Raw genomic sequence first — 56333 nt, 5'->3', positions numbered from 1 at the left:
GGTTCCGGACGGGACGAAGTCGGTCGCGATCGTGGCCGACAACAACGCGCGTGCCGGTGGTGAGGTGAACTGGGTGGTGTTCGACATCGATCCGCGCACCAACGAGGTCGCCGAGAAGAGCGTCCCGGTGGGCGCGGTGGAGGGAAGCACGACGAGCGGCAAGGTGGGCTACGCCCCGCCGTGCCGGCGCGGGCAGAGCTATCGTTTCACCGTCTACGCGCTCAACGGGAAGATCCACCTCGGCAAGGGGGCCCCGCTCAGCAAGACGCTGAAGGCGATCGCGGAGAAGACGATCGCCTGGGGCAGGTTGACCGCGGGGCACATCCAGTGATGCGCCGAACACCGGAGGTATTGATGGTTACCGATTCTTCACGTTGGGTGTGACAACGCTCATAGTGGTCCGACACAATCAGAACCGATGTCCGTGCGCAGGTGATGCAAGGGGGCAGGTCGCGTCGATGGCCGCGCGACCTCACCGGCGCCGCTGGAAGGCCATGGCCTTGAGGGTGGTGCAATGACCGCGGTCGTAATAATCCTGGTCGCCGTCGTGCTCCTCGTGCTCGTTGTCGTGGCACTGGGCATGCGGTCGATGAGCCGCAGGGAGAGCGCGCTCCCTGCGGAGCGTCTTCGCGAGATGGCGGAGAAGGAGGCGCAGACACCGTCGGTGTCCATCGACGACTTCGCCTCGCGCGAGCCGAAGATGACGCATTACTCCCCCGATCTGACGCCGTTCGACGAGCCCAAGCCGTCGCGTCCGCGGCCGTCCGGCGCGCGCGGCAAGCGCGGCATGAACGACTTCGGCGGGGCCGACGACTACGACGACGACTACTGGACGCGCCTGCAGGCCGACGTCGGCGGCTTCGGCGGTTCGCTGGAGAATCCGGCGGGTGCGGGCCGCGCCGCCTCCGGTGACCGGGCCTCCTCCGGCGCGGACCCGGACGCGACGACCGTCCAGGCGCCGCTGCCGCACCGCAAGCCCCAAGCCCAGCCTCGGATCCCGGCCTCCGCCGAGTCCGCCGCCGCCTCGCTGCCCTCCGGCCTCTCCGACCTGACCGGGCCGGTCAAGCCCGAGCCCGCTCCGACGTCCGCCGCGCTGGCCGAGCAGAAGACGGTCACCTTCGCCGCACCCACCGCGGGTGCGCCGCCCGAGGGACGCCGGACCGGCTCCCGGCGCGGATCCGGCCGCTCCCGTACCGCCGGCAACGGCGGATCAGGCCGCCCCGACCCGCTGGACGACCCGCTGAACGGTCCCACCCCCCGGCGCGGCTCGCGCGGCGCCGCGGGTCAGTCGCCCGCCACCGGGCCGGTGCCCGCGGCGAGCCCGGCCGGAAACCAGCTCGCCGGACCGCTGCCGCCGATGCGCCCGATGGGGCCGACCACCAGCGGCGGCTTCCCCGTCATGTCCCCGAACCCGTCGGCCGGGTCCGCCCCGGACCCGCTGGCCGCGCCGCACGCCCCCGCGCCCCGTCCCGCCCCCGAGGCCCGGCCGGCCCCGGCTCAGGGTCCCGCCGCGGCGGGCACGTCCAAGGACGTCGCCGACAATCCCTGGGCGAAGGCCACATCCCCGGTTTCCGGAGGCTGGCCCGCCGTGAACACCGCCGACATCCTCGACGACCCCGCCCCGTCGTACTCCTCGTACCAGTCGCCGGTGTACGGCGCGCCGACCGCGGGTTCCTACGAGGTGAGTCCCGGCTGGGCCACCATCGAGGACGACGCGCTGACCGGTCCGACCCCCGCGCTGTCGACCCCGACGGCCCCCTCCCGGAGCGTCTCCCCCGGCGACCGCGCCGCCGGCCCGCGGCAGGGCCCGGCGACCGGCGGCTACGGCTACGACCCCGTCCGCCCGGCGAGCCCGGAGGCGCCCGCCGCCTGGCCCGAGCCGGCCCCGGGCCAGTCCGCCGCCAGAGACGGTTACGGCACCGGCCCCGTCGCGACCCCCGAGGGCCAGGGACGGCCGGGCTCCCGGCGGAGCCGCCGCGCGCCCCAGCAGCCGGACCACCCCGACTATTACCGCTGATTTCCTCCCGGCTGCGTAAAGGCCTCGGGTAACCGCCCGACCGGCGGGGACCCGCGTCATAGGGTCTGTCCCATGGGGACGGACACGAAGAGTAACGAAACGATCGCACGGGGTGGCTTCTCCTCCGTGCTGCGGTACGACCTGCCCGCCTCCCTGGTGGTGTTCCTGGTGGCGGTGCCCCTTTCGCTGGGCATCGCCGTCGCCTCGGGGGCGCCGCTGGCGGCCGGGCTCATCGCGGGCGTCGTGGGCGGTGTGGTCGCCGGCCTTCTGGGAGGTTCGGTCGTCCAGGTCAGCGGCCCCGCCGCGGGCCTGTCACTGGTGGTCGCCGAGCTGGTCTCGACGTACGGCTGGCGCGCCACCTGCATGATCACCCTGTTCGCGGGCGCCCTGCAGCTTCTGCTGGGGGTGTTCCGGGTCGCCCGGGCCGCGCTGGCGGTCTCCCCCGCCGTGGTGCACGGCATGCTCGCCGGGGTGGGCGCGGTGATCGCCCTCTCCCAGCTGCACGTCGTGCTCGGCGGCAGCCCGCAGCGTTCCGCGATCGAGAACATCGCCGAGCTGCCCCGGCAGATCCTGGACATACACGATCACGCCGTCTACGCCGGTCTGATCACGATCGCGGTCCTGGTCGGCTGGGGCCGCCTGCCGCAGCGGCTGCGGCTCGTCCCGGCGCCGCTGGCAGCCCTGGTCGTCGCCTCGGCGGCCGCCGCGGTGTCCGGCTGGGACGTCACCCGGGTCGACCTGTCGAAGAGCCTGGACACATGGGTCATGCCGGCCTGGCCGCGCGGCGACTGGCACGGGATCGTCGCCGCGGTGCTGCTCGTGGCGCTGCTGGCCGGGGTGGAGTCGCTGCTGTGCTCGGTGGCGACGGACAAGCTGCACGACGGCCCGCGCACCGACCTGGACCGGGAGCTCACCGCGCAGGGCGTGGCCAACATGGTGACCGGCGCGCTGGGCGGGCTGCCGGTGGCCGGGGTCATCGTGCGCAGCAGCACCAACGCCCGCGCCGGAGCGCGCAGCCGCTGGTCCACGGTCATGCACGGCGTGTGGATCCTGGTGTTCGCGCTCTGCCTGGGCTGGACGATCACGCTGATCCCGATGGAGGCGCTGGCGGCCCTGCTGGTCTTCATCGGCGTCCAGATGGTCAACATGGGGCACCTGCGCAACCTTCGGGGGCACGGCGAGATCCCGGTGTACGTGACCACCATGCTGGGGGTCGTGCTCGTCGGCCTGGCCGAGGGCGTGCTGCTCGGGCTCGGGCTCGCCGCGCTGCTGGCGCTGCGCCGGCTGACCCGGGTCACCGTACGGGTCACCCCCGAGCCGGGCGGGCACTGGCACGTGTCGATCGCGGGGTCGCTGACCTTCCTCGGCGTCCCGCTGATCACCTCCGAGCTGCGCGCCATCCCGGCCGGGGTCCCGGTCGACCTGGACCTCAACCTCGACTTCATGGACAACGCCGCGTTCGAGGCGGTCCACGCCTGGCGCACCGACCACGAGCGGGGCGGCGGAAGCGTGGACATCGACGAGATCCACGACGAGTGGTACGCGATGGCGGTCAGCGGCGCCCGGGTGCTCCCCGCCAAGCCCCCGCCGCCGGCCCCGGACCGCTGGTGGCTGCCCTGGGCCCACAGGCGGCGCGGCCGGTCGTCGGCGGCGGCGGATCTCGCGGTCGCGTCCGCGCGGGCGGCGGACGCCGTGGCCGGTGGGGCCGGTGGGGCCGCGGCCGATCCGGCGGTGGCGGGCGGCGCGGTCACCGCGGGCGGAGACGGCTCGGGACAGCCTGACCTGCTGGCCGGGGCGCGGGAGTTCCACCGCCGCACGGCCCCGCTGATCCGCCCGTTCATGATGGGGATGGCCCGCAAGCAGGAGCCGTCGCACCTGTTCATCACCTGCGCCGACTCCCGGATCGTGCCGAACCTGATCACCGCGAGCGGGCCCGGCGACCTGTTCACCGTCCGCAACCTCGGCAACCTGGTGCCCCGCCGCGGCGCGGCGCCTCCGGACGACTCGGTGGCCGCGGCGATCGAGTACGCCACGGAGGCGCTCGGCGTCCGCACCATCACGGTGTGCGGGCATTCCGGCTGCGGCGCCATGGCCGCCCTGCTCGGCGGCGACGCCCCGGAGGGCATGCCGGCGCTCGGCCGCTGGCTGCGGCACGGCCGCCACAGCCTGGCCCGGTTCGTCGCCGGGAGCGGCCGCGGGGACGGCGCGTCGCCCGAGGCGTCCGGGGACGGCGGGGTTCCCGGTTCCGGGAGCGCGGGGTCCCCGGGCTGCGACGGCGGCCCGCTGGATCGTCTCTGCCGGGCCAACGTGCTCCAGCAGCTCGACAACCTGCGCTCCTACCCCGCGGTGGACCGGCTCGTCCGGGAGGACCGTCTGGAGCTGGTGGGCCTCTACTTCGACATCGGCACGGCGCAGGTCCACGTCCTGGAGCGTCCGCCGCTCGCGGCCAGCCCGCTGTGAGCCGCCGGTCCGCTGTGAGCCGCCGGTGCGCCATGGGCCGCCGGTCCGCGGTGAACCGCCGCTCTGCTGTGAGCGGATGGTTTGCGCCAAGGGTGAAAGCCCATGGCCACACCGTCGACGGTGGGCGAACAATGTTCGGCCATGAGAACTCTGGTAATCGGCGGCTCGATCTTCCTGGGCCGGGCGATCGTCGAAGAGGCGCTGCGGCGCGGACATGAGGTCACCACGTTCAACCGGGGCAGGAACGGTGTCGACGTACCCGGCGTCGAAGCGGTCAGGGGTGACCGGGAGGTCACCTCCGACCTGGAACGGCTCGCCGAGGGCCGGGAGTGGGACATCGTCGTCGACGTCTGCGGGTTCGTCCCCCGCGTCGTCGGCGAGTCGGTGCGCGTCCTCAACGGCCACGCGGCCACCTACGCGTTCATCTCCAGCATCTCGGCCTGCGCCTCCTGGCCGGGGCAGGCCAGTGACGAGAGCTCGCCCCGGTTCGAGTGCGCACCGGACGCCGGGCGGGACGACGGCGACTACGGCGTCCTCAAGGCGGGCTGCGAGCGCGCCGTCGAGCAGGGCTTCGACGGCAACGCCCTGATCATCGAGCCCGGGCTCATCATCGGCCCGCACGAGAACGTCGGCCGCCTCCCGTGGTGGCTCACCCGGATCGACCGCGGCGGCCGGGTGCTCGCACCGGGCGACCCCGAGATGGCGATGCAGCTCATCGACGCCCGCGACATCGCCGCGTTCACCCTCGACCAGGCCGGGGCCGGGACGAACGACCGCTTCTTCGTCAGCGGCGTGCGGGGCAACAGCACCTACCGCGGCCTGCTGGAGGAGTGCCGCGCGGTGACGGGCTCGGACGCGGAGCTGGTCTGGGTGGACGACGGGTTCCTGCTCGGCCGGGACGTCGCCCCGTGGACCGAGCTGCCGGTCTGGGCGCCGCGCGACGAGGAGTTCGCCGGGGTCTGGCTGCCGTCGTCGGAGAAGGCCCTCGCCGCCGGGCTGCGCTGCCGCCCGGTCGCCGAGACCGTCCGCGACACCTGGGCCTGGCTCCGGGAGATCCCCGTGGAGGAGCGCTCCTTCCGCGGCCACGGCATCGACCCGGAGAAGGAGGCCAAGATCCTCGCCGAGTGGGCATAGGGAGGTCCATGAAAATCCAGATCGGCTTCGACGCGAACGATCCGTCCACGCTCGCCGCCTTCTGGGCGGCCGGAGGATGGAACCGGGAGCGGACAGCCGGGACGGCGAGGTCACGGCGGCTCGGCGGAGCCGCGACGGGATCGACGGGTGGGGAGGCCGGTGATGGCGGACTGGCGCGTGGCGCGCGAGGAGATGGTCGCCCGGGTGCGCGGGCGCGGCGGGATCGGCGAGGAGGTCGCCGGGGCGCTGCGCGCGGTGCCCCGGCACCTCTTCCTGCCCGGGGTGCCCCCGGAAACGGCGTACCGGGACGAGGCCATCGTGACCCGGCGCGACGCCGAGGGCCGTCCGGTCAGCTCCTCCTCCCAGCCGACGATCATGGCGGTGATGCTGGAGCAGCTCGGCATGGAGCCGGGGCACCGGGTGCTGGAGGTCGGCGCGGGGACCGGCTACAACGCCGCGCTGCTGGCGTACCTTGCCGGACCCGGCGGCCGGGTCACCAGCGTCGACATCGACCCCGACCTGGTCGGGCGCGCCCGGGGCCACCTGGCGGAGGCGGGGTTCACCGGGGTGGAGGTGGTCTGTGGCGACGGCGCCGAGGGCTTCGCCCCCGGAGCGCCGTACGACCGGGTGATCGCGACCGTGGGCGTGTGGGACCTCTTCCCGGCCTGGCTGGAGCAGCTCGCGCCCGGCGGGCGGATCGTCGCCCCGGTGGACCTGAACGGCGTGCAGCGCTCGGTGGCGCTGGAGCGGGCGGACGGGCGCTGGACGAGCCGTTCCGCGGTGGCCTGCGGGTTCATGCGGCTGCGCGGGCCGTTCGCCGGCCCGGAGGTGCTCCGGCCGCTGGACCCCGAATCGGAGCTCATGATCTCGCTGCCCCGGGCGAGGAAGACAGGGGACGTCCTCGCGGCGCTCGGCGGCCCGGCGGCCGAGCTCCCCTCCGGGGTGGACGCCGGCCCGGCCGCGCTCGCCGACGGGTTCGGCCTGTGGCTGGCCGCGCACGAGCCGCGCTGGTGCCTGCTGTCGGAGTCCCGTCCGCGGTGGCTCACGGCGGGCGCGGCGGGCGGGCCGGGGTTCACGATGGTCATGGGGATCGTCGAGGACGGCGGCCTGTGCCTGCTCCACCCCCGGGAGGCGCCCGCGCCGCCGGTGGTGCGGGCGTTCGGATCCGGCGGGGCGGTGCTCGCCGCCGACCTCCTCGCCCACCTGCGGGCATGGGACGCGGCCGGGCGTCCGTCGACACCGGGCCTGCGCGTCGACGTGCATCCGGGGAACGGGCACCCGGGGAGCGACGGGAACCTGGGGGACGGCGTACAGGCCGGGAACGGCATGCAGGCCGGGGACGGCGTGCTCTCGGGAGGCGACGGCCGTCCGCCGGGCGTCGGCGCCCGCTCGCGGGCCGGGGACGACGACGGCTCCGGGACGGCCCCCGGAGACGGGCTGGTGATCCGCAAGCGTCACACCACGTTCGTTCTGTCCTGGCCCGCCGCCCGCGGGCGAACCTGACGAGGCGACGCCGCGTCAGGGATTCCGCTCCTCCTGACCCGCCGCCCGCGGGTGAACCGCCGGCCCGGCCGGGGTGGAGCGCGTCAGACGGTTGCAAGGAGCGGCAAGCCGCCTGCAAGCCGTTCCGGATATCTCTTGGTTCATCAGAAATCCGGTTTTTCAGGAGATGGACCCATGCATCCCACCGCCCGCCTGCTGCTCGGCCTCACGACGGCCGCCGCCCTCGGGCTCGGCCTGCCCGCCACGGCTGCCTCCGCCACGACCGCCTCCGCGGCGGCGTCGGTCGCGAGGGCCGCCGAGACCTGGTCGTGGGGCCCCACCGCCTCCTCCGATCGCAGGGGCTGGGCCGGCGGCGTCGTCAGGAGCTCCGGCACCGGCCTGCGCATTCACGGTGACCTCTACGACGCCGCGGGCGCGCGCACCTGCTCGTGGCTGAAGATCAAGTGGCTCTCCGACCACGGCCGGTGGCACACGAAGACGTTCCGGAACTGCTCCCAGTCGCGGGTCCTCTCCTTCCGGGTGAACGCCGGCTACATGCTCACCTCCTCCGCCAAGGTCTGCCGCGGCACGTCCACCAGGATCACCGGCCGCTGCTCCGGCTGGGAGGGCGTCTGGTCCCAGGGCGGCTGACCGGCGCGGCGGCCGTACATGCGGCGGCCGTACAGATGACCGGTGGGTGACCGGCAGCACGGCCTGCCGATGACCTGCGGGTGACCGGTGGGCCGGCCGTACCGATGGCCGGCGGGTGGCCGTACCGATGACCGGTGCCGCGGCGCGCGAGGAGGGGAGCGCGCCGCGGCACACGGGGGCCGGGCACACGGGGGCCGGGCACACAGGGGCCGGGCACACAGGGGCCGGTACACGGGAAAACGGACACCACGTCACCCGGGAAACGGACACGCGCCGCGCACTCCGGGGGCATGCCGTACGCGCCGGACGGGAACCCTGGGAGCAGAAGAGCATCCCGGTCCCGAGGAGGACGACATGAGCGCTCCGGCCGATCCCCGCACCGCCGAGACGGTCGACCTCTTCGATCCCGAACTGCTCGCCGACCCCTTCGGCGGGTACGCGCGGATGCGTGAGGAGGCTCCCCTGGTGCGGGCCCTCCTCCCCGGGTCCGCCTCGCCGATCTGGCTCGTCACCCGCTACGAGGACGTCAAGGCGATGCTGAGCGACCAGCGGTTCGTCAACGACCCGGCGCACGTCCCGGGCATGGACGTGGGCGACATCCGCGAGCAGATCATCCAGGCGCGCGGCATCCCGCCGGAGTACGCGAAGTACATCCTCGGCAGCGTCCTGGACGCCGACGGCGCCGACCACATGCGGCTGCGCCGGCTCGTCTCCCGCGCCTTCACCGCCCGCAGGGTCGCCGGGCTGCGGCCGCGCGTCGAGGAGATCACCGAGAACCTGCTGGACGGCCTGCCCGCCGCGGCCGAGGACGGCGTCGTGGACCTGCTGGAACGGTTCACCTATCCGTTGCCGATCACCGTGATCTGCGAGCTGGTGGGCATCCCCGAGGAGGACCGTCCGCGATGGCGTTCGTGGGGACGGGCCCTGGTGTCGACCGAGCCCGGCGCCCTGACGGATCCGCTGCGGGAGATGGTCGCGCACATCGAGGAGCTGATCGTCCGGCGCCGCGCCGAACCCGCGGACGACCTGCTCACCGGGCTGATCCGCGCCCACGACGAGGACGGCGACCGGCTGAGTGACGTCGAGATGGTGACGATGGTGCTGACCATCGTCCTCGCCGGTCACGAGACCACCGCCCACCTGATCGGCAACGGCGTCGCCGCCCTGCTCACCCATCCCGGCCAGCTCGCCCTGCTCCGCGACGACCCGGAGCTGATGCCGCGCGCCGTGCACGAGCTGATGCGCCGGTACGGCCCGGTGCAGATGACGCGGATGCGCTACGCGACCGAGGACGTGACGATCGGGGGCATGCCGGTACGGCGGGGCGAGGCGGTGACGGCCTCGCTGGTCTCGGCCGACCACGATCCGCGCGAGTTCCCCGACCCCGATCGGCTGGACGTCACCCGCGAGCCGGACGGCCGCCGGGAGAACCACGTCGGGTTCGGGCACGGCCTGCACTACTGCCTGGGTGCGGCTCTGGCCCGGCAGGAAGGCGAGGTGGCACTGGGAGCGCTGTTCCGCCGCTTCCCCGATCTGTCCCTGGCCATCGATCCGGCGGACCTGGAGCGCCAGCCCCTGCCGGGGTCGTGGCGGCTGGCCCGCCTCCCGGTACGGCTCTGAACCGCCCGCGAGGGATGGACACGGCCGAGCGGTACCGGCGGTTCGCCGAGCAGGAGGTCCGGGGGCGCTCCCCGGCGTACGAGGATCTCGCCCGGGGCGTCGCCTCCGACGCGCTGCTGCCGGCGCTGATCGACGGCCTGCCGCCCGCCAAGCGGCAGCCGAACCTGCTGCTGGCCTCGGTCCGCTTCCTCGGCGGGCCGTCCGCCGGTTTCCCCGCCTTCCGTGAGTGGACCGTACGGCACTGGCCACAGGTGCGCGAGACGATGCTGACGCGCAGGACGCAGACCAACGAGGCCGGACGGTGCGCGAGCCTGCTGCCGGTGCTCGCCGGCCTGCCCGGCCCGCTGGCCCTGGTGGAGGTGGGCGCCTCGGCCGGGCTCTGCCTCCTCCTGGACCGCTACCGCTACCGCTACGACGACCGGCCCGCCCTCGGCCCGGCGGACGGTCCGGTCGAGCTGCCGTGCCGGACGAACGGGAGGGCGCCGGTGCCCGCGCGGATGCCGGAGGTGGTGTGGCGGGCGGGTCTCGACCTGGAACCGCTGGACGTGCGCGACGAGGAGACGGCGCGCTGGCTGGAGTGCCTGGTCTGGCCGGGCCAGGACGACCGGCTGGCCCGGCTGCGCGGCGCCGTACGGCTGGCCGCGGAGGACCCGCCGCGCCTGGTCCGGGGGGACGCCGCCGGGGCGCTCGGCGACCTGGTCGCGCAGGCGCCCCGCGACGCCACGGTGGTCGTCTTCCACAGCGCGCTCATGCCGTACCTGGAACCGGACGAGCGCGACCGGTTCGTGGAGACGGTGCGGGGCCTGCCGGTGCGCTGGGTCTCCAACGAGGGCTCGTCCCGGCTGCCGTCGGTGCTCGCCCGGCTCCCACGCGGACTGCCCGCGAACCGGCTGACCTTCCTGTCCGCCCTGGACGGCGAACCCCTCGCCCTGGCCGGGCCTCACGGCGAACGGCTCGACTGGCTCACTCCCTGACCGGCCGCCGGCCCGGGCGGGGCTATTCGGCGACGCCGACGACGTGGGACACCGGGACCGTGGCCTGGCCGATCCCGTCCCTGATGAAGTAGCTGCGTGAGTCGAGGGAGATATGGCGGTTGTCCCCCTGCACCCAGAGTCCGCCCGCCGGGACGGTCACCGGGCCGAAGGCGACACGCGAAGCCTGGGAGTCCTTGAGGTAGGGCTCCTCCAGCGGCCGGCCGTTCACGGTCATCCGCCCGCCGCCGTCACAGCACGCCACCGTGGCTCCCGGGATCCCGATCACCCGCGAGACGCGAACGCCGTCACCGCCCCATGACGCGGGAGCGGTGAAGAAGACGACGTCGCCCTGTCTCGGGGTGTAGTCCCGGTCGGTCCTGACCGCCGTGACGACATCACCCACCTGGAACGTGGGTTCCATGGACTCACTGCTGACGGTGTAACGCTTCCGCCCGACCAGCCCGCATCCGGCGAGCAGCGAAAGGACCAGCGCCACGGACAGCCCGCGCGACACACGACGTCTCACCGCAGCATTATGCTCAGTGATCTTCGGCCTTGGCGACCCGGAGTGGATCACGGTTCAGCCGAACCGCCAGCGCGTCGCCGTCAGGCCGTCCGCGCCGTAGCCGAAGGCGCGGACGGGGACGATCCGATAGAAGCCGTACTCGGGTGAGCCCGGCAGGCTGTCCTCGTGGACCGAGCCGTCCCGCACGGTGAGCTTCCACCCGTACTTCGCCGTGAAGACGGCCGCCACCCGCCGGAGCTCGGCCTCGTCCAGTGACCGGGCGGCGTCGCCCTCGATCACGAGATCGAGGTCCTCGCCGGCGACGGTGAGGACGCAGCGGGGGTCGCCGGCGAGGTTTCTGCCTTTCCGGGACGTGGGACGGGTGGCGATCCAGGGCGCACCGTCGGCCCAGACCGGCATCACCGGCATGGCGTGCGGCCGGCCGTCGGGCCGCACCGTCGAGAACCACCCCTTCGGCACGGTCTCCAGGCAGGCACGCGCCTGCTCCCACGGTTTCACCGTCGACGCGTCCGTGTCGAACGGCGTCGCGTCCTTCTCGCCGAACAGCGGCTCGGCGGTGGGCGTCATCACGGTCATCACATGCCTCCTCGTACGGATATCTCAGGAAATTTCATCTCTTCACTGGGAACGCGGGACGGTTCACCCGATGGGACGCCGTCCGGACGTCGCCGTACCGGGGACGCTCAGGCCTCCGGGCCGCCGTCCTCGCCGTACTCGTCGTGCAGGCGCCACCAGCGGTAGGGCTCGGTCCGCGGGCGGCCCTCGGGAGAGTCCTCCCAGGTCTCCTGACGGCCGAACGGCGTCAGGTCGAGGAGGGTCCAGACGCTGCCGAGGCGCTCGACCCCCCGCGCCGTGGTGAAGTAGGTGCGGTGGACCTCGTCGCCGTCGCGCAGGAAGACGTTCAGCGCGAACCCGTCACCGGCGTCCATGTCGTCGTTGAAATCGTTGCCCAGCGAGGAGACCCACGGGATCGTCCAGCCCATCCGCTCCCGGAACGGGAGGATCTCCGCCAGCGGGCCACGGGACGCCAGCACCATCGAGGTGTCGCGGGCGCGCAGGTGGGCGAGGTGCCCGAGGTTGTCGACGAACATCGAGCATCCCGAACAGTACTCTCCGGCGCCGTGCCACATGAAGCTGTACACGATGAGCTGGCGGCGCCCGTCGAACAGGTCGGGCAGGCCCAGCGGCCCGGCGGGGCCCTCGAACACGTAGTCCTTGTCCACCCTGACCGCGGGCAGCCGGCGCCGTTCGGCGGCCAGCGCGTCCGCCGCACGGGTGTGCTCCTTCTCCCTGGCCGTCAGCGCGGCCAGGGCGGCCCGCCACTCCTCGGCGGACACGGTGCGGGGTCGGTCCACAGCGCTCTCCTCCCATTGGGTTCCCTGAGGGAACGGATAGGAGAGACCCTAGCGAAGAAAGTTCCCTAAGGGAACCAACAGGGTCTACGCTGTGGTCATGCAACGGACCCGATTCGGCGACATGGCATGCTCGATCGCCCGCACACTCGACGTCATCGGCGAGCCCTGGTCGCCCCTGATCCTGCGGGACGTCTACGTGGGCATCACCCGCTTCGACCAGATCCAGCAGGACCTCGGGATCTCCCGCAAGGTGCTCGCGGAGCGCCTGAGGTGGCTCGTCGAGAACGACATCCTGGGGCGCCGGGAGTACTCCCGGCACCCCCCGCGACACGAGTACGCCCTCACCGACAAGGGCCTGGAACTGTGCGACCTGCTGCTGGTGATGATCCGCTGGGGCGACCGCTGGACGGCGGGCGAGGCCGGTCCGCCCGTCCTGCACCGGCACCGCGGATGCGGCGAGATCAGCCGGGTCGAACTACGCTGCTCGACGTGCGAACAGCCGATGCACGCCACCGACATCGACGTCCTCCCCGGCCCCGGGGCGGCCCTCTGACCTCATCGCACACGCCCGCGGGCCCTCGCGCCGCGGACCGGCTGAGAAGATTCTCCCCGAAACACCGCCTGGAGATGAGTCGGTAGGGTCATCCCCCATGACATCCGATTCCGGCGGGTCGCCGGACACCGCCGGCCTGCCGGAGGCCGAGTTCGCCTTCCCCGGACCGCTGCGGGACGCGCTCGTCGCGGCGATCCTCGACGGCCGCAAGACCGCCACCACCTCCCTCGCCGTCGAGTACGAGCGGGCGGGCGAGCCGCTGCCCGAGGTCGGCGGACGGTCGGCGGTGGTGGACTCCGCCGGTCGTCCGGTGGCCGTCATCGAGGTGACGAGCGTGCGCGTCGTACCGCTGGGCGAGGTGGACGACGCCCACGCGGCGGACGAGGGCGAGGGCCACACGACGGCCGAACGATGGCGCGCGGCCCACGAGGAGTTCTGGCACGGCCCGGAGATGCGCTCGGCGCTGGGCGACGCCGCCTTCACCGTGGACGACGCCACCCCGGTGGTCCTGGAGCGCTTCCGCGTCGTCGCCGATCTCCGTACCGCCTGATGGTCCGCTCGGATCGGGAGGCGTGCCCGGTCGGCGTCCCGGACCACCTGGTGCTGTCGGTGGTGACCGGCTCCCGCGCCTACGGCCTCGCGACCGAGGACTCCGACGTGGACCGGCGCGGGGTCTTCGCCGCGCCCACCCCGCTGTTCTGGCGGCTGGACAAGCCGCCGACCCACATCGAGGGGCCGCTGCCCGAGCAGTTCTCCTGGGAGGTCGAGCGGTTCTGCGTCCTGGCGCTGGAGGCCAACCCGACGGTCCTGGAGTGCCTGTGGTCGCCGATCGTCGAGCGGCTCACCCCGGCGGGCGAGGAACTGCTGGCGATCCGCCGCGCCTTCCTGTCCCGGCGCGCCCACCGGACGTTCGCCGGGTACGCCCAGGCGCAGCTCCGCAGGCTCGACCCCGAACGGCCGAAGTGGAAGCAGGCCATGCACATGATCAGGCTGATGCTCAGCGGCCTCCACCTGGCCCGCGAGGGCGAGCCGCTGGTCCGGGTGGGCGCCCACCGCGACCGGCTGCTGGCGCTGCGGCGGGGCGAGATCCCCTGGCCGGAGGTGGAGCGCTGGCGGGCGGAGCTGGCCGCGGACCTCGACCGTCTCGGCGCCTCCGGCGCGCTGCCGGAGGCCCCCGACCGCCGGACCGTCGAGGACTACCTGGTGACCGTACGGAGGGCATCGCTTTGACATCCTCCCCCGCTTGAAGGCGGGGGATTTCAACCGTTCCTACGCCGCTGAGGGGAGGTCGGGTTGAGGTTCACGGTTCACGGGCCCGCCCGACGGCGGGCCTCCCCGTGCAGCGACGGCATGCCCTGCCGCCGTGTCGCGTATGTTCTTGGCCGCGTTGACGTCGGCGTTGGCCCGATACCCGCAGGCGACGCACCGGAAGAGGGCTTGGCTCTCGCGGCTCTCCCGGGCGATGTGCCTGCAGGCGTTACAGGTCTGCGACGTGTGACGCGGGTCGATCTTCCGGACGCGGCCCGGAGCCTTGTGCTCCAGCCGGGTCACGAGCCGGCCCCACCCGGCGGCGAGGATGCCCCGGTTCAGGCCGGCTCTCTGGCGGACGTTACGGCCAGGCGCTTCGATCGTGCCCCTGGCCGTCCTGGTCATGGTGCGGACCTTCAGGTCTTCGACGGCGATCACGTCGAAACGCCTGGCCAGGTCGGTGCTGATCTTCTCGACCCAATCTCTGCGCCGGTCGGCCTCGCGGGCCTTCAGTCGGGCGATGGCGGCCTTCACCGTGGCCCGGCGGTTCGATCCACGCTTGGCGCGGGCGAGTTTCCGCTGCAGCCGCAGCAGCCGCTTCGCCTCGGCCTCCCGCAGGCCGGGAGCGCGCAGCAGTCCCCCGGTGGACAGTGCCGCCGAGACGGTGACGCCCCGGTCGACGCCGACGACCTCGCCGGTGCCGGGTGCGGGAACCGGGGTGGGGATCGCGGCGAACGCCACGTGCCAGCGGCCCGCCCGGTCGCGGGTGATGCGGTAGGACTTCACGCCGCCGGGGACGGCGCGCGACCAGCGGAACCGCACCCAGCCGACCTTGGGGACCTTCACCTCTCCCACGGTGCGCGAGAGGCGGCGGACGTCTGCGGCCTTGACCGCGACGATCCGGAACCCCTCGCCCCGGCCGCGCTTGCGCCACGTCGGACGACGGTGGGTCTTGCCGAAGAAGTTCGCCATCGCCTGGGCGAAGTCTTTGAGGGCCTGCTGCTGCACTACGATCGACCCGGCGCGCAGCCACGCGAACTCGGTGCGCGCCTCGGTGAGCTGGCGGCACTGTTCGGCGAAGCCCGGCGCGGACGCCCTCCCCGGCGTCCAGTGCGCATGCTGTTCCACGGCGAGGTTCCACACGAACCGGGCGTGCCCGCAGTGCTCCGCCAGCGCCGCCTCCTGGGCGGGCGTCGGGGAGAGCCGGTAGCGGGACATGCCATCAATCTACCACCACGGAGATGGCACACGGTGGGTATTCTGATGTCATGAAACAGATCACACTGCGACTTCCCGACGACTTCCACGCACGGCTCAAGGAGCTGGCCGAACATGAACACCGATCCCTGCACGCGCAGGTGTTGCACATCCTCCAGCAGGCCGTCCCGCCTCCGGCGGGCCGTCCCTGACGGGGTCCGGATTCCTCCCCGACCTGAAGGCCGGGGCATCCTCCGGAGGTCATGGTGACCGTCCATCTCCCGGCCTGGCTGGCCGAGATCCCCGCCGAGCAGCCGCACGCCCTGGCGTTCGCCACGGTCAGCGGCGCGCACCTGTACGGTTTCCCGTCCGTCGACTCCGACGTGGACCTGCGCGGCGTGCACCTGCTGCCGCTGGAGGACGTCGTCGGGCTGCGGGCCGCCGAGGAGACCGTCACCCGCTCGTGGACCCGTCACGGTGTGGAGGTGGACCTCGTCACCCACGACCTGGCCAAGTTCTGCCGGCTGCTGCTGCGCCGCAACGGCTACGTGCTGGAGCAGTTGCTGTCCCCGCTGGTGGTGACGACGTCCCCGGTGCACGAGGAGCTGGCCGCCGCCGCACCCGGCTGCCTGACCCGCCACCACGCCCACCACTACCTGGGTTTCGCCCGGACGCAGTGGCGCCTGTTCGAGCGGTCCGGGGAGCTCAAGCCGCTGCTGTACACGTTCCGGGTGCTGCTCACCGGCATCCACCTGATGCGCACCGGAACGCTCGTCGCCGACCTCACCCGCCTGGACGGCGGCCCGCCGTACCTGGCGGAGCTGGTGGCCGCCAAGCGGCACGCGGAGCACGGGGCGCCGCCCGCGGACGGCCCCGGCCGCGCGCGGCTGGAACGCGACGTCACCCGGCTGACCGCCGTCCTGGAGGAGGCCCGGGACGCCTCACACCTGCCGGAGGCACCGGAGGCGGGCGGCCTCCTGCACGACCTCGTCGTCCGCGCCCGCCTGGCGACGCGGGCCGGGGCCGGGTGACACCGGCCGGGAGCGGGTGACACCGGCCGAGAGCGGGTGACACCGGCCGAGAGCGGGTGACACGGAAAATCGGTTTGCGGGTCGCCGGGACGTGCGGTTACGTGTCGCCATGGCGATGGACCACGCTGCCCGTTTCGACTCCTACTTCGTGTGCGCCACCCCCCGGTCCGGCTCCTCCCTGCTGCTCGGTCTGCTCGGCTCCACGGGTGTCGCCGGCCGCCCGCAGGCGTACTTCCGGGAACCCGACGAACCGCTGTGGGCCGAGCGGTGGGGGGTCCGCCGTACGGCCGGCGGCGGATACGACCACGCGGATTACGTCCGCGCCGCGCTCGCCGCGGGCCGGAGCGGCAACGGGGTCTTCGGGGCGAAGCTGATGTGGGGGACCCTCGACACGCTGCTCGCCAAACTCGGAGCGGTCCACCCGGACGTCGCCGGGGGCGACCTGGCCCTGCTGGAGCGGGCGTTCGGCCGTACGGCCTTCGTCTGCCTGCGGCGGGACGACACGCCGGCCCAGGCGGTGTCCTGGCTGCGGGCGGAGCAGACGCGGACCTGGTACATCGGCGGCGACGGCGAGATCAGCGGCGACGACGATGCCGACGGACACGAGCCGAGGTACGACGCCGAGGAGATCACCCGCTTCGTCCGGACGATCGAGGATCACAACGCGGCGTGGGAGGCGTGGTTCTCCTCTGCCGGGGTCCGGCCGTACCGGGTGCGCTACGAGGACCTCGACGAGGACATGACCGGCACGACGCGCCGCGTCCTCGGCTTCCTCGGGGTGGAGGCGCCGCCGGGGCAGGCGATCGTTCCCCGGCACCGGCGGCAGGCCGACGAGCTGAACCTGGAGTGGACGGCCCGGTACCGGGCGGAACGGGCGCTCCACGGCCGTCATTGACCCGGGCGCTCATCCGGCTCGCCGAAGGAACGAATCCATGTGATCCCGGCACGAGGCCCACGGTCCCGCGTTGTCCCGGGAAGGCCGGACATGGCCGTCCAGGAAACGTCATGCGCGGCGCCGCCCTCCGCGACGTGAGCGCATCCAGCCGGGGGACGGGCGTGACCCGTTCCGGAGCCACCGGATCACGAATCCGATCAGCCACGGCTGGACCGCCAGGGCCGGGACCGTCAGCAGCAGTCCGGTGGTGTACGCCTCCCCCATCGCGGGCGAGCCGCCGCAGCCCATGCCGCCGCCGCGCTGGTACCGCTCACACTGGATGTCGCGGATGACGGTCGTCACGACGAACCAGTCCGCGAGCGCCAGCGCCGGCAGCGACATCACCGTGAGGAAGGCCGCGCGGTCCGCCCGGTCCTCCCCCGTCACCTCCGTTCTGACCGGAACCGGCGCGAGCCGCCGTCCCATGTCCGGCTCCTGTCTGATGGGTTCCCGCCTCATGAGAGGGAAGCCAAGCAGGGGCATGTGATGGCCCCGGGGAGCGCGTGTGAAGGTTCCGCACGGGTGTCCGCCGGCACCCGTCCGAAAGAGACGGTGGACACGGATCGGCCTCATGTGATCATGTAGGGTGGCGGACTGTACGGCGTCACGCGCGAGGCCGAGACGTGACAGCGGCGCCCATACCGGGGATCCACGAGGTGCTGCGAGCGTGCCAGGCCGGTGGCAGGCCCGTCGCCGTGGTGGGCGACACCTGCTCCGCCGCCGTGGAGGCTCATCTGGTGGCCGATGCGCTCTTGGCCGTCCCCGCGGTGACCGCCCGCTGAGGCGGCCGTCGTGACAGGAACGGGCGCCGCTCCTCTCCGTACGAAGCCGCGTGGGCGGACGTCCATCCGTCCAGCGCGCGTGTTCTGAGGAGCCGGGTCGGGGCGCAACCATTCGGCCCGTGTGACCGAAGATCTCGGCGTGAGACCTTCGGGAGAGAACCCGGCGGAGACGTCAGGAAGAGCCGGGTGCGGCGCGCAGCGCGTCGAGTTCCTCGTTCATGACGTCGAGGAAGGCGGCCACGGTGCGCAGTTCCTCCGGGCTGAACCGTCGCAGGGTGTTGTCCGTGCTGCGGCCGAGCGGGCGGAAGAAGGCCCCGGCCAGTTCCTTGGCCGCGTCGAGGTAGTGCAGGTGGACCACGCGCCGGTCGTGCGCGTCGCGGACCCGGCGGATGTGCCCGGCCCGCTCCAGCCGGTCGAGGCACGCGGTGACCGCGCCGGAGGTGAGGTTCAGCTCCTCCCGCAGCCGGGTGGGGGTGATCGGCTCCGGGGCATCGAAGATCTTGATGAGCGCTTGGACGTCGGTGTGGTGCAGCCCGTGCTCGCCGGCGAAATCGTGGGCGATGCGGTTGAACTCCGCGGTCATCCTGCGCAGCCGTATCGCGAAGGCCAGCCGGTCGATGCCCCCCTCGCCGTCACCTTCCATGCCGCCATGCTACATTAACTCAATCATTGAGTATCTTGATTATTGAGTCATATGGCATCACGGAGAGGCGCCCCCATGGCACGGAAGCGAATCCGCTGGCTCATCCCGGCCCTGCTGGTGCTGGTCTGGCTGGCCGTCGGCGGCGGGCTGGGGCCCTTCGCCGGCAAGCTCGCCGAGGTCTCCACCAACGACCAGGCCGCCTTCCTGCCCCAGAGCGCGGAGTCGACACGCGTGCTGGAGGTCCAGGAGAAGTTCCGCGAGGGTGACACGCAGCCGCTCATCGTGGTGTGGACCGCGGACGGCGGGGCCGTCACCTCCGAGCAGACCGCCACGGCGACGCGGAAGCTCGCCGCGCTGCGCGGCACGGAGGGCGTCACCGGAACGCCCTCCCCCGCCATCGGATCGGACGACGGCCGGGCGCTGCAGGGCGTGGTCCAGCTCAGCCCCGCCGTCGAGGACTCGCTCGGGGAGACCCTGGACCGGATCGGTTCGGCGGTGGCGGTCGACGGCCTGCGGGCCCAGCTCGCCGGACCGGCGGCCACCCGGGCCGACCTGTCCGACGCCTTCGCCGGGATCGACGGCCTGCTGCTCGGGGTGGCGCTGGTCACCGTACTGGTCATCCTGCTGGCGGTGTACCGGAGCGTGCTGCTGCCGTTCGTCATCATCATCGGCGCGGTGTTCGCCCTGGGACTGGCCTGCGCCGTGGTGTACTTCCTGGCCGACCACGACATCGTCCGGGTCGACGGTCAGGTGCAGGGCATCCTGTTCATCCTGGTCATCGGCGCGGCCACCGACTACGCGCTGCTGCTGACCTCCCGCTTCCGGGAGGAGCTGGCCGCGACCGGCGACCGCTTCGCCGCGGGCCGCGTCGCGCTGCGCCGCTCGTTCGAGCCGATCGTCGCCAGCGCCGCCACGGTGGCCCTGGCACTGCTCGCGCTGCTGCTCAGCAGCCTGACCAACAACCGCGCGCTCGGCCCGGTGGGCGCCATCGGCATCGCGTGCGCCGCGCTCAGCGCGCTCACCTTCCTGCCCGCGGTCCTCGTCCTGCTGGGCCGCGCCGCGCTGTGGCCGGCCAAGCCGCGCCCGGCCGACGCCGGGAAGCGCGGGATCTGGGGCCGGGTGGCCTCCCTGGTCGACCGTCACCCGCGCCGGCTGTGGATCGCGACCCTGCTGCCGCTCATCGCCCTGGCCCTCTTCGCTCCGCAGCTCAACGCCCGGGGCGTTCCGCTGGACGAGACCTTCGTGAACGACGCGCCGTCGGTGGCGGCGCAGGCGACGCTGAGCGAGCACTTCCCCGGCGGCTCGGGACAACCCGCGATCATCGTCGCCCCCGCCGGGCGCGCCGCGGCCGTGGCGGAGAAGGCCCGCGGAATCGAGGGCGTCTCCGGCGCCGAACCGGTGTCCCAGAGTGGCCGGCCGGGCGGCGAGCCCAAGGTCGTCGACGGGCGCGTCCTGGTCGAGGCGACGCTGCGCGACGCGCCGGACGGCGACGGCGCCCAGGACACGGTGAAGCGGCTGCGCGCCGCGCTCGACACCGAGGACGGCGTCATGGTCGGCGGGTACAGCGCCCAGCAGTACGACACCACGGAGACCGCGCGGAGCGACACGCTGCTCATCGTCCCGGTCGTCCTGGCGATCATCCTGCTCATCCTGATCTTCCTGCTGCGCTCGCTCGTGGCGCCGGTGCTCCTGGTGGTCACCGTGGCGCTGAACTTCCTGGCCACCCTCGGCGTCTCCACGCTGGTCTTCACGCACCTGCTCGGGTTCACCGGCAGCGACGCGTCGGTGCCGCTGTACGGCTTCGTCTTCCTGGTCGCGCTGGGCGTGGACTACAACATCTTCCTCATGTCCAGGGTGCGCGAGGAGACCGCGCGCCACGGGGCCCGGGAAGGCGTGCTGCGCGGCCTGGTCACCACCGGCGGGGTGATCACCTCGGCGGGCGTCGTGCTCGCCGCCACCTTCGCCGCGCTGGTGGTGATCCCGCTGGCGTTCCTGGCGCAGCTCGCGTTCATCGTCGCCTTCGGCGTGCTGCTCGACACACTGGTGGTGCGGTCCCTGCTGGTCCCGGCGCTGGTGCGCGACCTGGGCCCGCGGGCCTGGTGGCCCGGCCGCCTGAGCCGCCCCGAGGTACGGCCGGAGCCCCGGGAACCGGCCGGGGTCTCGCGGTGATCACTGATCCCCCTCGGGCCGGCGGCGCGGCCGAGAGCGGCGCGCCGTGCCCGGCGAACCGATGACCGTCACGACGGATCGGATGTCACCGCCCTCTCGCGGGTAGGCCCGGGACCGCCCGCCGGTGCGCGGCCCCGGGCCTACCCGGCGGGCGGCTTCGCGCAGGACGAGCGCAGGACGAGCTGGGCGCCCACCCGGTAGGTCCGACCGGCTCGCCCGGTCCGTACCGGAGCCGCCGGCCGGTCGGTCCGCTCGATCTGCTGGAGCAGCAGGTTCATGGCGAGGTCCCCGAGTTCACCGGCCCCGTTGTCGACGACGGTGATGGGCGGCTGCCACCAGCGCAGCCAGGGAATGTCCTCATAGCAGATCAGCGAGAGCTGATCGGGAATGACGATGCCGGCGCCGACGAGGGTGGGCAGCATGCCGAACACGGCCTCGTGGTTCGCGGCGAACAGCGCCGTCATATCCGGGTTGCGACGCAGCAGCCGCTCCGTCGCCTCGGCGCCGAAGGCGGAGTCGAACGGCCCGCGTTCGACGAGTGACTCGTCGACCTGGGTGCCGCGTTCCCTCAGCGCCTGCTCGTAGCCGGCGAACCGCTCCAGGCCGGAGTTGGCGCTCCGCAGGCCGCCGAGGAAGCCGATCCGCTCGTGGCCCAGGTCGAGCAGGTGTGAGGTGGCCGCGTGGGCGCCCTCGCGGTCGGAGGCGAGCACCGACGGCGCGGCGCTCTCGGCGGCGGCGCGGATGACGTTGACGACCGCGATGCCCTCGGCGAGCAGCGCGTTGGCCATGGCCGTGTTCCTGCCCGTGCCTATCATGATCAACCCGTCCACCCCGTGCGCGGCGAGGGTCCGGAGGAAGGACTCCTCCCGCTGCGGGTCCGCGTCGGTGATGCAGAGCATCACCTGGTAGCCCTCGGCGGCGGCGCGCCGCTGCACCACCTCCGCGATGGTGTGGAAGGACGCGTTGATGAGATTGTTCAGCACCAGTCCCACGACGTGGGACTGCCTGGAACGCAGTGCGCTGGCGGCGCGGTTGAGGCGGTAACCCATCCGGTCCGCGACCTCCTGCACCGCCACCCGGGTCTCCGGGGCAATCAGCGGTGAGCCGCTCAGTGCGCGGGAAGCCGTACTGCGTGACACCCCGGCCGCAGCGGCGACGTCCTTCAGCGTGATCGCCATCGTCCTACTTTCTGGGATCGATCCCATCCGAGGGGAGATTTTTCCACAAGATCACGCAAGCTAGGTAGCGCTTCGGCAAGTCCGTCCAGGTTAAAAACCAATTTTAGTCTTGACCGGAATCTCCCGAGTACTGCAACCTTATGCAAGCGATCCCAAAAAATGACTACAAATCGACCTTCCGGGGGCTCCATGGACCGCGACGACGTCACCTGGCACGGCTACTGGCCGGCCGCGCCCACCCCCTTCACCAGCGAAGGCGCGCTGGACGAGGACGCGTGGCGCGCGCTGCTCCGGCTCTACGCCGCCCAGGGCGTGCACGGGATCCTGGTCAATGGGAGCACCGGTGAATGGTTCAGCCAGAGCGCGGCCGAACGCCGCCGGGTCGCCGAGATCGCGGTGTCCGAGCTCTCCGGCAGGATCCCGGTGGTCATCGGTGTCACGGCCTACACCCCCGCCGAGGCGATCGGGTTCGCGCGGCACGCCGCGGAGGCGGGCGCGGACGGCGTGCTCGCCACTCCCCCGCCGTACGTGCATCCCGGGCCGGAGGACATCCTCGCCTTCTACCGGCAGGTCAGCTCCGCGACGGAGCTGCCGTTCATGGTCTACAACTGGCCGCGCGGGGTGGCTGTCGACATCTCCGCCCACCCCGGGCTGATGTCCGGACTGGCCGACCTGGACAACGTGGTGGCCATCAAGGACAGCACCGGTGACTGGCTGCGGATGCTCGGCACCGTGGAGGAGGTGAGCGACCGGGTCCGGGTGTTCGGCAGCTTCCTGCACCGGCGGGGCCTCGCCGTGCTGCTGGAGCTGGGCGGGGACGGCAACATCGACGGCGGCGGCATGGGAGCCCCGTTCGCCGTCCCCTACTACGAGGCGGTCGCGGCCGGGGACCGCGAGGCGGCGCGCGGCTGGGCCGACCGGTACACGGCCCTCTCCTCCCAGCTGATCAATCCCGACTACAGCGGCGTGTACGGCGCGCCCATCGCCCAGCTCAAGGCCGCCATGGCGATGCTCGGCCAGCCGGGCGGGCACGTCCGTCCGCCGCTCCTGCCGATCACCGACCCGGAGAGGCTCGACGCGATCGGCGCCGTGCTGAAAGAGTTCGGCCTGGTCGAAGCCCTCTCCGGGGGCGACGCGGCCACCGTCCCGGGGCGGGCCGGACGATGACGGCGACACGGGACCGCGCCGGCCGGCATGGCGGACCGGGCCGGGCTCCGCAGACGGAGATCGTCGTCGACGGCGTCTCCGTGCGGGCCGTCGACGGCATCAGCCTCGCCGCGGTTCTCGTCGGCGAGCGGCGGTGGAGCCTGCGGCGCAATCCGGTGGGCGGTGACCCGCGCGGCCCCTTCTGCGGGATGGGCGTGTGTTTCGAGTGCGAGGTGACCGTGGACGGCCGTCCAGGGGTCCGCGCCTGCATCACCAAGATCCATGCCGGCATGCGGGTCGAGACGGCCGCAGAGGAAGAGGCCCCGCATGACCACTGAGCACAGCACGGCCACGTACGGCGCGGTCGTCGAACGGGACGTCGTCATCGTCGGCGGTGGTCCTGCGGGGCTCAGCGCCGCGACCCGGCTCGCCGCCGCCGGACTGTCTGTGACGATCCTCGACGAGCAGCCGGAACTGGGCGGGCAGTACTACCGGCGGCCCGCTCCCGCGGTGGCGGGGTACTGGGGCGACCACCGGCCCGAGGGCGGCCGGCTGATCGCCCAGATGCGCGCGGCCGGCGTCGAGTGCCGTACCGGCCATCTGGTCTGGGGCGTGGATGACGACGGGCGCACACTGCTCGCCTCCGACGCCGCCGAGCGTCCGGTGCGGTTGCGCGCCCGCCATCTCGTACTGGCGACCGGCGCCTTCGAGCGGGTGTTCCCCTTCCCCGGCTGGCAGCTTCCCGGAGTGACCACACCGGGCTTCGCCCAGCACCTGGCCGCGAGCGACCACACCACCATCGGGGACCGGGTCGTCCTGGCCGGTTCAGGACCGTTCCTGCTGCCGGTCGCCTGCTCGCTGATCGAACTCGGCGTGAGCGTGGCGGGCGTCGCCGAGGCGGGCAGGCCGTACCGGCCGAGCCTGCGGGCGCTGGGCACGCTCGGCCACCCCGCGCGACTGCGTGAGCTGGCCCGCTACGCCGCGCGGCTGGCCCGCGCCCGGGTGCCGGTCTGGCAGGAGACCGTCGTGCTCCGCGCCGACGGCCGCGACCGGGTCTCCTCGGTGACCCTCGCCGCCGCGGCCAGGCCCACGCGCGCGGTCCGCACCGTCGAGGTGGACGCGCTCTGCGTCGGGTACGGCTTCCGCCCCCAGACCGACCTGGCCCGCATGCTCGGCTGCGATGTGCGAATCGACGTGGCGAGCGGGGACGCGGTGCCCGTGACCGACACGGCGGGGCGTACCTCCCGGGCCGACGTGTACGTGGTGGGCGAGGCGGCGGGGATCGGCGGGGTGCACGCGGCGAAGACCAGGGGGCTCGCCGCGGCGCACGACATCCTGACCCGTGAGGCCCGCGTGGCCGTACCGGGGGCCGAGGCCCGGCAGGTGGCGTCGGCCAGGCGTCGTTCGGCGCGTTTCACCGCGCTGACCGACTCCCTCTACCCCGGCCCGGCGACGCTGCTCGACACGCTGGTGCCCGCGTTGCCCGCCGCCACCATGGTCTGCCGGTGCGAGGCGGTCCGCGCGGAGGAGATCCGCACCGCCGCCGCAGGAAGCGCCGACGGCGACCTGAACGCGACCAAGGCCTGGACCCGCGCGGGAATGGGCCCCTGCCAGGGCCGGGAATGCGGATTCGCGGTCGCCGGGCTGGTCCGGTCCGTCGCGTCCCGCAGGAGCGCGGACGACGGCGAGTCCCGGGTGGAGGTATTCCCCTCCCGCCTGCCGGTGCGCCCCATTCCCCTTGCCACGCTGCTGGAAATGGCCGGGCCGGAATCACCGAAAGGCGACGCATGAGCACGCGGACCGCGGACGCGGTGATCGTGGGAGCCGGGGTGCTCGGCGCCTCGGTCGCCAGCCACCTGGCCCGCAACGGTCATCGGGTGCTCGTGCTCGAACGCGGAGCCCCCGGTAGGGAGGGCTCCGGCACCACCGCCGGCAACTTGCACATGCAGGCCGTGCACACCAGACGCCCCGGTCAGACGGTACCGCTGGACAGCGCGCGTTTCCTGCCGCTGCAGCGCGCCGCGAGTGACCGCTGGGAGACGCTGGAGGAAGAGCTGGAGACCTCCGTGGAGGTCCGCCGCACCGGCGGCTTCACCGTCGCCGAGACCGAGGAGCAGTGCCAGGAGCTGCGCGACAAGCACGGCTGGGAGGCCGCCGCCGGGATCCACACCGAAATCCTCGACGGGGACGCCGCGCGGGCCGCGTTGCCCCTGCTCGGATCGACGGTGACCGCCGCCACCTGGTGTGACCTGGACGGCTACGCCAACCCGTTGAAGGTCACCCCCGCCTACCTGGCCTCGGCGGCCAGACACGGCGGCCGGACCGTGGCGTTCGCGCCGGTCCGGCGGATCACGCGCAGCGGCGACGGCTGGCGGGTGGTCGCCGGGCACGGCGCCGCCGAGCAGGTGGTGGACACCCCCGTGGTGGTCGACGTCGCCGGGCCCTGGCTGGGAGAGATCGCGGCCCTGGCCGGGATCACGCTGCGGATGACACCTGTGGCGATCCAGATGCACGCCACCGTCCGCTCCTCGGTCACCATGTCCCACCTGGTCCAGCACATCGGCGAAGGGCTGTCGGTGAAGCAGGTCGCCGCGGGCAACCTGCTGATCGGCGGCGGCTGGCCTGCCCTGAGCATGGACCTGACCGGCCGGAGCGCCACCAGCCTGGACAGTCTGGTGGGCAACGTCGCACTGGCGGCCCGGGTGCTGCCGTTCATCCGGGACCTGCGGCTGCTGCGGATGTGGGCCGGGCCGCTCGCGGCCACGCCCGACGAGATGCCGGTGATCGGCGAAGTGCCCGGCGCCCCCGGGTTCTACGTGGCGGGAGGCACCTACGCCTTCAGCTTCGCCCCGCTGTGGGGGGAGACGCTGCGCTGCCTGATCGAGGGCAGGCCGCCACCGGTCGACGTCTCCGACCTCGGTCCCGGCCGGCTGATGAAGCGGTGGAAACAGGAAGACAACGGCCCGGAGCAGGAAAACCACCAGGACAGCAAGGAGTAAGCGGTGCTGACATCACCTCGGCTGCGACCCACGTCCGAGACCGAGACCCTCTGGTTGACCGGTGGGCACGTCGTGGACGTCCGATCGGGGCGGATCCGCAGGAACGCCAACGTGCTCATCGCGGCCGGCCGGATCGAGAAGATCACGACGGACGCCCCGCCCCCGGGAGCGCGAACCGTCGAGCTGGGCGGCAGGTACCTGATGCCCGGCCTGATCTCGGTGCACACCCACCTGTCGGTGCTCTACCCCTTCTCCGCCACCGACGAGTCGGAGAACGCCGGGCTGACCGCGCTGCGCGCGCTGTCCCGGGCACAGGACGCCCTCGTCGCGGGGGTCACCACGATCCGCTGCGTACACGAGCAGAACCGCGCCGACCTGCTGGTGCGCACCGCCGCGGACCAGGGCTGGGTGGCCGCGCCGCGGATCGTCGGAGCGGGCCGGGCCATCTCCACCACCGGCGGCCATGGCAAGGGCGCCGACTGCTCCTACGCCGACGGGCACGACGGCTTCCTGTGCGCGGCCAGGCAGGAGCTGGACGCGGGCGCCGACCTGATCAAGATCTTCATCACCGGTGGCATCGCCCACCAGGACGAGTCGTTCACCGGCGCGCAGATGACCGCCGAGGAGATGCGGGCCGTGGTCCGCGCCGCCGAGGAGCACGGCAGTTACGTGACCGCGCACGCCGGCGCCGGCTCGGCGATCCGCGAGGCGCTCGCCGCCGGAGTCCGCGGCTACGAGCACGCCTACGAGCTGGACGACGACACGGCCAAGCTGATGGCGGACCGGCGGGTGTTCCTCACCCCGACCCTGTGCGTCACCCGCTGCCCCGACTGGATGGCCGAGCACGACTTCACGCCCTGGCAGATCGAGCGGGCGGTGGAGGTCGGCCCCGGCCATCTGGCGAGCATCCGCCGGGCGGTCGCGGCCGGCATCGCCGACCCGGACGACCCCGGCGCGCCCGGCATCACCATGCTCGCCGGCACCGACTACCCGCCGGGCGAGCCCATCGAGGACACCGTCGTGGCGGTCCGCGAGATGGAGTTCCTCACCGACGCGGGCCTCAGCCCCCTCCAGGCGGTGCGGGCCGGCACGTCCGAGGCCGCGCGCCTGGTCGGGCTGGCCGGTCAGGCCGGCGCCGTCGAGGAAGGCCACCTCGCCGACCTGATCGTCACCGAGCGCGATCCGCTGAGCGACGTCTCCGCGCTGCGCCGCATCCCCTTCGTCATGCAGGCCGGCCGGATCGTCCGTGACGATCTGCCGGTCGCCCCCGCCCCGCAGCAGGTCCCTGGAGGCGCCCTGTGAACTCCCCCGACGCTCCGGCCGGCCGTACCCGCTTCGCCGTGGACATCGGCGGCACGTTCGTCGACGCGATCGCCTACGACGAGGAGACCGGACGGATCCGGCTGCACAAGGCCTCGACCACCCCCGGCGCCCCCGAGCGGGGCGTCCTGGAGGCGGTGGGCGGTCTCGCCACCCGGCTGGACGAAGTGGAGGCGTTCGTCCACGGCACCACGCTCGGCCTGAACGCGATCCTGCAGCGCCGCGGCGCCGACCTCGGCATCATCACCAATGACGGCTTCAGGGACCTGCTGGAAATCGCCCGCGCCAACGTCCCCGGCCAGCACATGTACGACTTCTCCTACGCCCCGCCCCCGCCGCTGGTGCCGCGCCGCCAGCGGATCGGCGTGCCCTGCCGGATCGACGCGCAGGGCGACGTGGTGCGGGACCTGGACGAGGACGCCGTGCGCGAGGCCGGCCGGATCCTGGTCGAGGAGCAGGGGCTGGACTCACTGGCCATCTGCTTCCTGCACTCCTACGCCAACCCCGAGCACGAACAGCGGGCCGCGCGCATCCTGCGCGGGCTCTACCCGGACGTGTCGATCTCGGTCTCCACCGACATCACCCGCGAGTACCGCGAGTACGAGCGGACCAGCACCGTCACTCTGGACGCCTACATCCGGCCGGTGCTGAGCGACTACATCGGCACCCTGGAGGCCAGGCTGACCGAGGCGGGACTCACCCACCCGCTGCACATCATGCGCTCGGGCGGCGGGGCGATGACCGCGGAACTGGCCCGCCGCGCCCCGCTGATGACCGTGCTGTCCGGTCCCGCGGGAGGAGTGGTGGGCGCCTCCTTCCTGGCGCGCGAGCAGCGACTGCCCAAGCTGATCTCCTTCGACGTCGGCGGCACCAGCGTGGACTGCTGCGTCATCGAGGACGGCGAGCCGGGCGAGGCGCACGAGGCGGGCATCGACGGCTTCCCACTGCTCATTCCGATCTTCGACATCCGCACCGTGGGGGCGGGCGGAGGCTCGATCGCCTGGATCGACGAGGGTCTGCTCAAGGTCGGTCCGCACAGCGCGGGCGCCGTGCCGGGACCGGTGGCCTACGGCGCGGGCGGCACCGAGCCGACCGTCACCGACGCCGCGCTGGTGCTCGGCTATCTGGACCCCGCCGCGTTCCTGGGCGGCGACATGACCATCGACGCGGAGGCGGCCCGCGCCGCGATCGAGACCAAGCTGGCCGTTCCCCTCGGGGTGAGCGTGAACCAGGCCGCCGCGAGCGTCTTCCGGGTACTGCTGGCCCGGATGGTCGGCGCGCTGCGTGAGATCACCGTGGAGCGGGCGCTGGATCCGCGCGAGTTCGCGCTGCTGGCCATCGGCGGCGCGGGACCGCTGCTCGGCCCGATGCTCGCCAGGGAGATGGGCATCGCCACCACGATCGTCCCGCAGGTGCCCGCCGCGTTCTCCGCCTTCGGCATGCTGATGTCCGACCTGGAGTACGAGTTCGCCGCCACCGTGCTGCGCTCCCTCAGCGACGAGAGCCTGGCCGACCTGGAGAGCGAGTTCGCCACCCTGGAGGCACAGGGCGACGAGGTGCTGTCCACGCAGGGCATCAAGTCGGAAGACCGCACCCTGATCCGCAGACTGGACCTCCGCTACCACGGCCAGGAGCACAGCCTCGGCATCGACCTGCGGCCCGGCGACACCGCCGCGAGCGTCCTGGCTCGTTTCAACGCCCAGCACGAGGCGCGCTACGGCCACGCGATGGCCGATACCGGGCAGATCCTCACCCTGCGCGTACGGGCGGTGGGGCGGCTGGCCAAGCCGGCCCTGCGCGAACTGGCGCCCGCCGGGCCCGGCGGCCCCGAGGCGGTCGGCGAGCGCCCCGCCTTCGACGTCGCCACCGGCGAGACCGCCGTGTTCGCGGTCTACGACCGGACCACCCTGGCGCCCGGCCACGAGGTGAGCGGCCCGGCGATCGTCGACGAGGGCACCTCGACGACGGTGATCTTCGGTGATCAGCGGCTCACCGTCGACACCTACGGACAACTGCTGGTGACCGGTACCGGAGGGACCCTGTGAACACCCCTGAGCGTCTGGACGGCGCGACCGTCGAGGTGATCCGCAACTACCTGGTCTCGGTGGGCGAGCAGATGCGCCGCACCCTGGTGCGGGCGGCCTTCAACCCGGTGATCTACGAGGTGCTCGACTTCGGCATCTCGATCTACAACGCCGACCTGGACCTGACCGCCGAGGCCGCGGGTATCACCTCGTTCCTCGGGGCCAACGACCACGCCATCGTCAAGGGCGTGGAGTACGTCGGCCGGGAGAACTTCGCCCCCGGCGACGTCTACCTGCTGAACTACCCGTACTGGAGCGGCGCGCACTCCTACGACGCGATGCTCTTCGCACCGGTCTTCCGCGACGGGCACGAGGGCCCCGCGGCCTACCTCGCGGTGCGCGCGCACTGGATGGACCTCGGCGCCAAGGCCCCGGGCTATGTCCTGGACTCCACCGACATGCACCAGGAAGGTCTCATCTTCCCCGGCACCAAGATCGTGAGCCGTGGGGAGGTGGTCCGCGACATCGTCGAGCTCATCCGGTTCAACTCCCGGCTGCCCGACCTGACCATCGGCGACTTCCACGCCCAGCTCGCCGCCCTGCGCACCGGCGAGAACCGGCTGGCGCAGGTCTGGGAGAAGTTCGGTGGCGAGACCGTCGACCAGGCCGTCAGGCAGATCATCGAGCATGGCGAGCGGGTCGCCCGCAAGGCCCTGGCCGCCCTGCCCAACGGCACCTGGACGGCCTTCGACTACTGCGACGACGACGGCATCACCGAGGACCTGATCCGGATGGAGGTCAAGGTCACCATCGACGGCGACCGGATGGAGGTCGACTTCAACGGCTCCGACGGCGCGGTGGCCGGCCCGGTCAACCTGCCGATCGGCGCCACCGAGAGCCTGGGCAAGGCCATCTTCAAGGAGCTGACCACGCCCAGGGAGCCCTCCAACTCCGGGCACTACCGGGCCCTGGAGGTCAAGGCCGATCCCGGCAACTTCTTCCACGCCGTCTATCCGGCCGCGACCTTCACCCAGTGGAGCGGCATCGTCGCGTTCGAACTGATCCACAAGGCGCTGTCCCAGGTGATGGACTCGATCCCGGCCTCCTCCGGTGGTGACGAGCCGGGATTCATGGCGCTCGGCCACGACCCGCGCACCGGCACGGACTTTGTGATCAGCAACAACGAGGGCATCGGCTGGGGTGCGCGCAAGGACCGCGACGGCGCGAACGCCCAGCAGCACCCCTCCCAGAGCGTCGTGAGAAACACCCCCGTCGAGGTGCTGGAGCACAAGTCCACCGTGTTCCACGAGCGGTTGGAGCTGATCCCCGACTCCGGCGGGGCCGGCCGGTTCCGCGGCGGCGTCGGCGTGCTCAGGCAGGTCCGCTACCTCGCCGACGGCGAGGTGCTGTCGATGAAGAAGAAGAGCAAGACCCGGCCCTGGGCGCTGCACGGCGGCCAGGAACCCGAGCCCAGCGAGATGGTGCTGTGGCCGGACACCGACCGGGCCAAGCGGGTCGGCATGTACCGGGCCGCGATGAAGGCCGGCGACCGGTTCGTGAACCGGACCGCCGGAGGCGGCGGCTACGGCGACCCTCTCGACCGCGACCCGGCCACGGTGGTGGCCGACGTGCTCAACGGCTATGTCAGCGCCGAGGCCGCGGAGCAGTCCTATGGCGTGATCGTGGACGGCGACGGCTGGCGGCCCACGCCGGCCAGGGCCGCCCGGCTCAAGAGCGAAGGATAGACGAAAGTGCACCGACCCCCCGCCACCCCGGTGGCACGTGGCCGAAAGCGGACGGCGGGTCTGACCTCCGTCCTGCTCGTCGGCGCGCTGGTCCTCGCGGCCTGCGGTCAGAGCGGCTCGGGCGCCTCCGGCGGCTCCGATGTCCGCAAGCAGACACTGATCATCGCGGAGAACGAGCCGCCGGCCACCTTCGACCCGGTACAGGCCGACAACTCGACCGTCGACGAGGTGTCCATCCCTACCTACGACACCCTGGTCGAATACAGGGAGGACGGCGCGATCGCCCCCGCCGTCGCCACCGAGTGGACGTTCTCCAAGGACGGCAAGACCCTCGACCTGACGCTCCGCGACGACGTGACCTTCCACGACGGCACCAAGCTGACCGCCACCGACGTGAAGTACACGATGGACCGGATCGCCGAGCTGAAGATGGGCGTCGCGTCGCTGCTGACCGCCTACGACTCCGCCGAGGTCGTCGACGACACCCATCTGACGATCAAGCTGAAGCAGTCCTACGCGCCGTTCCTGGGCGCACTGTCGCGGGTCTACCTGCTCAACTCCAAGCTCGTCCAGGCCAACGCCGGCTCCGACGCCGGCCGCCAGTGGCTGGCGGCCAACGACGCGGGGTCCGGACCGTACAAGCTGGTCGGGTACACCCCCAACCAGGAGGCCAAGTTCACCCGGCACGACGGCTACTGGGGCGGCTTCACCAAGCAGGCCAAGGACGTGGTGATCCGCTACCTGCCGCAGGCGGCGACCCAGAAGACCGCGCTGAGCAACGGTGACGTGGACATCGCGATGGACATCGACCCCAACGACTGGGCCGGTCTCGAAAGCAACGGCTACGTGGTGGACAAGGCCGACACCAACGTGCAGCTGTACGTCTTCTTCAAGATGAAGGACTCACCGGCGGCCGACAAGGCGCTGCGCGAGGCCATCACCTACGCCTACGACTACGACCAGCACCAGTCGGCCATCCTCAAGGGCGCGGGCAAGAAGGCCATCGGAGTGCTGCCGAGCACCATGCCCTGCGCCGACCCCACGGTCGCGCAGGCGGGCCACGACCCGGAGAAGGCGAAAAGCATCCTGGCCACCGCCGGCCTGCGGAACGTCACGCTGACGATGAGCTACCTCAAGGCCACCGCCGAGATGGAGCAGGCGGCCACGCTGCTCCAGTCCGAGCTCGCCAAGATCGGAGTGAAGGTCGAGCTGTCAGCGGTCACCTACCCGCAGTACGTCGAGATGCTCAAGAGCAACGACACCACGCCCGACCTCGGCATGATCTACGGCTTCCCGCCCTATCCGGACCCGGACTCCGTGCTGTACCTGCAGTTCGACTCGAAGTTCATCAACAACGGGCAGAACAGCGGCGGCTATGACAATCCGAAGGTCGACAAGCTGGTCGAGGACGCTCAGAAGCTGACGGACCTGGAAGCCCGCTGCGCTCTCTACAAGGAGGCCCAGCAGACCATCGCGGCCGATCACCCCTCGATCAACATGTCCAACCCGCAGTACGTGACGGTTCACCGCAAGGGACTCACCGGCTACGCCTACGACCCCGCGCACCACCAGACCGTGGACGTCTACCGGGTGCAGGCCGGCTGACCCTCCGGGCTGGGCGCGGACCTCCGCGCCGAGCCCGCCCATCATCGGAGATCACCACTGAGGGGAGGTACCCTATGGCTCGTTTCCTGATACGGCGGCTCGTGACCAGCGTCGTCGTTCTGGCCGGCCTGGCCGTCGTCACCTTTCTGATGACCCAGGTACTGCCCGGCGACCCTGCCAGGACCGCCGCGGGGCGTAACGCGACCGCCGAACAGGTGGCACAGGTACGGATCGAGCTCGGCCTCGACCAGCCTCTGTGGCAGCAGTTCACAGGCTATCTGGGCCGGCTGCTCCACGGCGACCTGGGCATCTCGGTGTTCACCCAGCGGCCGGTGCTCGACGACATCGCGGCCATACTGCCCTCCTCGGTAGAACTCGTCCTCGCCGCGATGCTGATCAACATCGCGGTGGCGGTACCGCTGGGCGTGTACGCCGCCTACCGCCGGGGCGGACCGGCCGACACCGGGGCCCGGCTCATCGCCCTGCTGGGCGCGGCGGTCCCGGTCTTCTGGCTGGGCCTCATGCTTCAGCTCGTCTTCGCCTCGGAACTCAAGCTGCTGCCGCTGACCGGTCAGCTGGCCTTCGGCCAGGACGTGCCGAGGATCACCGGGATGACCTCGCTGGACGCGCTGCTCGGCGGGAACCCGGCCGCCTTCGGCGACGCCCTGTGGCACCTGCTGCTTCCCGCTCTCACACTGGCCGCCTCGTTCGTCGCGGTGGTGGCCCGCACGGTGCGCTCGTCAATGATCACCACGTTGGACTCCGACTACATCACGCTGGCCCGGGCGACCGGCGCCTCGGAGTTCCGCGTGGTGGTACGGCACGGCCTGCGCAATGCCATGGTCCCGGCAAGCACGATTCTCGGCATGCAACTCGGCTGGATGCTCGGCTCCACGGTCCTGGTGGAATCCATCTTCGGCAGGACCGGCATCGGCGCCCAGGCGGTCGCCGCCGTCCTGCAGAACGACCTCTACACCGTGATCGGCACGGTTCTCGTGATCGGAGTGGTCTTCGTCATGACGAATATCGTCGTGGACCTGGTTCAGCTCTGGCTCAACCCACGGCTGCGCAGGACGAAGCGCCGTACGGGTGAGCCGGCCGCACCCGCTCTCGCGGAGATGAACGCATGAGCGCCGGCGCCACCGCGGTCATCGGAACGCGCCGCCGCGGTCTGCCCCGCGTCCCGGTCGTCGAACGCGTCGCGGTGGTGGTGGCCGTGGCGATGGTGATCCTCGCCGTCATCGGGCCGCTGATCGCACCGCAGGACCCCTACGCGGTCGACCTGTCCAAGGCTCTGCTGCCCCCGTCGGGCGACCACTGGTTCGGCACCGACGCCAACGGCCGTGACATCCTCAGCCGGGTGCTGTCCGGCGCGCGGATCACCCTGCCCGCCACGATGATCGTGATCATCGCCGCGGCACTGATGGGGACCGTGGTCGGCACCGTCGCGGCCCTCGGCGGGAAGGTCGTCGACGAGGTGCTGATGCGGATCACCGACATCGGCCTCTCGCTCCCGTCGATCATCCTGGCCCTCGGCCTGGCCGCCGCGCTCGGTTCCGGCCTGCGGTCCGCGGTGATCGCCCTCGCCCTCACCTGGTGGCCCGGCTACGCGCGGCTGGTGCGCACGCTGGTCCGCGACGTCAAGGACGCCGAGTACGTCGACGCGGCCAGGACGCTCGGCGTCTCCAGAACCCGCCTCGTCTTCCGGCACATCCTGCCCAACGCGCTGAACACCCTGTACGTGCAGACCACGCTGGACGTCGCCGCGGTGATGCTGGTCATCTCCGGCCTGTCCTTCGTCGGCGTCGGGGCGCAGGTGCCGTCCGCCGAATGGGGGGCGATGATCGCCGCGGCGGCCAACAACCTCACCAACGGCTGGTGGGCGGTGGCCTTCCCCGGCCTCGCCATCATGCTGACCGCGATCTCCTTCAACCTGCTGGGCGACTGGTTGCGGGTGCGCAACGACCCGACGATCCGCGAGGGGGCCGGCCGATGACGGACACACCGCTGCTCGCCGTACGAGAACTGCGGGCGAGCTTTCCCGGGCCCGAGGGGCCGGTCGAGGTCGTACACGGCGTCGACCTGGAGCTGGCCCGCGGCGAGAAGGTCGCGCTGGTCGGCGAGTCCGGCTCCGGCAAGTCGGTCACCGCGCGAGCCGTGCTGCGGCTGGACACCGATGCCACGCTGACCGGGCGGATCGAACTGGAAGGCACCGACCTGCTGACGCTGCCGCCGCGCCGGATGCGCGAGATCCGGGGTTCGGGGGTCGGCCTGGTCTTCCAGGACCCGCTGGCCTCGCTCAACCCGGTGATGACGATCGGCTGGCAGATCACCCAGCCGCTGATCATCCGCGGGGTGCCCAAGAAGGTCGCCAGGCGGCGCGGCGTCGAACTGCTCTCCCGGCTGGGAGTGCGTGACGCCGAGCAGCGCTTCGACGACTACCCTCACCAGTTCTCCGGCGGGATGCGGCAGCGGGTGGTGATCGCCATCGCGATCATCGCGGAACCCGCGTTGCTCATCGCCGACGAGCCGACCACCGCGCTCGACGTGCGGGTCCAGGCACAGGTGCTGCAGCTGCTGCACGAACTGGCCGACGAGCGGGGCATGGCGGTCCTGCTGATCACCCACGATCTGGGCATCGTGGCCGGGTTCGCCGAACGGGTCGTGGTGATGCGCCACGGACTGGCGGTGGAGAGCGGCCCGATCGAGGAGATCTACGCCCGGCCCCGGCACCCCTACACCAGGGCACTGCTCGCGGCCGTGCCCCGGGTCGGGGGCGACCTGTCCAGGCCGCTGGCCACCATCGGCTCCGCCGTGGAGACGGTCGAGGAGGAAACGGTGAGCCCGTCATGAGCGAGCCCCTGCTGCGGGTGCGGAACCTGGTCAAGACCTTCGAGGGCAGGCGGGTACTGGACGACGTCTCCTTCGACATGATGCCGGGCGAGGTGCTCGGCCTGGTCGGGGAGTCGGGCTCCGGCAAGTCCACCACGGCGCGGTGCGTGGCGCGGCTGACCGAGCCCGACTCCGGCCGGGTGGAGCTCGGCGGGCGTGATGTGCTGGCGGCCCGGCGTGGGGAGCTGCGCTCCCTTCGCCGTGAGATGCAGATGGTGTTCCAGGACCCGTACTCGTCGCTGAACCCCCGGATGACCGTGGCTGAACTGCTTGAGGAGCCGCTCACCGTACACGGTCTCGAACCGGACCGGCGCCGGCGCCGGGAACGCGCGGCGGCCCTGCTGGAGACGGTGAGCATGTCCGCCGATCACCTGGACCGCTACCCCAGGTCGTTCTCGGGCGGGCAGCGCCAGCGCATCGCCATCGCCAGGGCCCTGGCGGTCGAGCCCCGGCTGCTCATCTGCGACGAGCCGATCTCCTCCCTGGACGTCTCGGTCCAGGCCCAGGTGCTCAATCTGCTACGGGACCTGAGACTGCGGCTGAACCTGTCGATCCTGTTCATCGCGCACGATCTGGCGGTCGTCTACTACCTGTGCGACCGGATCGCGGTCCTGGAGCAGGGACGGCTCGCCGAGATCGGCACCCGGGATCAGGTGTACGGGGAGCCGGAGCACCCCTACACCCGGTCGCTGCTGGCGGCCGTCCCGATCCCCGACCCCGCCGCCGAACGTGCCCGCCGCGCGGCCGAACCCCGATACTGAAGGAGACCCCGTGGAGAATCTGCGGATGTTCGTCAACGGCCAGGCGATGTCGGGCGGCAGCCTGAACACCGCGCTGAGCGGCGCGGTGTTCGTCGGCCCCGTCGAGACCGCCCCGCGCTACCGGTTCTACTCGGTACGCGACGAGTTCCCAGGCCTGTACCCGGTGGCCTCCGGTGGGCACGTCGTACCCGGTGAGCTGTACGAGGTCAGCTACCGGATCCTGCGCGAGCACCTGCTGCCGAACGAGCCGGAGGAGCTGGAGCTGAGCGTGATCGAACTCTCCGACGGCAGCGGGTCGCTGTCCATGCGGATGCGCGACGGGTCACTGACCCTGCCGGGGGTCACCGACATCAGTACGGCCGGCGGCTGGCGCGCCTACCTCGCGTCCGGCCGGACGCAGGACCTGATCTGATGAGGGACGCCGAACTGGTGGTGCGGGGTGGCACGGTGGTCGAGGCGGGCTGGTCCGCCCCGGCCGACGTGTTCGTGGCAGGCGGCGTCGTCGTCGCCCTGGCCGAACCGGGCGCGCCCGCGCCGGGCGGCGCCACCGAGGTCGACGCGACCGGGCGGCTGGTCATGCCGGGCGGGGTGGATCCGCACTGCCATGTCGGCTTCACCTCCGGCGACTTCACCTCGCTCGACGACTACACCGAGTGCACGACGGCCGCGGTGTTCGGCGGCACCACCACGATCGTGGACTTCGCCATCCCACGGCCCGGCGAGGCACCCGCCGACGCGGCCTACGCCCAGCGGGCCGAGGCCGCTCGGGGACTGTGCGACAGCGCCCTGCACGCCTGCGTCGTGGAGTGGGACGAGACCGTACCCGACCAACTCGGCGCGCTGGTCGCGGACGGCATGCCGACGGTGAAGATGTTCACCACCTACCGCGGCGAGACCATGGCGGGCGAGGACACCATTCTGCGGACCATGCGGACGCTGCGCGACCTGGGCGGCATGGTGGTGATCCACTGCGAGGCCGACCACCTCATCGAGGACGCCCAGGAGCGGTGCGCGGCGAGTGGCAGGCTCGGCGCCGAGCACATGGCCGCGACCCGCCCCGAGCAGGCCGAGACCGCCTCGGTGGCCGAGGTGCTGGCCATCGCCGAGTCGCTGTCGGCGCCGGTCTACTTCGTGCACCAGTCCACCGCCGAGGCGGTCGAGCTGGTGGCGGCGGCCAGGCGGCGGGGCGTGCCGGCGTTCACCGAATCGGTCGCCCACCACCTGGTGCTGGACGACGGCAACTATGCCGGACCCGCCCCGGAGCGGTTCGTCTGTTGCCCGCCGCTCCGCTCCCGCCAGGCCGTCGACGCGCTGGGACGCCACCTGTTCACGGGGGAGATCACCACGATCGGCAGCGACCACTGCTGTTACGACGTGGCGCAGAAGGAGTCGCGGCGCACCGACGTGCGGGCCATGCCCAACGGCCTGCCCGGGGTGGAGACCCGGTTGCCGGTGGTCTTCTCCGAGTACGTCGTCGGGGCCGGGCTGCCCGCCACCCGGTTCGTCGAGCTGACCGCCGCCAATCCGGCCAGGACCAACGGCCTGTACCCCCGCAAGGGGACGCTGATGCCGGGCGCGGACGCCGACATCGCGATCTGGGATCCGGCCGCCCGGTGGCGGGTGAGCGCCGATGACCTGCACATGGCGACGGACTACACGCCGTACGACGGCATGTCCCTGACCGGCAGGCCGCGGACCGTTCTGGTCGGCGGCCGGGTGGTGGTCCACGACGGCGTCCTGGTCGACCCCGTTCCCCGCGGCCGGCACCTGCCCGCCGGGCCGATCTCGCTCACACCGGCGCTGGGACGCTGAGCGGAGACGGGCCCTCGGCGACTTCGCCGTGCCGGCGAACAGGACCACTGACGAACGCCCGCCCACGAGCCGAACAGGGGCCCGGCACCCCCGCTTCGGACACCTCGTGGGCACGCTCCCATACCCCAAGAGAGCGCTTTCTTTTATTCTTGACCAATGGAGCTAGCGGAGATCCGCACCTACCCCCTCAAGTCCGCCAAAGGCATCTCCCGCTCATCCGCCCGGGTCCTTCCCTGGGGCCTGGAGGGCGACCGCCGCTGGGGCGTGGTGGACCCGCTGGGAGAGCTGATCTGGGTGGGTGAACACCCACGGCTCCTCTCGGTTTCGGCCGTCGAGACCCCCGAAGGCGGCCTCCACCTGTCGGCGGAGGGCCCGGGTGAGATCAAGGTTCCCCCCGCCACCGGTGACACGATCCCGCTGGACTGCTCCACCCTCGATCGGGCCGTGCTCGCCCACGCCGACGCCCACGAGTGGTTCACCCGCCTGCTCGGCAGGCCCGCCCGTCTCGTCTGGCTGGACGATCCTGGACGCCGGACCATCACCGAGAAACAGGGCGGCCTCTGGGACGGCCCCCTCCATCTCGTCTCCAGGAGCTCGCTCCGGCTCCTGGACGACTGGATCACCGAAGGCGCCGCGGAACGCCAGGAGCAGCCCCCCTGCCCCCTCGACATCGCCCGCTTCCGGCCCAACGTCGTCATCGACGGCGAGGAACCCTTCGCGGAGGACGCCTGGGCGTCGGTCCGCATCGGGGAGATCGACTTCCGTGTCTCGGTGGCGTGCGACCGCTGCGCCACCACCATCTGGGACCCGGCGACCCAGGAGCGCGGCAAGGAACCCCTGAGAACCCTGGCCAAGCATCGGCGCTGGGACGGGAACACCTGGTTCGGCATCCGCCTGGTGCCCAGGAACCTCGGCGATCTGAGAGTCGGCGACGAGGTCCGGCCGGGCTAGGTCCCGGGTCCGGATCCAGGGCGATCAGCCCCATCTCGGGGCAGGTCAGCGGAACCCCCGCCTCATCGAGGCGACGACCCCGCCGGCCGTGATGAGACGAATCGGATCTCCAGCGGCGGAAGGCCGGCCGTTGACCGTACCATACCGTATGGTACGGTCGGGTGATCCCGATTCGAGGAGAGACATGTCCGCATTGCCCGACCCCGTCTGGCCGGTGATCCTCCTGGCGCTCATCCAGGCCGGGGACGCCGTCATGTGCATCAAACCCGCCCCGTTCATCGCCCGGTGCCTTGAGGACGTGAACTGGCCTCGGCGTCACTGGTGGATGCTGCCGCCGCTGAAGTTCGCCGCGGCCGCCGGCCTGATCCTCGGCATCCGGCTGCCGTATCTCGGCGCCGTCACCTGCGCCGCCCTCGTGCTCTACTTCGTCGTCGCCATCGCGATGCACGTCGCGGCCCGGGACTTCGGCCGCAACCTCTTCCTCAACGCCGTCGGCATGCTGCTGATCTGCGTCGCCGTCGGCGTCTACGGCTTCCTCGCATGACGCTCGCGAGCGCCCCGACGAGCGCGGACCGTTCCATACCCTGTGGTACGTTCGCCCGATGAGCACGGCACGGGCCCGGTGGCTGGACGAGGGCCTGAAGGTCCTCGCGGAGGAAGGCGCGGCAGGGATCCGGATCGACCGGATCGCCGCCCGGCTCAACCTGTCGAAAGGGTCGTTCCACCATCACTTCGACGGCGCCGACGGGTACAAGAAAGCGCTTCTCGCCCACTTCGAGCGTCTTTCGATTGAAGCGCTGGAGAACGCCATCTCCGAGGTGGGCGAATCGGCCGGTCCCCGAGCCGTCCTCACGCGACTGACGAATCTCGTCGGCTCCGACGGCGCAGGGCTCTACCGGCCCGAGGTCGAGACCGCACTGCGGGCGTGGGCGACCTGGGACGCGGACGTGCGGGCCGTGCAGACCCGCCTCGACGAGGCACGACTGGCCGCGCTGCAGCGGGTGTGGCGACCGGCCGCCGCCGATGACGAGGAAGCCCGGACCGCGGCCCTCCTGCCCTACCTCCTCGCCGTCGGCGCCACCCTCGTCTTTCCTCCCGTCGGCCCCGACCGGCTTCGCGATCTCTACGAGCTCCTCCTGCCCCTCGTTCCGGACGACTCCAGCGAGACGGCCTCCGCGTAAGCCGCCCACCACGCCCCACACCGGCCGCCTCCATGACGGAGCGGTATCATCCATGCTGGTTTTTCGCGGAAATATCTCACTCAAAGTATTTTTCAAATTACATTGAGCGACATTCTGTCACCCCAACACACCTCGATCCTCCGGCTCCTCCGCGAGCGCTCTCAGCTCGCGGAGACGGTCCTGCGGGCGTTCCTAGGCGATGAAGCGCTCGCCGCAGCGCTCGCCGAACTACCCGCCGATCATGCTCTGAAGCGATACAAAGATGTTTGCGATATGTCCGTTTCCGAGGCACAGCCAGCCTCGGAGGAAGAAGAGGAGTTTCATGGCTGGCCCGTCTACAGCCCTTTCGGCCGCTTGCACTACGGCCAAGGTCTCCGGGACGGCCTCCGGGAAGGCGCGGAGAAGGGCAGGCCCGAGGTCAGGGCGGAGGGCAAGACGGAAGGCAGGGCCGAGGGCCTGGTCGAGGGCAGAGCAGAAGGCAGGATCGAGGGCAGAACGGAAGAGGCCACCAGGCTGGTCCTGCTGGTGATGGCCGCCCGGGGCTTCGCCGTCTCGGACGAGGCGCACACCCGGATCACGTCCTGCACCGATCTCACCCGCCTGGAGGCCTGGGTGATCCGTGCGGCGACCGCCCAGACCGCACACGACCTGCTCCACGAGACGAATGAACAGGACCGCTGACAAAGAACCGCCTACAAGCAGAGAGGGGCCGGCGAGCCGGCGTTCCGGGGAGCGCCGGCCGGGGCGGTGAGGCCGGAAGCGGCCGAAAGTGTCGGTACGGCTGGTTAGGTTCCCCGCCATGGATCACTGGGACGAGGTCAGGAAGCTGATCGAGAGGCGGCACGCCGACCGGCTCGCGGAGAAGCTCAGAACGCTGGACGGCGAGGGCCGCAAGGAGGTCGCCGCCCGGCTGCCGGAGCTACTGAAGGAACTGCGGAGCCGGTTCGACCGCTGGGACGACGGCCTGATCGACTACGGCCCCGCACTGCGGGCGGCGGGCGCCGCGACCATCGGCGGCGCGGCGGCCGTTACGGCTTGGCTGTACCGGCGCGACTTCGCGCCACGATGGGGCGGCGCCGACAACGACGTGGACCTCATCCTGGCGGTGCTCGCCGACCGGCCCGCCGCCTGGCGCGCCGACCTGGCCGAACGGCTCGCGCTGCGCCTGCGCGCCTCCGACGACCGCGGCATGGCGCTCGCCCTGGCCCTGCTCCGCCAGACCGGCGTCGAGCCGCCGTCGCATGACCCGCTGGTGGCCGGCTGGGCGGGCCTCGCCCCTTCGGGCCTGGACGCCGACCCGCTGCTCGACCACCTGCTGCCGCGCCTGTTCGAGGCCCAGGACGTGGGCCGGGTGCTCCAGTGGGAGAAGAACCCGCACGCGGGCTGGCTGGGCGCGCTGACGTCCCTCGCCCATGCGGGCCGGGTGAAGCGCGAGGAGCTGATCGAGGGATGCGTACGCCGCTTCCTGCTCGGCGGTACGGCGATCGACCTGCGGTTCTTCGTCCGCCTGCACGAGGCGCTCGACCCCTCGCCCGCTGAGACGGCGCCCCGGGCCCGTGACTACCTGTGCCTGCTGCCCGCCTCCCCCGGCCCGGTCGCCGAGCTGGCCGTCAGGCGGCTGCGCAACTGCGACGGCCTCGCCGCCGACGATCTCGCCGAGGCGTGGGAGTCGCTGCTGTTCCGTCCCGAGCGCAAGCTGGTGCGCGCCGGGCTGTCATGGCTCGACCGCTCCGTACGGCGCGCGCCCGCGCTGGCCGACGTGGTCGCCACGCCGCTGGCCCGCGCGTTCGGCGCCGACTCCGCCGACCTCCAGGAGAAGGCCGTCGAGCTGGCCCTCGCCCACGCGGGCGGCATGGGTGAGGAGGGCCGCGCCACCGTGGGCGAGGCGATCGGGCTGCTCCCGCCCCGCCTCGGGCACCGGGCCGCCGTGGTGTTCACGGGCGGTGCGGTCGCCGAGGCCGAGCCCGTGTTCACCCCGCCGCCGCTGCCCGCCGCGCCCGAGCGGTCCCTGGCCCTCGAACCTCCGGTCGAGTCCGTCGAGGAGCTCAGCCTGCTGATGTGGCAGGAGAGGCCGTATTCCTGGCAAGTCTGGGAGCGGTCGCTCGCCGGCCTCGTCGCGCTCGCCCACCGCGACCGGGCGGGCGTGGTGGCGGCGCTGCTCCCCAGGCTGCGCGAACGGCTCGCCCGGCCGTGGGCCGACTGGGACTACCAGCGGGAGACCTGGGAGAGCGCCGGCCAGTGGCTCCAGGGCGCCGTCCGCTCCCTGACCGCGACCGCGCCCGCCCCGCACGCCTGGCGGCGCTTCATGCCGAAGGGGAATCTCGCCGCCCCGCACCGGCTTCTGCTGCACCGGGCGGCCGAGGTCCTGCGGGCCGTCGAGGAGGACGCCCTCCCGCCGCTGCTGCTGGCCACGCCCACGCACGACACGGGGCACGTGGCGGCGGCCGAGCTGGTCCGGCGGCTGGAGGTCCTCGAGGCCGCCGGGGCCAAACCACTGGCGGCCGACCTCCAGCAGGCGCTGCTGCGCCTGCCGCGCACCCCGGACCCCGAGGCGGCACGGCGGGCGGCCCGCCTGACGTCCGCGGCGGGCCGGATCCTCGCCGCGTGGACCTGCCCGCGGGTCGGGATAGAGCTGGAGTGGACCTGCGGGAACAACGTCGACGACCACGACTGGCACGACCGGAGCCACTACCACGACGTGCGCCTGGTGCCCACGGCCACCGCCGTGCCCGCCGGCCTGCCGCTGGTCGACCTGGTGCTCGGCGTCCCCAGGCACTGGGCCGGGGACGAGCAGTTCGAGTGGTGGTCCTCGATGCTGCCTTCGCACCGCGAGGTCGCCGCCGCCCACCTCATGCCGTACGCGCTCAGGCGGTCCTGGAACGGCCTCTCCATCGGGCCGGAGCAGATCCGCCATCTCGCGCGGGCCGAAGGGCCGGCCGGGGCGGCGTTCTCGGTGCTGCTCGCCCGCGTCCTGGGCGAACCGGGGACACCCGAGTCGGTCGACGTGCTGCTGGAGGTCGCCGCGCGGGACGAGCTGCCCGCGGCCGAGGTCGGCCGCCAGGCGGGGCTCCTGCTGGCCAGTGGCGAGGTCAGGATGATCGACATGGTCGCCGCGCTCGACGCCGCGGCCAGGCGGGGCGCCCACGCGCACGTGTGGCGGATCACCGCCGCGGCGCTGCCCGTGCTGCTGCCCGCACCGGGCGGGCGTCCGCGCAACGGCCTGGCCGACTTCGTCACGCTCGCCGTCACGACCGCCGAGTGGTGCGGCGCCCGCGGTGAGATCCCCGAGGTGCGCGACATGGCCGCCCGCAAGGGGAACAGCGGACTGCTCCGCGAGATCCGCCGGCTGCACGACCGGCTCACCGACGGCACGCCGGAGACAGCGGACGCCGACGGCACCGGTGACCGTACCGGCATCGGTGCCGGAGCCGGCATCGGCATCGGCATCGGCCAGGAAGGGTGATCATGATGACCAAGCGGAACCGGAACTGGCGCTCCCGGAACGACGAGGCCCACGCCAGGCTGATGGAGATATGCGATCTCACCCGTACCACCGCCGCACCGGGGTGGTCACGGCTGACCGTACGGCATGCCCAGGTCGGCCCGTACGCGCTGACCACCGTCACCCGCGACGGCCGGGAGATCACCGTGGAGGGTACGGCGGAGCCGTTCCAGCGCCTGCGCGAGCTGTCCTACCGGGAGGACGCCGGTACCTGGTTCACCTGCGAGCTGGAGCTCTCCCCCGGTGGCAGGGGCTACACCGGCCGTGTCGACTCCACCGCGCCGCCGTTCGGGGACGTGCCGCCGTCGGCGGCGCTGGCGGAGCTGACCGCCTTCCCCCGCGAGGAGCCGCCCGGCTGGCTGCTGGACGCGCTGCCGACCGCCGTTCCCTTCGGCCTGTCCACCGCGTACGGTGACCGCTACGACCGGTGGTACGCCCATTTCGGTGACCGCCGGCCGCCGGCTCCGCCGCCGATCACCGGGGAGCTGGCCTACCGGCCGGCCACGACCATGACAGCCCGCGCCTACGGGCACGACCAGGACCGCGGCCGGCGCCTGGTCTGTCTGACGGCACAGGCCGACGACCCCGGGGCCGATCACCTTCTGGTGACGTCCCACCGGGAGGGATACTGGGTGGCGCGCCAGGACATGCGCGGCACCCGCGAGGGGGTGCGCTCCATCACGCTGGACGGCACGGTTCTGCGGCTGGAACTGACGCCTGAGGCGGCCGACCGGCTGGAGACCGAGAGCGTCTTCGAGGTCCGTCTCGACCTGCCGCCCGGGACGCTCGGCGAGCTGCGCACCGTCCTGCCCGGCATACTCCGGTCCGTCGACCGGGCGCCGGAACTGATCGGCTTCTGATCCGCGACGGCACCGCCGGCCGAACCTCCGGGTCTGGCTCCCCGTCACCGCCGGGAGGGTGGCGGGGCCGTCGTCCGCACGGTCCCGTCGCCGGCCGCCGTGCCGTTCCGTCGGCGGCCGGCCAGGATGAGCAGGCCGGTGGCGGAGAGCGTGGCGATCATGATGACGATTTGCACACCGTAGGTGATGTCCCGGGTGGGCAGCAGCATGTTGGCGATGTGGGAGCCGGTGTGCACGCCGACCGCCGCCCACAGCGCCCCGGTACGGGCTCGCGCGGCCGCGCAGGCGAAGCCGAGCGCGGCCGCCTGGCCCACGTAGAGCAGTCGCTCGACGGGGGTGTCGGCCGCGCTCTGGGAGATCAGGTGCATCGCGCCGAAGCCGATCGACACCACGGCCAGCACCACCGGCGGGGTCAACCGGCCGGACAGGGTGTCGAACAGGTGCCCCCGCCACAGCAGTTCCTCGGGAAAAGCCTGGCTGAGCAGGGCGAACGCGATCGCCAGCGGCAGGTACGGCAGCCCGGCCGTGACCATCTCCCAGGGCTGCCAGGCGGCGACGCCGACCGCCACCGAAAGGGCGTTCGCCGCGGCCATCCCGGCCATACCCGCCAGTGCGCCCAGCAGCAGGTGCAACGGGGCCCGCCGGGATCCCGTCAGGCCCACGCCCCGCCACGGCTGGCGGCCGAGGCGGCGGATGAGGTGGACCAGCCCGAGCGAGGCCAGCGTGATGCCGATCATGCCGAGGGGCCGGTAGAGGACGTTGTCGCGTTCGAGGAGCAGCGTCACGGGGGCGGTTCCGATGATCACCTGCGCGAGCATGGCGACGGCGGTGATCAGGACGGCCCAGACGGGATGGGTGACTCTCATGAACCGCCACGCTAGGGAGCGGGCCGTCGTGCGGCATCGGCCCGCGGGAGGAACCGACCATGACGTTCGTCATGGATCTTTGGGGGGATCACACCGGCGGCGCGAGAAACTAGGGTCGTGTCGTGCCGCGTCGTCGGATGCCCCGTGTCCCCGGTCCAGTCGCGTGACGCCGGTCCACCGCCGCTGCTGAGCGTCGTGTTCTGGGTGGTGCTCGCCGCCACCGCGCTCACCTACGCCGTGCACGCCGGAACGTCCGGCCTCCCGATCGCGCGGATCGCGGTGTTCGGCGCCAACGTGGCGCTGGTGGGCGCGCTGTGGCTCGTGCTGCCGTGGCGGCGCATCCGGGGATGGCGGGGGCCGGCGGCCGTGGTGTTCCTGGTGGCGACGTTCACGCTGGGGCCGGCCGGCTCCGATGAGATCCACCAGCTGCTCCCGCTCATCTCCATCGCCAACCTGGCGTTCGTCTACGGCATGCGGACGGCCGCCGTGATCGTCGGCTGCCTGTGCTGCGGCCTGTTCCTCTCGGTCGTGAAGGTGTACGGGCGCGGGATCCTGGACGCCGTCGCGCAGACCGTACCCCTCGTCGTGTTCGCCACCTTCGTGCTGGGCATGATGTCGGCCGTACTGGAGGCGCGGCGCAGGCGTGAGGAGGCGCAGCGGCTGCTGGCCCGGATCAGGGAGCTGACGGTCGCCCGGGAACGGGCGCGGATGGGCGCGGAGATGCACGACTCCATCGGCCACCACCTGACGGTGATCAAAATGGGCCTGGAGAACGCGGAACGGTTCCGGCACCGGCGTCCCGACGCCGCCTGGGACGAGGTGAGCCAGGCGAAGGACCTCACGCGCCAGGCGCTGGCCGACGCCCGCCGCTGGGTCCGGGCGTTGCGCCCGCTCGCGCTCGACGGGCACGTCGGCAGCGCGGCGCTGCAACAGCTGGCGGCCTCGTTCGACGGCACGGGGCTCAAGGTCTCCTTCGAGGTCACCGGTGAGGAGGTGCCGATGGAGCCCGATGTGGAACTCGTGCTCTACCGGATGCTGCAGGAGGGTCTGGCCAACGCCGTCCGTCACTCCGGCGCCCGTCAGGTACGGGGCGGCCTGGCCTTCCTCGGTGACCGGGTCGTGCTGACGGTCACCGACGACGGCGGTGGACGCCACCGCGACGCGCACGGCGGGTTCGGCCTGCGCTCGCTCGCCGAACGCGCCCGGGCGGTAGGAGGCACCCTGATCGCGGGCGACCGCCCCGGCGGCGGTTTCGAGATGCGCGCGGAACTGCCCGTCCGCCCGGGAGCCGCGGTGTGAGCGCCGTCAGGGTCCTGCTGGCCGACGACCAGGAGCTCATCCGCCAGGGGCTGCGCAAGATGCTGGAGATCGAGGAGGGCATCGAGGTCGTGGGCGAGGCCGCCGACGGCGAGGAGGCCCTGCGAGCCGCCGGGCGGTGCCGTCCGGACGTGGCGCTGGTGGACGCCCGCATGCCGAGGATGAACGGCGTCGAGCTCATCACCCTGTTGTCGGCCCGGTATCCGGCGGTGGCCTCGGTCGTGCTCAGCACGTTCGACGAGGACGACTACATCTTCGGCGCGTTGCGGGCCGGCGCCGTCGGCTACCTGCTCAAGGACTGCACTCCGGCGGAACTGGTCGACGCCATCCGGCGGGCCGGCCGGGGCGAGACCGTGCTGGCCTCCCCGGTGGCCGCCCGGCTGGTCGCCGAGCTTCGCCGCTCCACCACACCGGCGCTACCCGACCAGGAGAGGCTGTCGGTCAGGGAGGCGCAGGTGGCCCGGCTGATCTCGACCGGGGCCACGAACCGGCAGATCGCCGACCGGCTGCTCATCACCGAGGGCACGGTGAAGAACCACGTCACGAACCTGCTCCGCAAGTACGGCCTCCGCGACCGCACCCGGCTCGCCCTGCACCTGCAACGGGCCAACCGGCCCTCATCGTGACGACCGTCGCCCACCGCCTCCGCACCGACGCGCCTCCTCCCCTGCGCGACGCACCCTCCGATTTTCTGCGAAACACAGTCACGTAAAGTGATGTTCACGTTACATTAAGCGACATGCCATCTCCCGCCCACGACGCTCTCATCGAGCTCTTCCGCGACCACCCCCACCTGGCCGTGGAGGTCCTGCGCGACCTCCTCGGCCACGACCTGCCCGCCACACCCCTGGCCCGCGCCGAGCACTTCGCCTTCAACACCCGCCCCTCCGACGACATCGAGCCCGACCTCGTCATCGTCCTGGGACCACCGCCCAGCCCCGCCCACGTCATCATCGTCGAGATCCAGAAAGACACCTCCAAAGACCCCCGCCAGCTGGCCCGCTACGCCGCCCACGCCTGGCTGATGCTCAAATGCGACGCCACCGTCCTGGTCGTCTGCCCCGACACCCGCACCGCCGCCCACTACGCCCGGCCCATCGACTCCGGGCTGACCGGCTACCGCCCGCAGCCTCGGGTCCTGGGGCCCGGCGCCATCCCGGCCATCACCGACCCCCAGCAGGCCGCCGCCCACCCGGAACTGGCCGCCCTGGCGGTCATGGCCCACGGCCGCGACCGCAAGGTCGTCGAGGCCTTCGCCACCGGACTCGCCGACCTCCCCGGCGAACACGCTCCGCAGTACTATGAATACGCTTACGACATGTCCGCGCCCGAGGTGCGGCGCCTCCTGGAGGAGATCATGAAGTCTGCCACCTGGCCCGTCTACAGCCCCTTCGCCCGCGAGCACTACGGCCGCGGCATGGCCGACGGCGAAGCGAAAGGCAAAGCGGAAGGTAAGGCCGAAGGCAAGGCGGAAGGCAAGGCGGAAGGCAAGGCCGAGGAGGCCGCCAGGCTGGTCCTGCTGGTGCTGAACGCCCGCGGCCTCGACGTGCCCGACGACGTCCGCACCCGGATCGCCTCCTGCGCCGACCTCGACCTCCTGGAGACCTGGGCGGCCCGCGCGGCGACCGCCCGGACCGCGCACGACCTGTTGCACAAAGCCGACGCAGAAGACCACTGACGAAACCGTCCCCGAGCAGAGCGGTGGCGGGCGGGCCGCCGCTCCGGCTCCGACGACAGCGAAGTCTCTCCGGTGCGGAGTGCCATGAAGTCCACGGGCCGAGTCGTCATACGCCACCGGCGCGGTCGCCGAGCCGGTGGCGCTTCATGCTCTGACGGCCCAACCCTTCGGCCGCATGCGACCGGCACGACGGCGTCATCGGCAGTCGGATCGGGCAATTCAACGTCCCACCGGGGCGTCCATTCTGTGGAAAGTTCAAACGTGACCGGGGTACCGACACGCCGGCCGGTCATTCCACGGTGACCGCGTCGCCTGTTTCCTCATACCGCCCCACCGGCATTCTCAGCGGGCGCGGTGGCTTCCGGGAGGGCCCGGAGGACCGATCAGACGTAGTGCAGGTCGTTCAGATTGTTACTGGGGTTGTAGGTGCAGTAGTAGTCGCGCCACCAGTAGTTGTACTCCAGCGCGAACTCGTTCGCGCGGCAAGTTTTGCAGTTGCTGTAGCTGCTAACGTACGTGCTGTTGGGCCGGGCGGACGTGGGATAGTTGCAGCTGTTTCCCAGGGTCGATGCGCTCCCCGAGGCATCGGTCACCGAGGCGGACGCCGGCACCGTCGTGAAAGTGTGGGCGCCGAGCAATGTCACGGCCGCCAGTGCGGAGCCGGTCAGTATCCTGCCGAGTCTGTGTCGCATTTTTCCTCCCAATAGGGGTTCCACTGGAAATCGACGATCCTCATCGACTTGATGAAGACCAGAGTGTCCCAAGCGAATTTCGATCGCAACGCTTTTGGTCCTGCCTGAAAGGGGGCCGCTCCGTTTCCCGCAGCGCGCTCGAGAACCGATCGTGAAGCCGTCCCGCAGGCGGACGGTACGGCAGGTACGCCGACCCTGTCCGTCCTTCCGATCCCACCGGCGAACCGTGGGAGCCGCAGGGTGACCCGCGCGCCCATCTGCGGATGGGGGACGATGCCCGCCGTACGCGACTCCGTCGAGAACGCCTCCATCGCCTGCCGGACCCGTTCCCGCCACCGCGGCCAGACTGTTGACGAAGGCGAGCCGGGCATGGGCAGACCTGCTGCGGGGGCGACCGGAGCCACTGGATCGCACGGCCGCCCCTCGTGAACCACGCCCCATCGAGAACAGCTAGGCCGGGTTCATCGATAAGGACTGGACATGACTCGTCTGCCTCGAATGCGCACGAATCCTTACTCGGACTTGTCCGGATACGGTAATCGAGCCAGAATAAGTTTATCCTTCAACTACTTAGCTGAAGGGTCACCGTACGGATGAGGAGAGGCATGAAGCGCACCATCTCCACTCTCGCCGTCGTCACCGGTGTCCTCGGCGCCACGCTCATCGGCATCGGTCCCGCGTCCGCGGCCGGCTCCGAAGTCGACTGCTCCGCGGGCGGGTACACCCGGGTCCTGAACACCTATGTCCCCACCAACGACCAGCGGGTCGCGGTCGACGGCCGTAGCTACAACATCGCCGGACCGGTGGCGTACACGTACGAGGTCTGCCTCGACATCCCGGACAGCTCGACATTCACGATCGAGGCACGGATCTACCCCGGCGACGGCACCATGAGAGTGTTCACGGACGACCGGCCCGGGGACAAGGTCTTCCGCTACTCACCCGGCGCCAACAGCTTCTGGCAGGTCTACGGCACGATGACCGGACCCGACAGCACCTACGTCTACTACACCTGGTACGAGAAGCAGATCCCGGACTGACATGGAGAGGGCCGGCCGCCTCGCCCGGCGAGGCGGCGACCCCTACCCGCTCAAGCGGCCCAGAAATCTGCCTTGTCCTGGATTCAGCAGGGGCGTGGAAGGCTACGGGATTCTTCGGTCCACGGTCGTTCAGGGCCGTACGGACCCGATGTCGACATCCGCGTCAGCGAGATCGCTCATCATGGCATCCGCCTGTCGAGGCCCGCCTCAGATCAAGGTCTCCGGCCGGAGGACCTCGCCGCGCAAGATCCGATGGATCTCACTCACATCGGCGTTGTGGTTCGTCTGGCGCCGAAGCTCCTTGCGTACGGCGTCGGCCACCACGTCGGACAGGAGCACCTGAGCCAAGGACTTCGGTGACGTCGCGGCACGAGCCCTCCACAGGTCATCGATCAGGCGGCGTTTGAACGCCTCCTTGGTCAGATAGAAGAGCGCGTCCGTCTTGGAAGCCAAGCCGGCGTCACTGAGCAGGTCCACTTCAAGGGCCAGGTCGATGACCACAGGCAGGCCGGCGGTCATGTGATAGGCCTGCCACACCTGTCCGTTGGACAGGATCATCCATTCGACGCCCTCGTTCACGGCATACATCTGCACTTGACGCAGATGCCTGGTGTTGAGCTTCTGGCTGCAGCGCTTCACCTCGATGAAGGCGACCAACTGCTTGTCGATGCGGATGCCGTAGTCAGCGAACTCGCCCTTGACCTGGTATTCCGTGGTGAGGTCTTCATATTTGTCGTATCCGAGTCCTGCACACAGGAAGTCGGTGATGAGAAGTCGCGTGTCCCCTTCGTTGGCATCGCGCCCCACGAGATCGTTGAGTGGCTTGGCGTAACGTCGTATCGCCGCTCGGACACGGTCCCGTGCGTCGCTCTCCCACTTCGGAGCCGTTCGTGCTCCTGCGGTCTTCTTGGCAGGAGGGCTTTCGGCTCCCTTGGATGCCTCAAGGGTGGTGATGGTCTGCTCGTCGCCGACAATCGGCTGTGCTGCCTGCTCGTTCACGGCTTCCACCTGCGGTCTAGTAGGGACAAGGCAGGTTAAGCACTTCCGAGAGATCAACGCATCGGCCAATTTGCAATCGATACAGAAATGACTCTTAACACAAAGGGGTAATTTATAATAAATATCTTAAATGTTACAAATTAAGCAAAAAGCTCACGAGGTTAGATATCTCGACAGCAAGACGCCCGGGCCAGGGCACAGGACCGTCAGGCGTGAACCACAGGAAACAGCGAAACCGCATGGCAGTCCGCTTTCCAGGCCGCACAACGACTCTGACCGCGTACGGCAAGCCCAGGGCAGCCGGTAGCGGGCGGTGCCCGGAGAATGCCTCTGGTGCCCGACGCCGCTGTCACCGTGTTCCCACACTTCGCTGGACGTGATCGGCCACCCACCGGGGGCGCTGTGAAACACCATGAAAACGATCCTGGGCAGCGATCCGTCTGACCAGGCCGACATGATCGGACCGGCGCTGCCGGCTTGACACGGCCCGCACGTCAGGTGATCGTCAGGGCCCGGCCTCCCCCGGGTCGCTCGCGAACCGCCCTTCACAGCAGGGAGACCCATGCCCGTACGGAAAGCCCCCTCGCCTTGCCGGCGGCGGCCGTGCCGCGCGACGCGGGAGGGGACGGCATGAGCGCGGTCTCGGCGCGCGGGCGGGGTCGGTCCGGACGTCTCGTCCGGGTCGTGACGGCCGCCGCGCTCGCACCGGTCACCGCCGCGGCCCTGGCCGCCCCCGCGGTCGCCGTGCCCGCTGCCGCCGCCGGGGGCAGGGGACTGCGGTGGGAGGCGTGCGCCGGGGTGAGCGCTCCGGACCTGCGATGCGCACGGGTCACCGTCCCCCTCGACCACCGCCGCCCGCGCGGCCGTACCATCTCCATCGTCATCTCCCGGCTGCCCGCCACCGACCCGGCGCGACGCCGGGGCGTTCTGCTCACCACCGGCGGCGGACCCGGCGGGCCGGGCGTCCCGCTGCCCGTGAGCCTCGCCCCGGCGTTGTCCGCCGAGGTCCGTGCCCGGTACGACCTGGTCGGGTTCGACATGAGATTCGTCGAGCGCAGCACGCCCATCGGCTGCGGGCAGCCCGAAGAGGAGCCCGGCGGGTTCTGGGTACGCCCCGCAGCCCTCGGACGCTTCCTCGCCGAAGCCGCCGAGGCCCGGCGGTACGCCGAAGACTGCGTACGGGCCTCCGGCTGGGCCCTGCCGTACGCCACCACCGCGAACGCCGCCCGCGACATGGACCTCATCCGCGCGGCCCTCGGCGAGGAGAAGATCTCCTACCTGGGCGGCTCGTACGCGGGACTGCTCGGCACCGTCTACGGCACGCTGTTCCCGCGCCACGTGGACCGGTTCGTACTGGACAGCCCGGTGAACGCCGACACGATCTGGCGGCCCTACGAGATGAGCCGCACCCCCGCGTTCGAGGAGGGAACGGTGGCCCTCGCCGCCTGGGTCGCCGGGCGGCACCCCGAATACGGTCTGGGGGAGACCACCGCGCAGGTGCACGCCACGCTCACCGGGATCCTCGACCGGGCCACCCGAGCGCCCATCGTCATCGGCGGTCACGCCTGGACCGTCGGCGAGCTGGGTGCCCTGCTGGTGGCCGGGATCTACGACGAGCGGGCCTTCGGCGTCGTCGCCGCGGCCTTCGCCGCCGTCGCGGCCGGACGGGAGCCGTCCCTGCCGTTCCCCATCCGCCCTCCGCGGCCCGAGGACGTGCCCGGCGTACCCGCCGGCCACCACACCGCCACCAACCTCGCCTACCGCTGCGCCGACGCCCCCTGGCCGCGCGACCCGCGCGTCTACCTGCGCGACATCGCCTCCCAGCGGGACCGCCACCCGCTGTTCGGCCCGGCCAACGCCAACATCAACCCCTGTGCGTTCTGGCCGCCGGTCAAGGACGAACCGGTGCGGCTCGACGGCAACCGCGCGCCGGCCGCCCTGGTCATCGCGGCCCTGCGGGACGTGGCGGTGCCGCCGGCTGTGAGCAGGGCCGTGGCCGCACGCATCCGCGGGTCACGCCTGGTCACGATCGACGCCCACACCCACGCCCCGTTCCCGCACTACGGGAACGCCTGCCTTAACGCCACGGTCACCCGCTACCTCACCACCGGCGAACTGCCGGCCACCGACACCGCTTGCTGACCCCGCCGCCCGGCGCGCCCACCTCTCATCCTCCCGACGGCGGCCGCAATGTGCCCCCATTGCGGCCTCCGGCCGCTTTGATCTTGTCGAATCGCGGCTTCACCGCAGGCCAGCTTCACCGCAGGTCAGAGGAAGACAGGGCGAACGAGTCGGCCTGTAGGCCGGGTTCTGATTCCGCGCGCCCCTAACCTGCGGATCCTTCAGCGATCTACTCTCTGACCTGCAAGGAAACTGCCGTCCCCTGCCAATCCCCTCCATCGTCTTCTGACGCCGTGTGCCCCCGATGTGCCCTCGGCTCCGCCGTCAGACGTGCGCCTCCCCCTCCCCCACAGCCGCCGGCGTGTGAACCGACTGCCGCCACTCCAGCGCCTCGGGAACGTCCCGATACTCCAGCAGGTGTTGGCCCGCGATCTGCTCCAGCAGGTTCCTGACCTCCGCGGGCGTAGCGCGGAAGAACTCCCGGCGAAGATTGACCTTGTTGACTCGCCGGTCGTTCAGCTCGGCATGCAACCGTCCTTCCAAGCCGACCGCGTCATCGCTGAAGATCAGGGCGTGCGTGTCGAACCTGAACGGCACCGAGGCATCTCCCAGCTCCCGCACCCGGTCCTCGGGTTCCAGACGCCGGGTCATGCCGATCTTCACGACGTCCTCGCCGAACGCGCCGACGTTCGAGATCACATACACGTAGCCGGCCCGGACATTGGCCTCGCGCGCCTCAACGTCACTGACCGCCGCGCCGATCTCCTCCAGCTTCGCCTTGAGCTCCCCTGCTCCGGCCTCATCGCCTTTGGCGATCAGCTTGGCCAGTGCCGACTTGTAGTGGGCCTCCTCCTTGCGGAGCCGGGCCTTCTCCCGTTCGAACTCCCGCCGCGCAGCCTCCTCCTCGCGCTGCCGCTCCCGCTCGGCGCGGGTGCGTTCCTTCTCCTCCTCCTGTTTAGCCAGGTAGTCGGCGGTCAATTCCAACTCATAGACCCGCAGCCGGTGGTAGTCACCGCTGACATGGATGTTCATCGTCTTGCCGAGCTTGACGATCATCTCTACGGCCTTCTCCAGCCGGTCGACCGCCGACTGCAGCTTGTACGGACGCATCGTACGCACGCAGTTGTCGGCCTCGGCGTTGTAAGCGCGCAACATCAGCTTGGAGAAGTCACGGACCATCCGGCGTCCCTCGGCCGCAGACCCGTTGACCTGCCAGTTCGTGGCGCCCAGTACCGCTTGGCCCTCCCTGGCCATCGCCTTGATACGAGCCTTGACCTGTGCCAGCCGATCCTTGTAGGCCACCGCGTCACTCAGCGGATGGCGATAGTCGTAGACTCCGGCCTCCTGCAACAGCACGGTCTCCTCGGTCTGCACGACCCGCTGCTCGATCTCATGTAACCGCCGTGTGGCTTCTGCCATGGCCGCCTGCAGCCGTCCCTGCTCGGCACACAACTCCTCGGTCAGCGCGGAGACGCCCATGGCGTCCATCCCGCCCAGCCTCTCGATCCACGCGCGCAGTTCGGCGTTCTCCGCCTCCAGCTTCTTCTTCCCACCGAACAGCCCTCCGCTGCTTCGTTCCGGCAACACCGGGGCCGGGGTAACAATGGGCTGCGGCGGCAACTGAGGTGCAGGAGCAGGAGGAGGCGGCGCCTGTACGGGCACCCAGAACTGCCAGCCAGGCGGTGCGGGAGGCCATGACGGGTCTGGTTGCCACCTTTGAGGAGGACTCCACCCCACGGGCGGAACCGGCCATCCGGGGGGCGAGTTGAACCGGTACTCCATCGTGGGCGTCCTCCTCGGCTGTATACCCCGCTAAACACATGCCGTAGGAGGACAGCTACCTGGACTGATCGGTTTACAACACCGCCTCATCCCGGAGGTCTCCTGGCGAACGCGTACGGACATGGGCGAGACGTTCGCCAACGCAATCAGGAGACATGAGCTTAACTTTGTTCCGGCAGATCAGCCACGTCGACGATCGCGAGCAGCTCGAACTCGGGCGGATCATCGGCGGGCCAGAATCGAATTAAAACCACCAGATCGTTTCGCGGCCCAATCGTCATCACCGGGAGATTCTGCTGATTTTCGGCCAAGCCTTGGTTCCAGTACCACCTTCGATGCCATGTCCCATCCGTCCCCCCTTTAGGCTCTTGCACAACGGAATCTAGATAAATTATGACTCTTTTCCCCGCTGAAAACCAACAACGTCTTCTAGTGGCGCACGGGCTAGACAGGATGTTCAGTGCCTTGTGGGTCAGCGCTGCGGATGGCCACGAGGTGGCCCAAGCCCTACGCTTCCCGGTCGAGATGATAGAGACATGCGACTTCCGAACCGCTATGAGGTCATACGATCCTGCCGGCTCTGCGCAGCGGGCCTGGATCACGTCGCACGCACCCGGCTGGTCCCATGTCCTTCTCCTCAGTGGCGGGCAGGCGTCGTCCGCACAGGAGCTCAGCCGTCATGGTCGGCGCGTATTTGAAATTTCATACGTCGGCGAAATCGAGGAGCTCGATGAGCCGATCTACACCTACGACGGCGAGTACAGAAGCATCTTTGACGAGACCGAGTACGATGCCTACTGGACAGATCTGCCGAACGACGACACGATGCCGGCGCCAGAACTGCTGGACCAGTTCCTGATAATCATAGGAAGAATCACAGGGCGTTTTCTCGACCAGGACTGGGTTTCGTCGGAAGGGCTGTTGTGCGTCATTCCCTGAGCCGGAGTAACGCCTCGCGCGGGCTGATGCAAGTGAGGTGATCACACTGAGAGGAACCGGTCGGCCGGGGCCGGTCGAATCGCAATACCCTTCCGGTACTACATTCGTAGATTTTGAGGGAGCGGATCTCCTCGTCGGCGGTAGTGG

The 56333-nt window shown here is 71.3% G+C and carries 53 protein-coding genes (1 of these 53 running past the window's edge); 42 read left to right on the top strand and 11 right to left on the bottom strand.

What is annotated here, in order from left to right; translation table 11 throughout:
- The 8 genes from AB0D67_RS23640 to AB0D67_RS23605 form a co-directional block, all read left to right on the top strand.
- Positions 1-331: the 3' portion of a YbhB/YbcL family Raf kinase inhibitor-like protein gene (locus tag AB0D67_RS23640; RefSeq protein WP_362939558.1), read on the top strand. 236 nt of this gene lie to the left of the window's left edge; 331 of the gene's 567 nt are visible here — the last part of the coding sequence; its start codon lies beyond the left edge, outside the window; it ends in the stop codon at positions 329-331.
- A gap of 183 nt (positions 332-514) precedes the next feature.
- Positions 515-2017, top strand: coding sequence for a hypothetical protein (locus AB0D67_RS23635; RefSeq protein WP_362939555.1), 1503 nt, complete (start codon positions 515-517; stop codon positions 2015-2017).
- 72 nt (positions 2018-2089) lie between these two features.
- On the top strand, positions 2090-4477 hold the full coding sequence (locus AB0D67_RS23630) for a SulP family inorganic anion transporter (protein WP_362939552.1): 2388 nt from the start codon (positions 2090-2092) through the stop codon (positions 4475-4477).
- A gap of 141 nt (positions 4478-4618) precedes the next feature.
- A complete protein-coding gene (locus AB0D67_RS23625; RefSeq protein ID WP_362939549.1) occupies positions 4619-5611 on the top strand; it encodes an NAD-dependent epimerase/dehydratase family protein in 993 nt (330 codons plus the stop codon).
- Positions 5612-5773: 162 nt separating this feature from the next.
- On the top strand, positions 5774-7114 hold the full coding sequence (gene fxlM / locus AB0D67_RS23620; protein WP_362939546.1) for a methyltransferase, FxLD system: 1341 nt from the start codon (positions 5774-5776) through the stop codon (positions 7112-7114).
- A gap of 174 nt (positions 7115-7288) precedes the next feature.
- Positions 7289-7744 (top strand): hypothetical protein, encoded by a 456-nt coding sequence (locus AB0D67_RS23615; RefSeq protein ID WP_362939543.1) that lies wholly within the window; start codon positions 7289-7291, stop codon positions 7742-7744.
- A gap of 354 nt (positions 7745-8098) precedes the next feature.
- Positions 8099-9364, top strand: coding sequence for a cytochrome P450 (locus AB0D67_RS23610; protein ID WP_362939540.1), 1266 nt, complete (start codon positions 8099-8101; stop codon positions 9362-9364).
- Positions 9365-9378: 14 nt separating this feature from the next.
- Positions 9379-10338, top strand: coding sequence for a DUF2332 domain-containing protein (locus AB0D67_RS23605; RefSeq protein WP_362939538.1), 960 nt, complete (start codon positions 9379-9381; stop codon positions 10336-10338).
- A gap of 22 nt (positions 10339-10360) precedes the next feature.
- Here AB0D67_RS23605 and lepB read toward each other — a convergent pair whose 3' ends face one another.
- From lepB to AB0D67_RS23590, 3 genes are all read right to left on the bottom strand, one after another.
- Complete coding sequence (gene lepB / locus AB0D67_RS23600) at positions 10361-10864, bottom strand: signal peptidase I (protein WP_362939536.1); 504 nt, start codon at positions 10862-10864, stop codon at positions 10361-10363.
- 54 nt (positions 10865-10918) lie between these two features.
- Positions 10919-11440 carry a pyridoxamine 5'-phosphate oxidase family protein gene (locus AB0D67_RS23595; protein WP_362939533.1) on the bottom strand — a complete coding sequence of 174 codons (522 nt, stop codon included), beginning with the start codon at positions 11438-11440 and terminating at the stop codon, positions 10919-10921.
- Between the two features lie 107 nt (positions 11441-11547).
- A complete protein-coding gene (locus AB0D67_RS23590) occupies positions 11548-12219 on the bottom strand; it encodes a DUF899 domain-containing protein (protein ID WP_362939530.1) in 672 nt (223 codons plus the stop codon).
- A gap of 97 nt (positions 12220-12316) precedes the next feature.
- On the opposite strand from AB0D67_RS23590, the gene AB0D67_RS23585 reads away from it, so the two are divergent.
- The 3 genes from AB0D67_RS23585 (at position 12317) to AB0D67_RS23575 (ending at position 14002) form a co-directional block, all read left to right on the top strand.
- A complete protein-coding gene (locus AB0D67_RS23585) occupies positions 12317-12772 on the top strand; it encodes a helix-turn-helix domain-containing protein (protein ID WP_362939527.1) in 456 nt (151 codons plus the stop codon).
- Between the two features lie 97 nt (positions 12773-12869).
- On the top strand, positions 12870-13322 hold the full coding sequence (locus AB0D67_RS23580; protein WP_362939524.1) for an ASCH domain-containing protein: 453 nt from the start codon (positions 12870-12872) through the stop codon (positions 13320-13322).
- Entirely contained in the window at positions 13322-14002 is a 681-nt protein-coding gene (locus tag AB0D67_RS23575; protein ID WP_362939521.1) for a nucleotidyltransferase domain-containing protein, read from the top strand. The genes AB0D67_RS23580 and AB0D67_RS23575 overlap by 1 nt, the downstream gene beginning before the upstream one ends.
- A 39-nt stretch (positions 14003-14041) precedes the next feature.
- Here the strand turns inward: AB0D67_RS23575 and AB0D67_RS23570 are convergent, their stop codons facing one another.
- Complete coding sequence (locus tag AB0D67_RS23570) at positions 14042-15238, bottom strand: transposase (protein ID WP_362939518.1); 1197 nt, start codon at positions 15236-15238, stop codon at positions 14042-14044.
- A 50-nt stretch (positions 15239-15288) separates the two neighbouring features.
- On the opposite strand from AB0D67_RS23570, the gene AB0D67_RS23565 reads away from it, so the two are divergent.
- The 3 genes from AB0D67_RS23565 (at position 15289) to AB0D67_RS23555 (ending at position 17143) form a co-directional block, all read left to right on the top strand.
- The gene (locus AB0D67_RS23565) at positions 15289-15429 is read left to right on the top strand and encodes an Arc family DNA-binding protein (protein ID WP_362939515.1); all 141 of its coding nucleotides are present in this window, start codon (positions 15289-15291) and stop codon (positions 15427-15429) included.
- Between the two features lie 51 nt (positions 15430-15480).
- A complete protein-coding gene (locus AB0D67_RS23560) occupies positions 15481-16248 on the top strand; it encodes a nucleotidyltransferase domain-containing protein (RefSeq protein ID WP_362939512.1) in 768 nt (255 codons plus the stop codon).
- A gap of 109 nt (positions 16249-16357) precedes the next feature.
- Entirely contained in the window at positions 16358-17143 is a 786-nt protein-coding gene (locus AB0D67_RS23555) for a Stf0 family sulfotransferase (RefSeq protein ID WP_362939509.1), read from the top strand.
- Between the two features lie 108 nt (positions 17144-17251).
- On the opposite strand, the gene AB0D67_RS23550 is transcribed toward AB0D67_RS23555, so the two are convergent.
- A complete protein-coding gene (locus tag AB0D67_RS23550; RefSeq protein ID WP_362939506.1) occupies positions 17252-17608 on the bottom strand; it encodes a hypothetical protein in 357 nt (118 codons plus the stop codon).
- Positions 17609-17838: 230 nt separating this feature from the next.
- Here AB0D67_RS23550 and AB0D67_RS23545 point away from each other — a divergent pair, with 230 nt between their 5' ends.
- Entirely contained in the window at positions 17839-17964 is a 126-nt protein-coding gene (locus tag AB0D67_RS23545; RefSeq protein ID WP_362939503.1) for a hypothetical protein, read from the top strand.
- Between the two features lie 172 nt (positions 17965-18136).
- Here AB0D67_RS23545 and AB0D67_RS23540 read toward each other — a convergent pair whose 3' ends face one another.
- Complete coding sequence (locus AB0D67_RS23540) at positions 18137-18607, bottom strand: MarR family transcriptional regulator (RefSeq protein WP_362939500.1); 471 nt, start codon at positions 18605-18607, stop codon at positions 18137-18139.
- A 75-nt stretch (positions 18608-18682) separates the two neighbouring features.
- Between AB0D67_RS23540 and AB0D67_RS23535 the strand changes: the two genes are divergently transcribed.
- The gene (locus AB0D67_RS23535) at positions 18683-20776 is read left to right on the top strand and encodes an MMPL family transporter (protein WP_362939497.1); all 2094 of its coding nucleotides are present in this window, start codon (positions 18683-18685) and stop codon (positions 20774-20776) included.
- A gap of 140 nt (positions 20777-20916) precedes the next feature.
- Here AB0D67_RS23535 and AB0D67_RS23530 read toward each other — a convergent pair whose 3' ends face one another.
- Positions 20917-21954 carry a LacI family DNA-binding transcriptional regulator gene (locus tag AB0D67_RS23530; protein WP_362939494.1) on the bottom strand — a complete coding sequence of 346 codons (1038 nt, stop codon included), beginning with the start codon at positions 21952-21954 and terminating at the stop codon, positions 20917-20919.
- A 189-nt stretch (positions 21955-22143) separates the two neighbouring features.
- On the opposite strand from AB0D67_RS23530, the gene AB0D67_RS23525 reads away from it, so the two are divergent.
- From AB0D67_RS23525 to AB0D67_RS23430, 20 genes are all read left to right on the top strand, one after another.
- Positions 22144-23121, top strand: coding sequence for a dihydrodipicolinate synthase family protein (locus AB0D67_RS23525; protein ID WP_362939491.1), 978 nt, complete (start codon positions 22144-22146; stop codon positions 23119-23121).
- The gene (locus tag AB0D67_RS23520) at positions 23118-23438 is read left to right on the top strand and encodes a (2Fe-2S)-binding protein (RefSeq protein ID WP_362939488.1); all 321 of its coding nucleotides are present in this window, start codon (positions 23118-23120) and stop codon (positions 23436-23438) included. The genes AB0D67_RS23525 and AB0D67_RS23520 overlap by 4 nt, the downstream gene beginning before the upstream one ends.
- Entirely contained in the window at positions 23428-24891 is a 1464-nt protein-coding gene (locus tag AB0D67_RS23515; protein WP_362939485.1) for an NAD(P)/FAD-dependent oxidoreductase, read from the top strand. Before AB0D67_RS23520 ends, AB0D67_RS23515 begins: the two co-directional genes overlap by 11 nt.
- Positions 24888-26099, top strand: a complete 1212-nt coding sequence (locus AB0D67_RS23510) for an FAD-binding oxidoreductase (protein ID WP_362939482.1) — start codon at positions 24888-24890, stop codon at positions 26097-26099. Before AB0D67_RS23515 ends, AB0D67_RS23510 begins: the two co-directional genes overlap by 4 nt.
- 3 nt (positions 26100-26102) lie before the next feature.
- The gene (locus AB0D67_RS23505) at positions 26103-27401 is read left to right on the top strand and encodes an amidohydrolase family protein (protein ID WP_362939478.1); all 1299 of its coding nucleotides are present in this window, start codon (positions 26103-26105) and stop codon (positions 27399-27401) included.
- A complete protein-coding gene (locus AB0D67_RS23500; protein ID WP_362939475.1) occupies positions 27398-29464 on the top strand; it encodes a hydantoinase/oxoprolinase family protein in 2067 nt (688 codons plus the stop codon). The genes AB0D67_RS23505 and AB0D67_RS23500 overlap by 4 nt, the downstream gene beginning before the upstream one ends.
- A complete protein-coding gene (locus AB0D67_RS23495) occupies positions 29461-31188 on the top strand; it encodes a hydantoinase B/oxoprolinase family protein (protein WP_362939472.1) in 1728 nt (575 codons plus the stop codon). The genes AB0D67_RS23500 and AB0D67_RS23495 overlap by 4 nt, the downstream gene beginning before the upstream one ends.
- Positions 31189-31194: 6 nt before the next feature.
- Entirely contained in the window at positions 31195-32793 is a 1599-nt protein-coding gene (locus AB0D67_RS23490) for an ABC transporter substrate-binding protein (RefSeq protein WP_362939468.1), read from the top strand.
- 74 nt (positions 32794-32867) lie between these two features.
- On the top strand, positions 32868-33923 hold the full coding sequence (locus AB0D67_RS23485) for an ABC transporter permease (RefSeq protein WP_362939465.1): 1056 nt from the start codon (positions 32868-32870) through the stop codon (positions 33921-33923).
- Positions 33920-34789 (top strand): ABC transporter permease, encoded by an 870-nt coding sequence (locus AB0D67_RS23480; protein WP_362939463.1) that lies wholly within the window; start codon positions 33920-33922, stop codon positions 34787-34789. Before AB0D67_RS23485 ends, AB0D67_RS23480 begins: the two co-directional genes overlap by 4 nt.
- Entirely contained in the window at positions 34786-35646 is an 861-nt protein-coding gene (locus AB0D67_RS23475) for an ABC transporter ATP-binding protein (protein ID WP_362939460.1), read from the top strand. Before AB0D67_RS23480 ends, AB0D67_RS23475 begins: the two co-directional genes overlap by 4 nt.
- Positions 35643-36446, top strand: coding sequence for an ATP-binding cassette domain-containing protein (locus AB0D67_RS23470; RefSeq protein ID WP_362939457.1), 804 nt, complete (start codon positions 35643-35645; stop codon positions 36444-36446). The genes AB0D67_RS23475 and AB0D67_RS23470 overlap by 4 nt, the downstream gene beginning before the upstream one ends.
- A gap of 10 nt (positions 36447-36456) precedes the next feature.
- A complete protein-coding gene (locus AB0D67_RS23465; RefSeq protein ID WP_362939454.1) occupies positions 36457-36858 on the top strand; it encodes a gamma-glutamylcyclotransferase in 402 nt (133 codons plus the stop codon).
- Positions 36858-38258, top strand: a complete 1401-nt coding sequence (hydA, locus tag AB0D67_RS23460) for a dihydropyrimidinase (RefSeq protein WP_362939451.1) — start codon at positions 36858-36860, stop codon at positions 38256-38258. Before AB0D67_RS23465 ends, hydA begins: the two co-directional genes overlap by 1 nt.
- 156 nt (positions 38259-38414) lie before the next feature.
- Entirely contained in the window at positions 38415-39209 is a 795-nt protein-coding gene (locus AB0D67_RS23455; protein WP_362939448.1) for an MOSC domain-containing protein, read from the top strand.
- A 184-nt stretch (positions 39210-39393) separates the two neighbouring features.
- Positions 39394-39753: a DoxX family protein gene (locus tag AB0D67_RS23450; RefSeq protein ID WP_362939445.1), complete on the top strand. Its 360-nt coding sequence runs from the start codon at positions 39394-39396 to the stop codon at positions 39751-39753.
- Between the two features lie 58 nt (positions 39754-39811).
- Positions 39812-40390 carry a TetR/AcrR family transcriptional regulator gene (locus AB0D67_RS23445; protein WP_362939442.1) on the top strand — a complete coding sequence of 193 codons (579 nt, stop codon included), beginning with the start codon at positions 39812-39814 and terminating at the stop codon, positions 40388-40390.
- Positions 40391-40492: 102 nt separating this feature from the next.
- Positions 40493-41071: a hypothetical protein gene (locus AB0D67_RS23440; RefSeq protein ID WP_362939439.1), complete on the top strand. Its 579-nt coding sequence runs from the start codon at positions 40493-40495 to the stop codon at positions 41069-41071.
- 118 nt (positions 41072-41189) lie between these two features.
- Positions 41190-43853 (top strand): DUF6493 family protein, encoded by a 2664-nt coding sequence (locus tag AB0D67_RS23435; protein ID WP_362939436.1) that lies wholly within the window; start codon positions 41190-41192, stop codon positions 43851-43853.
- Between the two features lie 2 nt (positions 43854-43855).
- The gene (locus AB0D67_RS23430; protein ID WP_362939433.1) at positions 43856-44752 is read left to right on the top strand and encodes a hypothetical protein; all 897 of its coding nucleotides are present in this window, start codon (positions 43856-43858) and stop codon (positions 44750-44752) included.
- Between the two features lie 44 nt (positions 44753-44796).
- On the opposite strand, the gene AB0D67_RS23425 is transcribed toward AB0D67_RS23430, so the two are convergent.
- A complete protein-coding gene (locus AB0D67_RS23425) occupies positions 44797-45618 on the bottom strand; it encodes a CPBP family intramembrane glutamic endopeptidase (protein WP_362939430.1) in 822 nt (273 codons plus the stop codon).
- Positions 45619-45762: 144 nt separating this feature from the next.
- Between AB0D67_RS23425 and AB0D67_RS23420 the strand changes: the two genes are divergently transcribed.
- From AB0D67_RS23420 to AB0D67_RS23410, 3 genes are all read left to right on the top strand, one after another.
- Complete coding sequence (locus tag AB0D67_RS23420; RefSeq protein ID WP_362939427.1) at positions 45763-46917, top strand: sensor histidine kinase; 1155 nt, start codon at positions 45763-45765, stop codon at positions 46915-46917.
- Positions 46914-47561, top strand: coding sequence for a response regulator transcription factor (locus tag AB0D67_RS23415; RefSeq protein ID WP_362939424.1), 648 nt, complete (start codon positions 46914-46916; stop codon positions 47559-47561). The genes AB0D67_RS23420 and AB0D67_RS23415 overlap by 4 nt, the downstream gene beginning before the upstream one ends.
- 113 nt (positions 47562-47674) lie before the next feature.
- Entirely contained in the window at positions 47675-48613 is a 939-nt protein-coding gene (locus AB0D67_RS23410) for a hypothetical protein (protein WP_362939421.1), read from the top strand.
- 383 nt (positions 48614-48996) lie between these two features.
- On the opposite strand, the gene AB0D67_RS23405 is transcribed toward AB0D67_RS23410, so the two are convergent.
- Complete coding sequence (locus AB0D67_RS23405) at positions 48997-49305, bottom strand: hypothetical protein (protein ID WP_362939418.1); 309 nt, start codon at positions 49303-49305, stop codon at positions 48997-48999.
- 605 nt (positions 49306-49910) lie between these two features.
- Here AB0D67_RS23405 and AB0D67_RS23400 point away from each other — a divergent pair.
- Positions 49911-50345, top strand: coding sequence for a hypothetical protein (locus AB0D67_RS23400; RefSeq protein WP_362939415.1), 435 nt, complete (start codon positions 49911-49913; stop codon positions 50343-50345).
- Positions 50346-50552: 207 nt separating this feature from the next.
- Here AB0D67_RS23400 and AB0D67_RS23395 read toward each other — a convergent pair whose 3' ends face one another.
- Positions 50553-51344 (bottom strand): hypothetical protein, encoded by a 792-nt coding sequence (locus AB0D67_RS23395; RefSeq protein ID WP_362939412.1) that lies wholly within the window; start codon positions 51342-51344, stop codon positions 50553-50555.
- Positions 51345-52028: 684 nt separating this feature from the next.
- Between AB0D67_RS23395 and AB0D67_RS23390 the strand changes: the two genes are divergently transcribed.
- A complete protein-coding gene (locus AB0D67_RS23390) occupies positions 52029-53486 on the top strand; it encodes an alpha/beta fold hydrolase (protein ID WP_362939409.1) in 1458 nt (485 codons plus the stop codon).
- Positions 53487-53789: 303 nt separating this feature from the next.
- On the opposite strand, the gene AB0D67_RS23385 is transcribed toward AB0D67_RS23390, so the two are convergent.
- Positions 53790-55052, bottom strand: coding sequence for a DUF4041 domain-containing protein (locus tag AB0D67_RS23385; protein WP_362939406.1), 1263 nt, complete (start codon positions 55050-55052; stop codon positions 53790-53792).
- 750 nt (positions 55053-55802) lie between these two features.
- Between AB0D67_RS23385 and AB0D67_RS23380 the strand changes: the two genes are divergently transcribed.
- On the top strand, positions 55803-56186 hold the full coding sequence (locus tag AB0D67_RS23380) for a hypothetical protein (protein WP_362939403.1): 384 nt from the start codon (positions 55803-55805) through the stop codon (positions 56184-56186).
- Positions 56187-56333 lie beyond the last annotated feature (147 nt).

The sequence above is a fragment of the Streptosporangium sp. NPDC048047 genome (assembly GCF_040653115.1).
GTDB lineage: Bacteria > Actinomycetota > Actinomycetes > Streptosporangiales > Streptosporangiaceae > Streptosporangium.
This window is presented reverse-complemented; position numbering and strand designations above follow the sequence as displayed.

What these genes read in the sequence shown, in the direction of transcription:
- AB0D67_RS23635 (WP_362939555.1), top strand. Translation starts at nt 515, where the DNA reads ATGACCGCGGTCGTAATAATCCTGGTCGCCGTCGTGCTCCTCGTGCTC.
- AB0D67_RS23630 (WP_362939552.1), top strand. Translation starts at nt 2,090, where the DNA reads ATGGGGACGGACACGAAGAGTAACGAAACGATCGCACGGGGTGGCTTC.
- AB0D67_RS23625 (WP_362939549.1), top strand. Translation starts at nt 4,619, where the DNA reads ATGAGAACTCTGGTAATCGGCGGCTCGATCTTCCTGGGCCGGGCGATC.
- fxlM (WP_362939546.1), top strand. Translation starts at nt 5,774, where the DNA reads ATGGCGGACTGGCGCGTGGCGCGCGAGGAGATGGTCGCCCGGGTGCGC.
- AB0D67_RS23615 (WP_362939543.1), top strand. Translation starts at nt 7,289, where the DNA reads ATGCATCCCACCGCCCGCCTGCTGCTCGGCCTCACGACGGCCGCCGCC.
- AB0D67_RS23610 (WP_362939540.1), top strand. Translation starts at nt 8,099, where the DNA reads ATGAGCGCTCCGGCCGATCCCCGCACCGCCGAGACGGTCGACCTCTTC.
- AB0D67_RS23605 (WP_362939538.1), top strand. Translation starts at nt 9,379, where the DNA reads ATGGACACGGCCGAGCGGTACCGGCGGTTCGCCGAGCAGGAGGTCCGG.
- AB0D67_RS23595 (WP_362939533.1), bottom strand. Translation starts at nt 11,440, where the DNA reads ATGACCGTGATGACGCCCACCGCCGAGCCGCTGTTCGGCGAGAAGGAC.
- AB0D67_RS23585 (WP_362939527.1), top strand. Translation starts at nt 12,317, where the DNA reads ATGCAACGGACCCGATTCGGCGACATGGCATGCTCGATCGCCCGCACA.
- AB0D67_RS23580 (WP_362939524.1), top strand. Translation starts at nt 12,870, where the DNA reads ATGACATCCGATTCCGGCGGGTCGCCGGACACCGCCGGCCTGCCGGAG.
- AB0D67_RS23575 (WP_362939521.1), top strand. Translation starts at nt 13,322, where the DNA reads ATGGTCCGCTCGGATCGGGAGGCGTGCCCGGTCGGCGTCCCGGACCAC.
- AB0D67_RS23570 (WP_362939518.1), bottom strand. Translation starts at nt 15,238, where the DNA reads ATGTCCCGCTACCGGCTCTCCCCGACGCCCGCCCAGGAGGCGGCGCTG.
- AB0D67_RS23565 (WP_362939515.1), top strand. Translation starts at nt 15,289, where the DNA reads ATGAAACAGATCACACTGCGACTTCCCGACGACTTCCACGCACGGCTC.
- AB0D67_RS23560 (WP_362939512.1), top strand. Translation starts at nt 15,481, where the DNA reads ATGGTGACCGTCCATCTCCCGGCCTGGCTGGCCGAGATCCCCGCCGAG.
- AB0D67_RS23555 (WP_362939509.1), top strand. Translation starts at nt 16,358, where the DNA reads ATGGCGATGGACCACGCTGCCCGTTTCGACTCCTACTTCGTGTGCGCC.
- AB0D67_RS23550 (WP_362939506.1), bottom strand. Translation starts at nt 17,608, where the DNA reads ATGGGACGGCGGCTCGCGCCGGTTCCGGTCAGAACGGAGGTGACGGGG.
- AB0D67_RS23540 (WP_362939500.1), bottom strand. Translation starts at nt 18,607, where the DNA reads ATGGAAGGTGACGGCGAGGGGGGCATCGACCGGCTGGCCTTCGCGATA.
- AB0D67_RS23535 (WP_362939497.1), top strand. Translation starts at nt 18,683, where the DNA reads ATGGCACGGAAGCGAATCCGCTGGCTCATCCCGGCCCTGCTGGTGCTG.
- AB0D67_RS23530 (WP_362939494.1), bottom strand. Translation starts at nt 21,954, where the DNA reads ATGGCGATCACGCTGAAGGACGTCGCCGCTGCGGCCGGGGTGTCACGC.
- AB0D67_RS23525 (WP_362939491.1), top strand. Translation starts at nt 22,144, where the DNA reads ATGGACCGCGACGACGTCACCTGGCACGGCTACTGGCCGGCCGCGCCC.
- AB0D67_RS23520 (WP_362939488.1), top strand. Translation starts at nt 23,118, where the DNA reads ATGACGGCGACACGGGACCGCGCCGGCCGGCATGGCGGACCGGGCCGG.
- AB0D67_RS23515 (WP_362939485.1), top strand. Translation starts at nt 23,428, where the DNA reads ATGACCACTGAGCACAGCACGGCCACGTACGGCGCGGTCGTCGAACGG.
- AB0D67_RS23510 (WP_362939482.1), top strand. Translation starts at nt 24,888, where the DNA reads ATGAGCACGCGGACCGCGGACGCGGTGATCGTGGGAGCCGGGGTGCTC.
- AB0D67_RS23485 (WP_362939465.1), top strand. Translation starts at nt 32,868, where the DNA reads ATGGCTCGTTTCCTGATACGGCGGCTCGTGACCAGCGTCGTCGTTCTG.
- AB0D67_RS23480 (WP_362939463.1), top strand. Translation starts at nt 33,920, where the DNA reads ATGAGCGCCGGCGCCACCGCGGTCATCGGAACGCGCCGCCGCGGTCTG.
- AB0D67_RS23475 (WP_362939460.1), top strand. Translation starts at nt 34,786, where the DNA reads ATGACGGACACACCGCTGCTCGCCGTACGAGAACTGCGGGCGAGCTTT.
- AB0D67_RS23470 (WP_362939457.1), top strand. Translation starts at nt 35,643, where the DNA reads ATGAGCGAGCCCCTGCTGCGGGTGCGGAACCTGGTCAAGACCTTCGAG.
- hydA (WP_362939451.1), top strand. Translation starts at nt 36,858, where the DNA reads ATGAGGGACGCCGAACTGGTGGTGCGGGGTGGCACGGTGGTCGAGGCG.
- AB0D67_RS23455 (WP_362939448.1), top strand. Translation starts at nt 38,415, where the DNA reads ATGGAGCTAGCGGAGATCCGCACCTACCCCCTCAAGTCCGCCAAAGGC.
- AB0D67_RS23450 (WP_362939445.1), top strand. Translation starts at nt 39,394, where the DNA reads ATGTCCGCATTGCCCGACCCCGTCTGGCCGGTGATCCTCCTGGCGCTC.
- AB0D67_RS23445 (WP_362939442.1), top strand. Translation starts at nt 39,812, where the DNA reads ATGAGCACGGCACGGGCCCGGTGGCTGGACGAGGGCCTGAAGGTCCTC.
- AB0D67_RS23435 (WP_362939436.1), top strand. Translation starts at nt 41,190, where the DNA reads ATGGATCACTGGGACGAGGTCAGGAAGCTGATCGAGAGGCGGCACGCC.
- AB0D67_RS23430 (WP_362939433.1), top strand. Translation starts at nt 43,856, where the DNA reads ATGATGACCAAGCGGAACCGGAACTGGCGCTCCCGGAACGACGAGGCC.
- AB0D67_RS23425 (WP_362939430.1), bottom strand. Translation starts at nt 45,618, where the DNA reads ATGAGAGTCACCCATCCCGTCTGGGCCGTCCTGATCACCGCCGTCGCC.
- AB0D67_RS23410 (WP_362939421.1), top strand. Translation starts at nt 47,675, where the DNA reads ATGCCATCTCCCGCCCACGACGCTCTCATCGAGCTCTTCCGCGACCAC.
- AB0D67_RS23405 (WP_362939418.1), bottom strand. Translation starts at nt 49,305, where the DNA reads ATGCGACACAGACTCGGCAGGATACTGACCGGCTCCGCACTGGCGGCC.
- AB0D67_RS23400 (WP_362939415.1), top strand. Translation starts at nt 49,911, where the DNA reads ATGAAGCGCACCATCTCCACTCTCGCCGTCGTCACCGGTGTCCTCGGC.
- AB0D67_RS23380 (WP_362939403.1), top strand. Translation starts at nt 55,803, where the DNA reads ATGAGGTCATACGATCCTGCCGGCTCTGCGCAGCGGGCCTGGATCACG.